The organism is Janthinobacterium sp. PLB04, from assembly GCF_021165895.1.
In the GTDB taxonomy this organism is placed as follows: domain Bacteria; phylum Pseudomonadota; class Gammaproteobacteria; order Burkholderiales; family Burkholderiaceae_D; genus Janthinobacterium; species Janthinobacterium lividum.
The window spans coordinates 838,245-894,548 of record NZ_CP088968.1; the positions used below are offsets into that span (position 1 = coordinate 838,245).

56 protein-coding genes (2 of these 56 running past the window's edge) are annotated in these 56,304 nt (G+C 63.8%); 46 read left to right on the top strand and 10 right to left on the bottom strand.

All coding sequences use genetic code 11. From position 1 onward, the window contains the following. From aspS to LSO07_RS03680, 15 genes are all read left to right on the top strand, one after another. A protein-coding gene (aspS, locus tag LSO07_RS03610; RefSeq protein ID WP_071653294.1) for an aspartate--tRNA ligase crosses the window boundary here: on the top strand, positions 1-1,295 show its 3' portion. Its footprint begins 508 nt before the window's first position; 1,295 of the gene's 1,803 nt are visible here — the last part of the coding sequence; its start codon lies beyond the left edge, outside the window; it ends in the stop codon at positions 1,293-1,295. Between the two features lie 87 nt (positions 1,296-1,382). Continuing rightward, positions 1,383-1,847, top strand: a complete 465-nt coding sequence (nudB, locus tag LSO07_RS03615) for a dihydroneopterin triphosphate diphosphatase (protein WP_070257697.1) — start codon at positions 1,383-1,385, stop codon at positions 1,845-1,847. Positions 1,848-1,866: 19 nt separating this feature from the next. After that, positions 1,867-2,160: a hypothetical protein gene (locus tag LSO07_RS03620; protein ID WP_070257698.1), complete on the top strand. Its 294-nt coding sequence runs from the start codon at positions 1,867-1,869 to the stop codon at positions 2,158-2,160. Positions 2,161-2,232: 72 nt separating this feature from the next. After that, positions 2,233-3,054, top strand: coding sequence for an endonuclease/exonuclease/phosphatase family protein (locus tag LSO07_RS03625; protein ID WP_034778424.1), 822 nt, complete (start codon positions 2,233-2,235; stop codon positions 3,052-3,054). Between the two features lie 9 nt (positions 3,055-3,063). After that, positions 3,064-4,227, top strand: a complete 1,164-nt coding sequence (gene clsB / locus LSO07_RS03630) for a cardiolipin synthase ClsB (protein WP_034778426.1) — start codon at positions 3,064-3,066, stop codon at positions 4,225-4,227. Further along, positions 4,224-4,613, top strand: coding sequence for an RNA-binding S4 domain-containing protein (locus LSO07_RS03635; protein WP_034778428.1), 390 nt, complete (start codon positions 4,224-4,226; stop codon positions 4,611-4,613). The genes clsB and LSO07_RS03635 overlap by 4 nt, the downstream gene beginning before the upstream one ends. Before the next feature lie 257 nt (positions 4,614-4,870). Continuing rightward, positions 4,871-5,473 carry a TetR/AcrR family transcriptional regulator gene (locus LSO07_RS03640; protein WP_034753385.1) on the top strand — a complete coding sequence of 201 codons (603 nt, stop codon included), beginning with the start codon at positions 4,871-4,873 and terminating at the stop codon, positions 5,471-5,473. A 77-nt stretch (positions 5,474-5,550) separates the two neighbouring features. Further along, positions 5,551-7,341: an acyl-CoA dehydrogenase C-terminal domain-containing protein gene (locus tag LSO07_RS03645; protein ID WP_034753387.1), complete on the top strand. Its 1,791-nt coding sequence runs from the start codon at positions 5,551-5,553 to the stop codon at positions 7,339-7,341. A 14-nt stretch (positions 7,342-7,355) separates the two neighbouring features. Continuing rightward, positions 7,356-9,755: a 3-hydroxyacyl-CoA dehydrogenase/enoyl-CoA hydratase family protein gene (locus LSO07_RS03650; RefSeq protein ID WP_151092324.1), complete on the top strand. Its 2,400-nt coding sequence runs from the start codon at positions 7,356-7,358 to the stop codon at positions 9,753-9,755. Between the two features lie 62 nt (positions 9,756-9,817). Beyond that, positions 9,818-10,264 (top strand): PaaI family thioesterase, encoded by a 447-nt coding sequence (locus LSO07_RS03655; protein WP_035828560.1) that lies wholly within the window; start codon positions 9,818-9,820, stop codon positions 10,262-10,264. Positions 10,265-10,324: 60 nt separating this feature from the next. Next, positions 10,325-11,521, top strand: a complete 1,197-nt coding sequence (locus LSO07_RS03660) for an acetyl-CoA C-acyltransferase (RefSeq protein ID WP_151092326.1) — start codon at positions 10,325-10,327, stop codon at positions 11,519-11,521. 73 nt (positions 11,522-11,594) lie between these two features. Then, entirely contained in the window at positions 11,595-12,374 is a 780-nt protein-coding gene (locus LSO07_RS03665; RefSeq protein WP_034778437.1) for an enoyl-CoA hydratase, read from the top strand. Between the two features lie 151 nt (positions 12,375-12,525). Next, on the top strand, positions 12,526-13,125 hold the full coding sequence (locus tag LSO07_RS03670) for a TetR/AcrR family transcriptional regulator (RefSeq protein WP_034778440.1): 600 nt from the start codon (positions 12,526-12,528) through the stop codon (positions 13,123-13,125). 89 nt (positions 13,126-13,214) lie between these two features. Continuing rightward, a complete protein-coding gene (locus LSO07_RS03675; RefSeq protein ID WP_151092328.1) occupies positions 13,215-14,372 on the top strand; it encodes an iron-containing alcohol dehydrogenase in 1,158 nt (385 codons plus the stop codon). Between the two features lie 22 nt (positions 14,373-14,394). Next, positions 14,395-15,072: a type 1 glutamine amidotransferase domain-containing protein gene (locus LSO07_RS03680; RefSeq protein WP_151092330.1), complete on the top strand. Its 678-nt coding sequence runs from the start codon at positions 14,395-14,397 to the stop codon at positions 15,070-15,072. Between the two features lie 7 nt (positions 15,073-15,079). On the opposite strand, the gene LSO07_RS03685 is transcribed toward LSO07_RS03680, so the two are convergent. Then, positions 15,080-15,667 carry a TetR/AcrR family transcriptional regulator gene (locus tag LSO07_RS03685; protein WP_191909571.1) on the bottom strand — a complete coding sequence of 196 codons (588 nt, stop codon included), beginning with the start codon at positions 15,665-15,667 and terminating at the stop codon, positions 15,080-15,082. Positions 15,668-15,708: 41 nt separating this feature from the next. Between LSO07_RS03685 and LSO07_RS03690 the strand changes: the two genes are divergently transcribed. Beyond that, complete coding sequence (locus tag LSO07_RS03690; protein ID WP_151092334.1) at positions 15,709-16,236, top strand: dihydrofolate reductase family protein; 528 nt, start codon at positions 15,709-15,711, stop codon at positions 16,234-16,236. On the opposite strand, the gene LSO07_RS03695 is transcribed toward LSO07_RS03690, so the two are convergent. Continuing rightward, positions 16,233-17,090, bottom strand: coding sequence for a metallophosphoesterase family protein (locus LSO07_RS03695; RefSeq protein ID WP_225317165.1), 858 nt, complete (start codon positions 17,088-17,090; stop codon positions 16,233-16,235). The genes LSO07_RS03690 and LSO07_RS03695 overlap by 4 nt on opposite strands. Before the next feature lie 85 nt (positions 17,091-17,175). On the opposite strand from LSO07_RS03695, the gene bla reads away from it, so the two are divergent. From bla to LSO07_RS03710, 3 genes are all read left to right on the top strand, one after another. Next, positions 17,176-18,120, top strand: coding sequence for a subclass B3 metallo-beta-lactamase (gene bla, locus LSO07_RS03700; RefSeq protein ID WP_151092336.1), 945 nt, complete (start codon positions 17,176-17,178; stop codon positions 18,118-18,120). A 275-nt stretch (positions 18,121-18,395) separates the two neighbouring features. Continuing rightward, positions 18,396-19,604, top strand: a complete 1,209-nt coding sequence (locus LSO07_RS03705; protein ID WP_151092338.1) for an RtcB family protein — start codon at positions 18,396-18,398, stop codon at positions 19,602-19,604. An 11-nt stretch (positions 19,605-19,615) separates the two neighbouring features. Next, entirely contained in the window at positions 19,616-19,789 is a 174-nt protein-coding gene (locus tag LSO07_RS03710; RefSeq protein ID WP_167468624.1) for a hypothetical protein, read from the top strand. On the opposite strand, the gene LSO07_RS03715 is transcribed toward LSO07_RS03710, so the two are convergent. Together LSO07_RS03715 and LSO07_RS03720 are read right to left on the bottom strand one after the other, a co-directional pair. Further along, positions 19,786-20,589 (bottom strand): metallophosphoesterase family protein, encoded by an 804-nt coding sequence (locus LSO07_RS03715; protein ID WP_151092340.1) that lies wholly within the window; start codon positions 20,587-20,589, stop codon positions 19,786-19,788. The two genes, LSO07_RS03710 and LSO07_RS03715, sit on opposite strands and share 4 nt — an antisense overlap. Positions 20,590-20,635: 46 nt before the next feature. Next, entirely contained in the window at positions 20,636-21,541 is a 906-nt protein-coding gene (locus tag LSO07_RS03720; protein WP_151092342.1) for a LysR family transcriptional regulator, read from the bottom strand. Positions 21,542-21,660: 119 nt separating this feature from the next. On the opposite strand from LSO07_RS03720, the gene LSO07_RS03725 reads away from it, so the two are divergent. Then, positions 21,661-22,527, top strand: a complete 867-nt coding sequence (locus LSO07_RS03725) for a pirin family protein (RefSeq protein WP_151092344.1) — start codon at positions 21,661-21,663, stop codon at positions 22,525-22,527. A gap of 66 nt (positions 22,528-22,593) precedes the next feature. Further along, positions 22,594-23,295 carry an isochorismatase family protein gene (locus LSO07_RS03730; RefSeq protein ID WP_208672447.1) on the top strand — a complete coding sequence of 234 codons (702 nt, stop codon included), beginning with the start codon at positions 22,594-22,596 and terminating at the stop codon, positions 23,293-23,295. 6 nt (positions 23,296-23,301) lie between these two features. Here LSO07_RS03730 and LSO07_RS03735 read toward each other — a convergent pair whose 3' ends face one another. Next, positions 23,302-24,057: a substrate-binding periplasmic protein gene (locus tag LSO07_RS03735; protein WP_225317166.1), complete on the bottom strand. Its 756-nt coding sequence runs from the start codon at positions 24,055-24,057 to the stop codon at positions 23,302-23,304. A 229-nt stretch (positions 24,058-24,286) separates the two neighbouring features. On the opposite strand from LSO07_RS03735, the gene pnuC reads away from it, so the two are divergent. Both pnuC and LSO07_RS03745 read left to right on the top strand, forming a co-directional pair. Next, positions 24,287-24,877 carry a nicotinamide riboside transporter PnuC gene (pnuC, locus tag LSO07_RS03740; protein ID WP_151092348.1) on the top strand — a complete coding sequence of 197 codons (591 nt, stop codon included), beginning with the start codon at positions 24,287-24,289 and terminating at the stop codon, positions 24,875-24,877. A 331-nt stretch (positions 24,878-25,208) separates the two neighbouring features. Then, a complete protein-coding gene (locus LSO07_RS03745) occupies positions 25,209-27,767 on the top strand; it encodes a TonB-dependent receptor (protein WP_191909572.1) in 2,559 nt (852 codons plus the stop codon). Here the strand turns inward: LSO07_RS03745 and LSO07_RS03750 are convergent. Then, positions 27,764-28,567 (bottom strand): response regulator transcription factor, encoded by an 804-nt coding sequence (locus LSO07_RS03750; protein WP_092608998.1) that lies wholly within the window; start codon positions 28,565-28,567, stop codon positions 27,764-27,766. The two genes, LSO07_RS03745 and LSO07_RS03750, sit on opposite strands and share 4 nt — an antisense overlap. A 349-nt stretch (positions 28,568-28,916) precedes the next feature. Between LSO07_RS03750 and LSO07_RS03755 the strand changes: the two genes are divergently transcribed. From LSO07_RS03755 to LSO07_RS03770, 4 genes are read left to right on the top strand one after another with little or no spacing between them, the layout of a single operon-like run. Beyond that, positions 28,917-29,447 (top strand): Csu type fimbrial protein, encoded by a 531-nt coding sequence (locus tag LSO07_RS03755; protein WP_034778485.1) that lies wholly within the window; start codon positions 28,917-28,919, stop codon positions 29,445-29,447. Positions 29,448-29,459: 12 nt separating this feature from the next. Continuing rightward, positions 29,460-30,188: a fimbrial biogenesis chaperone gene (locus tag LSO07_RS03760; RefSeq protein WP_225317167.1), complete on the top strand. Its 729-nt coding sequence runs from the start codon at positions 29,460-29,462 to the stop codon at positions 30,186-30,188. Between the two features lie 57 nt (positions 30,189-30,245). After that, a complete protein-coding gene (locus LSO07_RS03765; RefSeq protein ID WP_151092350.1) occupies positions 30,246-32,597 on the top strand; it encodes a fimbria/pilus outer membrane usher protein in 2,352 nt (783 codons plus the stop codon). Further along, positions 32,597-33,604, top strand: coding sequence for a Csu type fimbrial protein (locus tag LSO07_RS03770; protein ID WP_151092352.1), 1,008 nt, complete (start codon positions 32,597-32,599; stop codon positions 33,602-33,604). The genes LSO07_RS03765 and LSO07_RS03770 overlap by 1 nt, the downstream gene beginning before the upstream one ends. Here LSO07_RS03770 and LSO07_RS03775 read toward each other — a convergent pair. Then, a complete protein-coding gene (locus LSO07_RS03775) occupies positions 33,601-33,837 on the bottom strand; it encodes a hypothetical protein (protein ID WP_070278994.1) in 237 nt (78 codons plus the stop codon). The two genes, LSO07_RS03770 and LSO07_RS03775, sit on opposite strands and share 4 nt — an antisense overlap. A 254-nt stretch (positions 33,838-34,091) precedes the next feature. Between LSO07_RS03775 and LSO07_RS03780 the strand changes: the two genes are divergently transcribed. From LSO07_RS03780 to LSO07_RS03790, 3 genes are all read left to right on the top strand, one after another. After that, positions 34,092-34,649: a winged helix-turn-helix transcriptional regulator gene (locus LSO07_RS03780; protein WP_034753667.1), complete on the top strand. Its 558-nt coding sequence runs from the start codon at positions 34,092-34,094 to the stop codon at positions 34,647-34,649. 166 nt (positions 34,650-34,815) lie between these two features. After that, entirely contained in the window at positions 34,816-35,253 is a 438-nt protein-coding gene (locus LSO07_RS03785) for a CHRD domain-containing protein (protein WP_151092354.1), read from the top strand. Between the two features lie 99 nt (positions 35,254-35,352). Continuing rightward, entirely contained in the window at positions 35,353-36,306 is a 954-nt protein-coding gene (locus tag LSO07_RS03790; protein ID WP_151092356.1) for an AEC family transporter, read from the top strand. A gap of 409 nt (positions 36,307-36,715) precedes the next feature. Here the strand turns inward: LSO07_RS03790 and LSO07_RS03795 are convergent, their stop codons facing one another. Both LSO07_RS03795 and LSO07_RS03800 read right to left on the bottom strand, forming a co-directional pair. Then, positions 36,716-37,369, bottom strand: coding sequence for an FMN-binding negative transcriptional regulator (locus LSO07_RS03795; protein WP_151092358.1), 654 nt, complete (start codon positions 37,367-37,369; stop codon positions 36,716-36,718). Continuing rightward, positions 37,370-37,831, bottom strand: coding sequence for an OsmC family protein (locus LSO07_RS03800; protein WP_151092360.1), 462 nt, complete (start codon positions 37,829-37,831; stop codon positions 37,370-37,372). A 106-nt stretch (positions 37,832-37,937) separates the two neighbouring features. On the opposite strand from LSO07_RS03800, the gene pdxR reads away from it, so the two are divergent. From pdxR to LSO07_RS03855, 11 genes are all read left to right on the top strand, one after another. Then, positions 37,938-39,422: a MocR-like pyridoxine biosynthesis transcription factor PdxR gene (gene pdxR / locus LSO07_RS03805; protein WP_151092362.1), complete on the top strand. Its 1,485-nt coding sequence runs from the start codon at positions 37,938-37,940 to the stop codon at positions 39,420-39,422. A 38-nt stretch (positions 39,423-39,460) separates the two neighbouring features. Then, positions 39,461-40,024, top strand: a complete 564-nt coding sequence (locus tag LSO07_RS03810) for a DNA-3-methyladenine glycosylase I (RefSeq protein ID WP_151092364.1) — start codon at positions 39,461-39,463, stop codon at positions 40,022-40,024. Beyond that, positions 40,024-41,655, top strand: coding sequence for an FAD-dependent 5-carboxymethylaminomethyl-2-thiouridine(34) oxidoreductase MnmC (mnmC, locus tag LSO07_RS03815; RefSeq protein WP_151092366.1), 1,632 nt, complete (start codon positions 40,024-40,026; stop codon positions 41,653-41,655). The genes LSO07_RS03810 and mnmC overlap by 1 nt, the downstream gene beginning before the upstream one ends. A 213-nt stretch (positions 41,656-41,868) precedes the next feature. After that, positions 41,869-42,366, top strand: a complete 498-nt coding sequence (locus LSO07_RS03820; protein ID WP_080753547.1) for a rhodanese-like domain-containing protein — start codon at positions 41,869-41,871, stop codon at positions 42,364-42,366. A gap of 19 nt (positions 42,367-42,385) precedes the next feature. Beyond that, positions 42,386-43,381: a serine O-acetyltransferase EpsC gene (gene epsC / locus LSO07_RS03825; RefSeq protein ID WP_151092368.1), complete on the top strand. Its 996-nt coding sequence runs from the start codon at positions 42,386-42,388 to the stop codon at positions 43,379-43,381. Positions 43,382-43,388: 7 nt separating this feature from the next. Continuing rightward, complete coding sequence (locus tag LSO07_RS03830) at positions 43,389-43,613, top strand: helix-turn-helix domain-containing protein (RefSeq protein ID WP_034784364.1); 225 nt, start codon at positions 43,389-43,391, stop codon at positions 43,611-43,613. A 227-nt stretch (positions 43,614-43,840) separates the two neighbouring features. Next, positions 43,841-44,770 (top strand): family 2A encapsulin nanocompartment shell protein, encoded by a 930-nt coding sequence (locus LSO07_RS03835; RefSeq protein ID WP_034784363.1) that lies wholly within the window; start codon positions 43,841-43,843, stop codon positions 44,768-44,770. After that, entirely contained in the window at positions 44,745-46,538 is a 1,794-nt protein-coding gene (locus LSO07_RS03840) for a family 2A encapsulin nanocompartment cargo protein cysteine desulfurase (protein WP_151092370.1), read from the top strand. The genes LSO07_RS03835 and LSO07_RS03840 overlap by 26 nt, the downstream gene beginning before the upstream one ends. Before the next feature lie 156 nt (positions 46,539-46,694). Further along, complete coding sequence (locus LSO07_RS03845) at positions 46,695-47,414, top strand: sensor histidine kinase (protein ID WP_070257721.1); 720 nt, start codon at positions 46,695-46,697, stop codon at positions 47,412-47,414. Positions 47,415-47,425: 11 nt separating this feature from the next. Next, positions 47,426-49,156 carry a response regulator gene (locus LSO07_RS03850; protein ID WP_070257722.1) on the top strand — a complete coding sequence of 577 codons (1,731 nt, stop codon included), beginning with the start codon at positions 47,426-47,428 and terminating at the stop codon, positions 49,154-49,156. A gap of 64 nt (positions 49,157-49,220) precedes the next feature. Beyond that, entirely contained in the window at positions 49,221-49,436 is a 216-nt protein-coding gene (locus LSO07_RS03855; protein ID WP_010394693.1) for a hypothetical protein, read from the top strand. Between the two features lie 21 nt (positions 49,437-49,457). On the opposite strand, the gene LSO07_RS03860 is transcribed toward LSO07_RS03855, so the two are convergent. Next, positions 49,458-50,162 carry a PhaM family polyhydroxyalkanoate granule multifunctional regulatory protein gene (locus LSO07_RS03860; protein WP_151092372.1) on the bottom strand — a complete coding sequence of 235 codons (705 nt, stop codon included), beginning with the start codon at positions 50,160-50,162 and terminating at the stop codon, positions 49,458-49,460. Positions 50,163-50,311: 149 nt separating this feature from the next. On the opposite strand from LSO07_RS03860, the gene LSO07_RS03865 reads away from it, so the two are divergent. From LSO07_RS03865 to LSO07_RS03885, 5 genes are all read left to right on the top strand, one after another. Further along, complete coding sequence (locus LSO07_RS03865) at positions 50,312-51,433, top strand: DUF3108 domain-containing protein (RefSeq protein ID WP_225317169.1); 1,122 nt, start codon at positions 50,312-50,314, stop codon at positions 51,431-51,433. Further along, the gene (locus LSO07_RS03870; protein WP_070257724.1) at positions 51,434-52,198 is read left to right on the top strand and encodes a DUF3108 domain-containing protein; all 765 of its coding nucleotides are present in this window, start codon (positions 51,434-51,436) and stop codon (positions 52,196-52,198) included. Between the two features lie 224 nt (positions 52,199-52,422). Next, the gene (locus LSO07_RS03875; RefSeq protein ID WP_151093988.1) at positions 52,423-53,793 is read left to right on the top strand and encodes a hypothetical protein; all 1,371 of its coding nucleotides are present in this window, start codon (positions 52,423-52,425) and stop codon (positions 53,791-53,793) included. Then, a complete protein-coding gene (locus LSO07_RS03880; RefSeq protein WP_070257725.1) occupies positions 53,786-54,532 on the top strand; it encodes a hypothetical protein in 747 nt (248 codons plus the stop codon). The genes LSO07_RS03875 and LSO07_RS03880 overlap by 8 nt, the downstream gene beginning before the upstream one ends. A gap of 8 nt (positions 54,533-54,540) precedes the next feature. Continuing rightward, positions 54,541-56,304, top strand: partial view of an ATP-binding protein gene (locus tag LSO07_RS03885; protein ID WP_151092374.1) — the 5' portion only. It continues 1,068 nt past the right edge of the window; 1,764 of the gene's 2,832 nt are visible here — the first part of the coding sequence; it begins with the start codon at positions 54,541-54,543; the stop codon falls past the right edge of the window.

Sequence of the window (56,304 nt, forward strand, 5' to 3'; positions counted from 1 at the left end):
AGTCGACGCCAGAAGGCGCGCGCGATTACCTGGTGCCGTCGCGTGTCAACGCGGGCAGCTTCTTCGCCTTGCCGCAATCGCCACAGTTGTTCAAGCAACTGTTGATGGTCGCCAACTTCGACCGTTACTACCAGATCACCAAGTGCTTCCGCGACGAAGATTTGCGCGCTGACCGCCAGCCTGAATTCACGCAGATCGATTGCGAAACCTCGTTCCTGACGGAACAGGAAATCCGCGACCTGTTCGAAGACATGATCCGCGTCGTCTTCAAGAACACCCTGGACATCGACCTGCCGAACCCGTTCCCGGTGATGGATTTCGCCGAAGCGATGGGCCTGTACGGTTCCGACAAGCCGGACATGCGCGTCAAGCTGGCCTTCACGGACTTGACCGAAGTCATGAAGTCGGTCGAATTCAAGGTCTTCAACGGCGCCGCCAACATGAAAGGCGGCCGCGTGGTTGCCCTGCGCGTACCGCAAGGCGGCAGCATGCCCCGTTCGGAAATCGACGCCTACACCCAATTCGTCGCCATCTACGGCGCCAAGGGCCTCGCTTACATCAAGGTCAACGAGAAAGCCAAGGGTCCTGAAGGCTTGCAGTCGCCGATCGTCAAGTTCCTGCCTGCCGACGTGCTGGCCACGATCCTCGAGCAGACGGGCGCGCAAGACGGCGACCTGATCTTCTTCGGCGCGGACAAGGCCAAGGTCGTCAACGACGCCATCGGCGCGCTGCGCGTGAAGATCGGCCACAGCGAGTTCGGCAAGAAAGCCGGCCTGTTCGAAGACGTGTGGAAGCCATTGTGGGTGGTCGACTTCCCGATGTTCGAGCATGACGAAGAAGCGGATCGCTGGACGGCGACCCACCATCCATTCACGGCGCCGAAAGACGGCCATGAAGACATGCTGGAAAGCGATCCGGGCGCCTGCATCGCCAAGGCTTACGACATGGTCTTGAACGGCTGGGAACTGGGTGGCGGTTCGATCCGTATCCACCGCGAAGAAGTGCAAAGCAAGGTCTTCCGTGCACTGAAGATCGATGCCGAAGAAGCACAGCTGAAATTCGGCTTCCTGCTCGATGCCCTGCAATACGGCGCGCCACCGCATGGCGGCCTGGCATTCGGCCTGGACCGTATCGTGACCATGATGACGGGTTCCGAATCGATCCGCGACGTGATCGCCTTCCCGAAAACCCAACGCGCGCAAGACTTGCTGACCCATGCGCCGTCGGAAGTGGACGAGAAGCAATTGCGTGAACTGCACATCCGCTTGCGCAGCACCGAGCCAAAAGTAGCGTAATGGCCAAGGCGGCCGTTCATGCGGCCGCTACCATTTTTACTTGCTGAGGCAAAAAAGGCGCTGCGAGGCGCCTTTTTCATTCTTGATATGAGCCATAAAATTCCCGTTTCCGTGCTGGTCGTCATCCATACGGCTGACCTTGATGTCTTGCTGATCGAGCGCGCGGGCCAGCCCGGTTTCTGGCAATCGGTGACGGGTTCCGTCGATGCCGTCGACGAGCCGCTGCTGCAGACGGCCGCGCGCGAATTGTGCGAGGAAACCGGCATCGTTGCCGATGGGCGCGACATCGTGCTGCGCGACTGGAACTTGTCGAATGTGTACGAGATCTATCCGATCTGGCGCCACCGCTATGCGCCTGGCGTGACGCGCAACACGGAACACGTGTTCAGCGTGCAAGTGCCGCGCGACATCGCCATCACCTTGAGTCCCCGCGAACACTTGCAGTACGCGTGGCTGCCCTACCTGGCGGCGGCCGACCGCTGTTTCTCGTCGTCCAACGCGGAAGCGATTTTGCAATTGCCGGCCATGACGGGCCTGGCGCGCCCCACCTGATTTTCCTAGAAAGCATTCCATGTTGAACTGGTTACATTTGACGACGCAGCAAAAACTGCTGGGCACCCTGGGCATCGTTTTTTGCCTGTGCTTTATCTTCCTGCTGTTTGGCTCCACCGTGCCCGGCCGCACGCCACCGATCGGCATGCCGCTGATGGCGATCGGCTGGCTGCTGCACCCGGGTGCGTTTGCCAAGGGCAAGCGCACCGTGGCCTGGCGCGGCGCGCCCTTGCTGGTGAAGATTGTCTGGGCGGCCGGCATTACCGCGCTGATCGTCAGCGTGACGGCGGGCGTGGGACGCATGCTGGCCTGATTGTGCGTGGTAGGTGCGCACGCGCACCTACGCCGGCGCCGTGCGGGGCCTGTCAGGGAGTAGAATCAAGGCATGAAAATCCGCGTAGCAACTTATAATATTCACAAGGGCGTCTCCTCCGTGCGGGGCTTGCCCCGCGTGCATGCCTTGAAGCAGGCGATTGCCCTGTTCCATGCCGATGTCGTCTTTTTGCAGGAAGTGCAAGGCAAGCACGACCGCAATGCGGCCCGCTTTGGCGCCGAGAAAAACGGCCACAAGCATTGGCCGGAAGCGTCGCAGCACGAGTTCTTTGCCGGCGCCGAGCACCATTCCGCCTACGGCATGAATGCCGTGTATGACCATGGCCACCATGGCAACGCCTTGCTGAGCAAGTTTCCCATCGCCTCGCAAACCAATCACGACGTGTCCGACCATGCCTATGAACAGCGCGGCATCCTGCATTGCGTGCTCAAGACGCCGCAGGCGGACGTGCACTGCTACGTGGTCCATCTGGGCCTGTTCGAGTCGGGACGGGGCCGCCAGACGCAGGCGCTGATCGATGCCGTCATGGAATCGGCGCCGAATGGCGAGCCCGTCATCATTGCCGGCGATTTCAACGACTGGCGCAACACGCTCAGCGACAAGCTGCGCAATGCGCTCGGCGTGGTGGAAGTATTCGACCAGCGCGCGTCGAACTCGGCCCTGGGCGACCTGGTGCGCACCCTGGCGCGGCGCCAGACGAAGACGCCGATCCCCGTGCCGGCGCGCACCTTTCCCGCCGCCTTGCCGTGGTTCCGCCTGGACCGCATCTATGTGCGCGGTTTCCATGTGGAAGGCGCGCAAGTGATGCATGGCACCCTGTGGGCAAAACTGTCGGACCACGCGCCGATCGTTGCCGCTTTGAAACTCGCGTAGACTGCCAGCATGCGCACAGTCAATTTCATCGCCCACAATGACATCAAGCTGCTGTATTGCGGCACCGATTACTTCCCCGCGCTGATTGCCGCCATCGACGGCGCGCGCTCGGAAGTCTATTTCGAAACGTATATCTTTGCCGACGACGCCACGGGCACCCTGGTGCTCGATGCGCTTAAACGTGCCGCCGCGCGCGGTGTGCTGGTGTGCATGATCACGGACTGGTTCGGCACGGGCAACCGCCGGGTCAAGGCCATGCATGCGCAGCTGGAAGCGGCTGGCGTGCACCACCGCATCTTCAATCCGTGGTTCCGGCGCGGCATCACGCGCACGCACCGCAAGATTTGCGTGGCCGATGGCGAGATCGCCCTGGTGGGCGGCATCAATATCAACGACGACATGTTTTGCGACTACGACCACAACATCAGCCTGGCAGCGCCGCGCTGGGATTTCGCCGTCCAGGTGAAGGGCCCGCTGGTCGACGCCATCCACGAGGAGGTGCAGGCGCAGTGGGCGAGGCTGGGCAAGATGAACCTGGTGCGGCGTATCAAGCTGTACCGCAAGATGCGCGTGGTCAGCAAGGAGCTGGCGAAGAACCCCGTCGTGGCCGGTTTTGTCGTGCGCGACAACCTGCGCAACCGCCGCACCATCCAGCGCGCCTATTTGCAGGCGCTGGGCCAGGCGCGCAAGAGCGTGATGCTGGCCAACCCGTATTTCGCGCCCGGGCACAAGCTGCGCCACGCCCTGGCCCAGGCGGCCCTGCGGGGCGTGGACGTGGTCCTGTTGATCGGCGTGGGCGAATTCCGCATGCAAGATGCCGTGGCGCACTCGTTTTACCCGAAACTGCTGGCCGCCGGCGTCAAGATCGTCGAATACCGCAAGACGCAGCTGCACGCCAAGGTGGCCGTCGTCGACGATGACTGGGCGACGGTGGGCTCCAGCAATATTGACGCGCTGAGCCTGTTCCTGAACCAGGAAGCGAACGTGGTGATCAAGGACGTGGCGTTCGCGCAAAGCCTGCGCCAGCACATCGAGCAGGGCGTGGCCGACGGCATCGTCATTCACCAGGATGATTTCAAGCACATCGGGCGTTTCCAGCGCATCGGCTATGAAGCCGCATTTCTCGTGTACCGGCTGGTGATGCGCATTTTTTCAGTAGGCAAGTACGCATGAACGAGATGACAACGGTAAGGCTGGACAAATGGCTTTGGGCGGCGCGCTTCTTCAAGACGCGCTCGCTGGCCAGCGAAGCCGTCGACACGGGCAAGGTCAAAGTGGGCGGCGAGCGCGTCAAACCGGCGCGCAGCGTGCGCGTGGGCGACGAGCTGGCCATCGATAATGGCGCGGAGACGTGGGAAGTGGCCGTGCTGGGCCTGTCCGACAAGCGCGGCGCGGCACCCGTGGCACGCTTGCTGTATGGCGAAACGCCGGCCAGCATCGCCCGCCGCGAGCAACTGGCCGAGGAACGCAAGCTGTTCCGCGAGCCGGGCACCACCATCAAGGGGCGGCCGACCAAGCGCGACCGCCGTCAACTGAGCAAGGCAGGCGACCTTTCCTGAGGTTCGTCTGTAGTGGGCAGGCACGGGCGCGCGACGCTTTTGCCTGCCTGAAATCAATAGAAACACGCGGCTTTAGAATGCTGCGCTGCACCAATAGAACGCCGGCTCTAAAGTTCCCGTTTGACTTTTACGTGGTAGTGGATAATAGTACGAGCGTTCGGATTTTTTCGGAGCGTGCTTTTTTTACTCTCGCTTCAGTCCGCCAAATCGGCAACATCACTTTTAGAACGGTACTCTTGAATACTTCAGTCAAATTCATGCGCAAGGGCGAACTGACCCGTGCAGCCATCCTCGACGTGGCGCTGGACCTGTCCAGCCGCGACGGCCTGGAAGGCCTGACCATCGGGCTGCTTGCGGACAAAATGAACATGAGCAAGTCGGGCGTGTTTGCCCACTTTGGCTCGCGCGAAGACTTGCAGATGGAAGTGCTGAAGCTCTATCACTATCGTTTCGAGCAAGAAGTATTTTTCCCCAGCATGAAAGAACCACGCGGCATCCAGCGCCTGCAATCGATGTTTGCGCGCTGGGTCAAGCGGGTCAGCGTGGAAATCGCTTCCGGCTGCATCTATATCAGCGGCGCCGTCGAGTATGACGACCGTCCGGGCCCCATCCGCGAAGCTCTCGTGGCCATGGTGCGGGCCTGGCAGGGTGCGCTGCTGCGCTGTGTCGAGCAATCGATCGCCACGGGCGACCTGAAAGCGGACACGGACGCCCAGCAGCTGGTGTACGAGATGTATGGCCTGATCCTGGCCCTGCATCACGACGCGCGTTTCCTGCGCGTGCCGGGCAGCATCGAACGGGCGCAAGCGGGCTTTATCCGCCTGCTGGCGTCGTACCAGAATTCCGTCACAAGCAAATAAGCCGTCAGGCAGTATCCGCAATAACGCACACGCACTACAAGTACAACACTTTAGCTAATCGCCTTCAGGAGAAAATTATGGGTCAATACGTCGCGCCAATCCGGGATATGCAATTCGTCCTGCATGAGTTCCTGCAAGTGGAAGAAGAACTGAAGCAAATGCCGTCGTACGCCGACGTCGACGCCGACATCATCAACCAGGTGCTGGAAGAGGGCGGCAAATTCACCTCCGAAGTATTGTTCCCGCTGAACCACTCCGGCGACCGCGAGGGCTGCCACCACGACCCCGTCACGAAAAGCGTGACCACGCCGAAAGGTTTCAAGGAAGCCTACAAGCAGTACGTCGAAGGCGGCTGGGCGGCCTTGGCGTGCGATCCGGAATACGGCGGCCAGGGCTTGCCTGTCGTGCTGAACAACTCGTTCTATGAAATGCTGAACTCGTCGAACCAGGCCTGGTCCATGTACCCTGGCCTGTCGCACGGCGCCTACGAGTGCCTGAAGGAGCACGGCACCGACCACCAGAAGGAAGTGTATCTGCCGAAGCTGGTGTCGGGCGAATGGACGGGCACCATGTGCCTGACCGAACCGCACTGCGGCACCGACCTGGGCCTGCTGCGCTCGAAAGCGCTGCCTGAGGCGGACGGTTCCTGGACCATCACCGGCAACAAGATCTTCATCTCGGCCGGCGAGCACGACATGGCGGAAAACATCCTGCACCTGGTGCTGGCCCGCGTACCGGACGCACCGGAAGGCTCGAAAGGCATCTCGCTGTTCCTGGTGCCGAAATTCCTGCCGAACGCGGACGGCACGGTCGGTGAACGCAACCCGATCACCTGCGGCGCCATCGAAGAAAAAATGGGTATCCACGGCAATTCGACTTGCCAGATGAACCTGGACGGCGCGAAAGGCTGGATCATCGGCCAGCCGAACAAGGGCCTCAACGCCATGTTCGTCTTCATGAACGCGGCCCGCCTGGGCGTGGGCATGCAGTCGCTGGGCCTGACGGAAATCGCTTACCAGAACGCGCTGATCTACGCCAAGGACCGCACGCAAATGCGTTCGCTGTCCGGCATCAAGAACCCGGAACTGCCGGCCGACCGCATCATCGTGCACCCTGACGTGCGCCGCATGCTGTTGACGGGCAAAGCCTACGCCGAAGGCGCGCGCGCTTTCACTTCCTACGTGGCGCTGCAGATCGACCGTGAACTGCACCACCCTGACGCCGACGTGCGCAAGGAAGCGGCCGACGAAGTAGCGCTGCTGACGCCCGTCATCAAGGCCTTCATCACCGATAACGCCTGGATCGCCACCTCGGACGCGATGCAAGTGTTCGGCGGCCACGGCTACATCTCGGAATGGGGCATGGAGCAGTATGTGCGCGACGCGCGCATCAACATGATCTATGAAGGCACGAACACGATCCAGTCGCTGGACCTGTTGGGCCGCAAGATCCTCGGTGATAACGGCGCCAAGCTGCGCAAGTTCGGCGAAAAGATCAAGGCTTTTGTCGAAGACAACGGCACCGATGAAGCGATGAGCGAATTTGTCACCCCACTGGGCGACCTGGGCGACAAAGTCACCAAGCTGACCATGGAAATCGGCATGAAGGCCTTCCAGAATCCGGACGAAGTGGGCGCGGCATGCGTGCCTTACCTGCGCGTCGTCGGCCACATGATCTACAGCTACCTGTTCGCGCAGATGGCCAAGATCGCCCTCGAAAAAGAATCCAGCGGCGACAAGTTCTACACCGCCAAACTGGCTACCGCACGTTTCTACTTCGCCCGCTTGCAGCCTGAAACGGCAACCCTGATCCGTCAGGCGCGTTCCGGTTCGGCCAACTTGATGGCACTCGACGCAGACCTGTTCTAAGACTTGAGGAAAATATGACCAATTTCATCGTTAAAAAAGTAGCCGTCCTCGGCGCCGGCGTGATGGGCGCGCAGATCGCCGCCCACTGCATCAACGCGAAAGTGCCGGTCGTGCTGTTCGACCTGCCGGCAAAAGAAGGTCCAAAGAATGGCATCGTGCTGCGCGCCATCGAGAACCTGAAAAAACTGTCGCCTGCTCCGCTGGGAAACAAGGATGACGCCGCGCTGATCCAGGTGGCCAACTACGAAGACAACCTGGACTTGCTGGCCGGTTGCGACCTGATCATCGAAGCCATCGCCGAGCGCATGGACTGGAAACACGACCTGTATCAAAAGGTCGCACCGCACATCGGCCCGAACGCGATCTTCGCCTCGAATACCTCGGGCCTGTCGATCACCAAGCTGGCTGAAGGCTTCGACGCCGACCTGAAATCGCGCTACTGCGGCGTGCACTTCTTCAACCCGCCGCGCTATATGCACCTGGTCGAGATCATCCCGACCGAGTTCACCAAGCCCGAGATCAGCGATCAGCTGGAAGGCTTCCTGACCACCACCCTGGGCAAGGGCGTGGTCCGCGCCAAGGATACGCCGAACTTCATCGCCAACCGCGTTGGCGTGTTCGGCATCCTGGCCATCGTGCACGAAGCCGAAAAATTCGGCCTGTCCGTGGACGTTGTCGATGACTTGACGGGCGCCAAGCTGGGCCGCGCCAAGTCGGGCACCTTCCGCACGGCGGACGTGGTCGGCCTGGACACCATGGGCCATGTGATCAAGACCATGCAGGACTACCTGCCGAACGATCCGTTCGCTGCCGTCTACAAGACGCCGGCCGTGCTGGCGCAGCTGGTGGAAAAAGGCGCGCTGGGCCAGAAGAGCGGCGCGGGCTTCTACAAGAAAGTCGGCAAGGAGATCCAGCGTCTGGACTTCGCCACCGGTGAATACGTGGCCGGCGGCGCCAAGGCGGCCGACATCATCGCCCGCATCCTGAAGGAAAAGGATCCGGTCAAGAAGATGAAGGCGCTGCGCGAATCGACGAATCCGCAAGGCCAGTTCCTGTGGGCGATCTTCCGCGACGCTTTCCACTACATCGCCATCCACCTGGACACCGTGGCCGACAATGCGCGCGACATCGACTTCGCCATGCGCTGGGGCTTCGGCTGGAACGTCGGCCCGTTTGAAACGTGGCAGGCATCGAACTGGCTGCAGGTGGCCAACTGGGTCAAGGAAGACATCGATGCCGGCCACGCGCTGTGCAATGCGCCGCTGCCAGCCTGGGTCTTCGAAGGTCCGGTCGCTGAAAAAGGCGGCGTGCACACGCCGGAAGGTTCGTACTCCGCCGTGTCGAACAGCTTCGTGCCGCGTTCGACCCTGTCCGTGTATGACCGCCAGCCATTCCGCGCGCCCGTCCTGGGCAGCGGCGCCATCGACGGCAAGACGGCCGGCACCACCGTCTTCGAAGACGAATCCGTGCGCGTCTGGCATACGGGCGACGATGTGCTGGTCATCTCGTTCAAGACGAAGATGCACGTGATCGGCGAAGGCGTGATCAATGGCCTGAAACTGGCATTGGCCGAAGCCGAGAAGAACTTCAAGGGCCTGGTGATCTGGCACGCCGACGCAGCCGAAGGCGGCGCCTTCTCGGCCGGCGCCGACCTGCAATCGGCCCTGCCGGCATTCATGCAAGGCGGCGTGAAAGCCGTCGATCCGATCATCGCCGAACTGCAGAACACCTTCATGTCGCTGAAATACGCGAACGTGCCGGTGATCGCCGCGGTGGCCGGCCTGGCATTGGGCGGCGGTTGCGAACTGGCGCTGCATGCGTCGAAGCGCGTGGCCTCGATCGAATCGTACATCGGCCTGGTGGAAGTGGGCGTGGGCCTGATTCCAGCCGGCGGCGGCTTGAAGGAAGCGGCGCAGCGCGCCTACAAGGAAGCCAAGGGCAACGACATCCTGCAATTCCTGAAAACGGGCTTCACCAATGCAGCCACCGCCAACGTGTCGAAATCGGCGCTGGAAGCCAAAAAAATGGGCTACCTGAAGGAAGACGACGTGATCGTGTTCAACGCCTACGAGCTGCTGCACGTGGCCAAGGTCGAAGCGCGCGCCATGTTCGACGCGGGCTTCCGTCCGCAACTGCCGTCGCTGATCCAGGTGACGGGCCGTTACGGTTGGGGCACCATCAAGGCGCAGCTGGTCAACATGCGCGACGGCGGCTTCATTTCGGCGCACGATTTCAAGCTGGGCGAGATGATCGCCGAGATCGTATCGGGCGGCGACGTGGACCAGGGCAGTTTCGTCAGCGAACAGTGGCTGCTGGATATGGAACGCAAGGCATTCCTGGAGCTGTTGAACCATCCGAAAACCCAGGAACGGATCATGGGCATGATGCAGACCGGTAAGCCGGTACGCAACTAAGCCTGGCGTCGATGAAGATCCTGCCGTTGGTATTTAAAGTATTACTGCGCGTGAGGCCAAGCATGGTGTATGACCGTATCAAACAACAGATGATGGACACCTTGCCCTTCGTGCGGCTGCTGGGGATCAGCATCGACGACATCGGCGCCGGCACCTCGAAGGTGTCGATGCCGGAAGATCCAAAACTGAATAATCACCTGGGCACGCAGCATGCGGGTGCCTTGTTTACCCTGGCCGAAACGGCTTCCGGCGCGGCCATGGCTGGCGGCTTCGCCGAGCTGATACTGGGCTTGCGCCCGGTGGCCAAGGAGTCGCGCATCCAGTACCAGAAGGTGGCCCGGGGCGCGACGCGCGCCGAAGGCCGGGTACCGGGCGACCTGGCTGCCTTGAAGGCGCAGCTGGCGCAGGATGGCAAGGTGGCGTTTCCCGTGGAAGTCGATATCTTCGACTCCGAAGGCACGCTGGCGGCACAGGTGACGGTGGACTGGTATTTGTCGCAGAAGCGATAAGCCTCTATCCCGGACATTCGACAGAACACGAACCTCGTTCAACATCTTTGAAAGCATAAAATGAGCAAACAACTTCAAGACGCCTACATCGTCTCTGCAACCCGCACCCCGATCGGCAAGGCGCCGCGCGGCATGTTCAAGAACACCCGCCCGGACGACCTGCTGGTGCGCGTGCTGCAATCGGCCCTGGCGCAAGCGCCTGGCCTCGACCCTGCGTTGATCACTGACGCCATCATCGGCTGCTCGTTCCCGGAAGCGGAGCAGGGCTTCAATATCGCGCGTAACTCGGTGCTGCTGGCCGGCTTGCCGAAAACCGTCGGCGGCGTCACCGTCAACCGCTACTGCGCTTCGGGCATCACGGCCATTGCCATGGCGGCCGACCGCATCCGCGTGGGCGAAGCCGACGTGATGATCGCCGGCGGCATCGAATCGATGTCGATGGTGCCGATGATGGGCCACCACCCATCGATGAACCTGGACATGTTCAGCGACGAGAATATCGGCATGGCTTACGGCATGGGCTTGACGGCCGAAAAAGTGGCGCAGCAATGGAAAGTGTCGCGCGAACAGCAGGACGCGTTCTCCGTTGAATCGCACCGCCGCGCCATCGCCGCGCAGCAAGCCGGTTTCTTCAAGGCGGAAACGACGCCAGTGGAAATCATCACGCGCACGCCGAACCTGGCTACCGGTCAGGTCGACGTGAGCCGCCGTACCGTCGACACGGACGAAGGCGCGCGCGCCGATTCGTCGATGGAGTCGCTGGCCAAGCTGAAGCCTGTCTTCGCCGCCAACGGCAGCGTGACCGCTGCCAACAGCTCGCAGATGTCCGACGGCGCCGGCGCGCTGCTGATCGTCAGCGAAAAAATCCTGCGCGAGCATAACCTGACTCCGCTGGCGAAATTCTCCTCGTTCGCCGTGCGCGGCGTGCCGCCTGAAATCATGGGCATCGGTCCGAAATTCGCCATTCCAGCAGCGTGCGCCGCCGCCGGCATCACGCAAGACCAGCTGGACTGGATCGAGCTGAACGAAGCGTTTGCGGCACAGGCACTGGCCGTCATCGGCGACCTGGGCCTGGACCCGGCAAAAGTCAACCCGATGGGCGGTGCGATCGCCCTGGGCCACCCGCTGGGCGCCACCGGTGCCATTCGCGCCGCCACCGTGATCCACGCGCTGCAGCGCACCAAGCAGAAGTACGGCATGGTCACGATGTGCGTGGGCGCCGGCATGGGCGCGGCCGGAATTTTTGAACGCGTATAAGTCTGGCTGAGTAAAGCAATAAAACAGGGCGCTGTGGGATGACTCCGGCGCCCTTTATCTTTTTGGAGACGACATGGATATTTTGTGCAGCAAGAGCGAGGGCATCCTGACCCTGGAATTCAACCGCCTGGAACGCAAGAATGCGATCACGGGCGCCATGTACCAGACCCTGGCCGATGCGCTGGTGGCGGCCGAGACGGATGATGAAGTACGCGCCATCCTGATCTGCGGCAAGCGCGAGATTTTTACGGCAGGTAACGACCTCGATGACTTCATGAAGACGGCGCGCCCGAAGGATGGTTCGCTCGACCATGACCGTCCCGTGTTCCAGTTCATGCGCGCCCTGTACGGCAGCAGCAAGCCCGTGGTGGCAGCCGTGTCCGGCCCGGCCATCGGCATCGGCACCACCTTGCTGATGCACTGCGACCTGGTCTACGCGGCAGACAACGCCAGCTTCTCGATGCCGTTCACGCAACTGGGCCTGTGCCCGGAATTCGGCTCCAGCCTGCTGCTCACCCAATTGGCCGGCTACCCGCGCGCGGCGGAAAAGCTGATGCTGGGCGAAGCGTTCCCGGCCAGCGAAGCGCTGGAAATGGGCCTGGTGTCGAAGGTCGTGCCCCTGTATGACTTGATGACCTTCGCGCAAGGCCAGGCGGCCAAGCTGGTGGCCCTGCCGGCCGCCTCGATCCGCGCCACCAAGCGCCTGATGAAGCAAAGCCGCATGGAACCGATGAAGGCGGCCATCGCCGACGAAAACAAACTGTTCAGCGCCATGCTGGGCGGCGCCGAAGCGAAGGAAGCGTTTACGGCCTTCTTTGAAAAGAGGAAGCCGGATTTCAAGAAGTTTGCCTAAGCTGGCTGGCCGACTGCGGCTGCCGGGGTCAGACCCCCGCGCCCTCTGGCGCAAGCCTCTGCATTAGCGGCCTTGAGGGTCCGACCCCAGAATTTGTTTCTGGGTTTACTTTATTCTAGACGACTGGTCTAATTGTGCTACAATACCTCGCATGAAAGCTGAATACACCGACGTGCGCCAGCACATTATCGACCAGGGCAAGGCCATCATCACGCGCAAGGGCTTTGCCGGCGTGGGACTGAACGAGATCTTGTCGGCCGCCGACGTGCCCAAGGGCTCGTTCTACCATTACTTCAAGTCCAAGGAATTGTTTGGCGAAGCGATGCTGGAAGATTACGTCACCGGCTACCTGGACGAAATGGAGCTCGTGCTGGGCCAGCCCGGCCAGAACGCGGCGCAATCGCTGATGGCGTATTGGGCCAGCTGGACGAGCGAGAGCCTCGATGGCAGCGGCTGCGACTGCCGTTGCCTGGTGGTCAAGCTCAGCAGCGAAGTGGCGGACATGTCGGAACCGATGCGCGTGGCGCTGCTCGATGGCACCCACCGCATCATCGCCAGGCTGGCGCTGGCCATCGCGCGGGGCAGGGTGGACGACTCGCTGCCATCGGTGGCTGATCCGGCGCAGATGGCTGCCACCTTGTATCAGCTGTGGCTGGGCGCGGCGATGCTGACCAAGCTGCGGCGCGACGCCAGCGCCCTGCAAACTGCCTGGCGGGCGACCCTGGCGATGTTGCAGCTGCCGCCGGACTAATGGGCGGGCGCCAGGTACGCGGATGAGATTCGTCCGCGTTTTTTTGAACTGCATTCTAGACGACCAGTCTAATAACAAGGAACGACATCATGAAAAATTTTGAATTCCATAACCCGACCCGTATCGTCTTCGGTCTTGATACCGTCGCCAAATTGTCCACGCTGGTGCCGCCCGATGCGCGCGTGCTGATTTTGTACGGCGGCGCCAGCGCGGAAAAGACCGGCACTCTGGCCGAGGTACGCGCCGCGCTGGGCCAGCGCAGCGTGCAGGAGTTTGGCGGCATCGAACCCAATCCCAGCTATGAAACCCTGATGCGCGCCGTGGCCCAGGTGCGCAATGAAAAGCTGGACTTCCTGCTGGCCGTCGGTGGCGGCTCGGTGATCGATGGCACCAAGTTCGTCGCCGCCGCCGCCCTGTACGACGGCGAGCCGTGGGAAATCGCCGAGCGCGGCGGCGCCAATGTGCAGCGCGCCCTGCCGTTTGGCACGGTACTGACCTTGCCGGCCACGGGGTCGGAAATGAACAGCGGCGGCGTGGTGACGAAAAAAGCCACGCATGACAAGCTGAGTTTTCGCAACCCGCTGCTGTATCCGCAATTTTCCGTACTCGACCCCAGCAAAACGTTTACCTTGCCGGCCACGCAGGTGGCCAACGGCCTGGTCGACGCCTTTGTGCACACCACGGAGCAGTATCTGACCTATCCGGTGCAGGCGAAGGTGCAGGACCGCTTTGCCGAAGGCTTGCTGCAGACCCTGGTCGAGATCGCGCCGCAGGCCGTCGCATCGCCCGACGATTACGCCACCCGCGCCAACCTGATGTGGACCGCCACCCTGGCGCTGAATGGCCTGATCGGCGCCGGCGTGCCGCAGGACTGGGCCACCCACATGATCGGTCACGAACTGACGGCCCTGTACGACATCGACCATGCGCGCACCCTGGCCCTGGTGCTGCCCGCGCTGCTGGACGTGCAGCGTGAGCAGAAACGCGGCAAATTGCTACAGTATGGCGAGCGTGTCTGGAACATCACGGAGGGCAGCGACGACGAGCGCATAACCGCGGCCATCGCCCGCACCCGCGCCTTCTTTGAAGGGCTGGGCATCCCGACCCGTTTATCGGCCTATCAGCTGGGCCAGGAAGCGGTGGAAGCGGTACTGACGCAATTGGAAGCACATGGCATGACCTCCCTCGGCGAACACCGCGATATCGACCTCGCGCGCAGCCGCCGTATCCTCGAAGCAGCACTGTAACCCTGACATAAAAGGAAGCAACATGAATATCCTGATGGTACTCACCTCGCACGACAAACTCGGTAACACCGGCAAGAAAACCGGTTTCTGGCTGGAAGAATTCGCCGCGCCCTACTATGCGCTGCAGGAAGCGGGCGCGAAGCTGACGGTCGTTTCGCCGCTGGGCGGCCAGCCGCCGCTGGACCCGAAAAGCGACGAGCCGGATTCGCAAACGGATGCCACGCGCCGCTTCAAGCAGGACGCCGATGCGCAAGCCGTGCTGGCCAACACGGGCAAGCTGGCCGACGTGAAGGCAGCTGACTTTGACGCCGTGTTCTATCCGGGCGGCCATGGCCCGCTGTGGGACCTGGCCGAAGATCCGCACTCGATCGCGCTGATCGAACAGATGATCGCCGCCGGCAAGCCGGTCGCCGCCGTCTGCCATGCGCCCGGCGTGCTGCGTCACGTGAAGGCAACCGACGGTACGCCGCTGGTGCGCGGCAAGCAGGTGACGGGCTTTACGAATACCGAGGAAGACGCCGTCGGCTTGAGCGCGATCGTGCCTTTCCTGGTCGAGGACATGCTGAAGGAAAACGGCGGCGTCTACTCGAAGCTGGGCGACTGGCAGCCGTATGCCGTCACCGATGGCGTGCTGGTCACGGGCCAGAATCCCGCGTCGTCGGAAGCGGCCGCGCAGGCGCTGCTCAAGCTGCTGGCCTGATGCCAGGCTAGTTCCGGGCGGCCATGCCCGCCAGGATCAGGCCGACCGAAGCATGCCAGGCTGTGTCGCTGGCGGGCCTGCCCGCCAGCGCATAGCCGTGCAGGAAATCGACAAGCGCATCGCGCCCGCGCAGACGGGTTTTCTTGTCCAGGTCGAGGCTCTCCACAGCCAGCTCGAACAGTGCCGTGAACCGCTCGGCCACATCGGCTTGCGCCACCAGTCCGCGCGCCATCAGGCGCACGAAATACGGCGTGGCGCTGACCAGCTCCAGGTATAGCGCGCACAGCGCGAGCACACGCCGTGGTGCCGCCTGGCGCCGCGTAAACGGCGGCTGGCACGGATCGAGCGCGGCAAAACGCTGCACCATCAACGCTTGCAATAATTCCTCTTTTCCCGCGTAGTAGTGATACAGGGCCATGGCGTCGACGCCCAGGCTTTGCGCCAGCGCACGCATGGAAAACGCTTCGCCCTTTTCTTCCAGCAGGGCCAGGGCCGCTTGCAGGATGCTGGCGTTATCCAGTGCGGGGAGGGCGCGGCGCGGACGCCCGGCGCGGCGCACGGCAGATCCGATGACTTGAAGTTTTGTGGTTTTCATGGGCATAATTCTACACCGTAGAATTAAATGAAAGCACACCCATGAAAAAAACTTCTGTCAGCGTTTTTCTCGGCATCAGCATCGACGGCTGCATCGCCGGAGAAAATGGAGACTTGTCCTGGCTGGCCGAACTGGCCCCCGACTCGCCCGACGCCACCGGCTACACGGCATTGATGGATCAAGTCGATACCCTGGTGATCGGCCGCACCACGTATGACGCTGTGCTGGGCTTCGAGCCGTGGCCATATGCGGGCAAGCGCGTGGTGGTACTCAGCCACCGAGACTTCGCGCCGCGCCATGGCGAGCAGCGCCGCGAAGGCAGCGTGCGGACAGTGCTGGAGGGGTTGGCAGAGGAGGGCTGCCGCCACGTGTATCTCGATGGCGGCGCCGTCATCCGTGCCGGCTTGCGCGAAGGCGCCATCGACAGCCTGACCTTGTCCGTGCTGCCCGTGGTGCTGGGCAGGGGCGTGCGCCTGTTCGAGGATGGCTTGCCGCGCAGCGACTGGCGCCTGGACGGCACGCGCCAGCTGCCCAGCGGCGTGGTGCAGTTGCGCTATCGGAAAAATTAAACCGCGCTGGAGAGGTCGATGATGAAGCCGGAATCGTAGCGTTCATTCTCCGGCGTGCCATCGGGCCGCTTGTAGCCGCAGGGGTTGCAGACCACGCGGCAGTCCTGGACGTGGTAGTCGAGCGAAGCGTGCATGTGGCCATGCACCCACAGGTCCGCCTGCGCCACCAGCGCGTCCAGCTGCGAGGCGAAGGCGGGCGAGCCCAGGTTCGTCGCGTACTGCTCTTCCACCGACAGCATCGAGGGCGCCATGTGCGTGATGACGACGGTCTTGCCATCGAAGGGTTGCGCCATTTGCCGCTCCAGCCAGGCGCGGTGCTGCGCGTGCAGCTGCGCCGTGTCGGCCGCGCACAAGAGACGCGGCGTGTCGCCGCCTGTGCTGATGCGCTTGTAGTCGGGCATGTAGCTTTGCGCCGCGTTCAAGGCTTCGTCCCGGCGCTCCGCGCCGAACAGCAGAAAATCCGTCCACAGCGTGACGCCGAGGAAGCGCACGCCGTTGAGTACCACGGCATCGCCGTCGAGCAGGCGGATGCTGGCGCCCTGCGCATTGGCGCTGGCGCAGGCGTCGCGCACGGCATCCTGCATGTATTCCAGCTGATGCCCATAGCCCTCGTGATTGCCGTGCACGTACAGCACGGGCAGGGAGCCGAAGGTGCGCGCGGCCCAGGCGATGGCATTGCTGCCCGTATCGATGTCGCCGGCCAGGATCACCACGTCGGGTCGGCAGGCGGCAAGATCGATGGCGGGCGTGTCTTCGCCCCAGACTTCCAGGTGCAGGTCGGACAGGATCAGCAAACGCATGGCAGGAGGCGCGGCGAGGCGCACGGCAGTCAATGGGCCTCTATCGTAGCGCATGTCGCTGCGTCCGTCTGCTTGACCGCGCGAGGGTAGCGACGTTACCCTGTGGCATCGATTACCGCACACTCATTACTGGAGCCGCATGCCGCCTTTCTTCTTTCCCAAGACCCTGCTCAGTATCGCGCTGGCCGCCATGGCGCTGCCGTTTGCCGCGCATGCCGCCACGCCCGCCGTCGATCCCTTGACGCAGCCGATCGCCTCGCCGTATGCGGCGCAGTGGAACCGTCCGCAGCAACCGGCGCGCATCCACGGCGACACGTATTATGTGGGCGTGGGCGGCTTGAGCGTGGTGCTGATCGACACGCGCGAAGGCTTGATCCTTATCGATGGCGCGCTGCCGCAATCGGTGGCCGCCATCAAGGAACATATCCTCGAGCTGGGCTTTCGCCTGGAAGACATCAAGTTCATCCTGAATACGGAAGCGCATTTCGACCATTCGGGCGGCATCGCCGCCCTGGCCCGCGACAGCGGCGCGCAAGTGATCGCCAGCCCGCTCGGTGCGCAGGCGCTGCGCGCGGGATCGGTGCTCGCCATGGACCCGCAAGCTGGCGAAATCGATCCCATGCCCGCCGTGGAGAATGTGCGCGAGATCGCCGATGGCGAAACCCTGCAGCTGGGCGACGTGACCATCACGGCGCGCTACACGCCCGGCCATACGCCGGGCAGCACCAGCTGGACCTGGGTGTCGTGCGAGGATGCGGAGCGCAAGGAATGCCTGAGCGTGGTCTTCGGCGCGAGCCTCACGCCGGTGGCGGCCGACGATTTTCACTACCTGGGCGATGAACGCCATGCGGACCTGACGCCGGCCTTCCGCCGCGTCATGCAGGACTTTGCCCGGCTGCCGTGCGACATCCTGATCTCGGCCCACCCCGACCACTCCGGCGGCGACCAGAAGCTGACGCAATTGCTGGAAGGCGTCACGCCGAATCCCTTCATCGATGCGCAGGCGTGCAGCCGTTACGCTGCCAAAAATGAAGCCAAGCTCGATGCCCGCATAGCGAAAGAAAAAGCGGCTGCGACAAAATAACAACGTTGGCGTCTTCGCCATGAAAAGCGGTTGACGCACTGCAGCATAAGGTGCAGAATCGTCGTCCGCAGTTCAGATTAACCAGATAAAAGAAAGGAAACCCATGTTCGAGCAGGCTGGCAGCAAGTACGACCACTAGCCCCGTGCATGACGCTCGGGGCCATCGGCACATTGCCGATCCCGAGCCGGTGTCCTTCAAACCCCGGTGAGGAAACTCGCCGGGGTTTTTTGTTTCATAGGGGCCCCGGCATAACGACAAGACCAAGGAATACGTTATGCCCATCCATCAGACATTGCACGGCACCTATGTGCCCGTGCATATTTTTACCGACGATATCGACGCGCAGGCGCTGCGCCAGTTGCACAATATTGCCAGCCTGCCCATCGTCCATCCGCATGTGGCGGCCATGCCTGACGTGCATGCCGGCATCGGCGCCACCGTCGGCAGTGTGATTCCCACGCGCGGCGCCATCATCCCGTCCGCCGTCGGCGTCGACATCGGCTGCGGCATGAATGCCGTGCGCACGACCCTGACAGCCAGCGACCTGCCCGACAACCTGGCGCGCCTGCGCAGCGCCATCGAAGCGGAAGTACCTGTCGGCTTCGAGCAGCACGAATGGAGCCGTGTGCAAGGCTCGCGCCAGGCGCGCGCCGTGCGGCCCCTCGGCGACCGCCTGGCGCACATCGTCGAGCGTCACCGCGGCATTGCCAAGATGCTGCGCCAGTTCGAGCGCACGTGGATCTGCCAGGCAGGCACCCTGGGCGGCGGCAATCACTTCATCGAAATCTGCCTTGACGAGGAACAGCGCGTGTGGATCATGCTGCATTCTGGTTCGCGCGGCATCGGCAACGTGATTGGCCGTTACTTCATCGCTGCTGCGCAGAAGGACATGCGGCGCCACCAGCTGCAGCTGCCGGACGCCGACCTGGCGTACCTCAGCGAAGGTTCCACGGTCTTCGACGACTACGTGGAGGCGGTGGACTGGGCGCAGGATTATGCGCTGCTCAACCGCAGTGAAATGATGCGCCGCGTGCTCGACGCGCTGGCGAAGCATGCACCGCCGTTCCGGCTTGATGGCGAAGCGATCAACTGCCATCACAACTACATTGCGCGCGAAACGTATGGCAATGAGGATTTGTATGTGACGCGCAAGGGCGCCATTTCAGCGCGACAGGGCGAGCTGGGCATCATCCCCGGCAGCATGGGGGCACGCAGCTTCATCGTGCGCGGCAAGGGCAATCCGGAATCGTTCTGTTCCTGCTCGCACGGGGCGGGGCGCAGCATGAGTCGCAGCGAGGCGAAGCGCCGCTTCAACCGCTTCGACCTCGCCGAGCAGACGGCCGGCATCGAGTGCCGCAAGGATGGCGGCGTGGTCGACGAGATCCCGGCCGCCTATAAAAATATCGACGCCGTCATGGCGCACCAGAGCGACCTGGTGGAAGTGGTGCATACCTTGCGCCAGGTCGTCTGCATCAAGGGCTGAAAGGAGAAACCATGAAGATCAAAGTGAAAGCCACGCCCAAGCCGCGCAATCCGCTGGTGGCAGCCGCCAGGCTGCGCGGCGGCGCCGGCGCGCACCAGTCGGTAGCGTCGCCGCGCGCGGCACGCCGGGCCGGCAAGCACCGCCTGCAGCAATTGCTGGCGGGGCGCCTGAAGGCCGAGGACTAGGGCGTGCCCAGTTCGACGATGAAGTTCGGGTTGAACTGGGGATTTTGCGGCGTGCCGCTGCGCGTCTTGTAGCCGCAGGGGTTGGATACGACGCGGCACTGGCCGATGCGGTAGTCGCGCGAGGCGTGGATGTGGCCATGCACCCACAGGTCCGCCTGCGCGGCCAGCTCGTCCAGGCGCGAGGCATAGGCGGGCGAACACCCTTCGTTGCCGTAGGCATCATCGACCGAAAGCAGCGACGGCGCCATGTGGCTGATGACGACGGTAGCGCCATGGAATGGCTGCGCCAGTTCGCGCGCCAGCCAGGCTTTTTGCTGCGCGTGGAACATGGCCGTGTCGGCCGCGCGCAGCTTGCGAAAGCCCATGCCGGCCAGGCGGATGCGCTTGTAGTCGTTCATGACGGCTTCCGCGTCGCGCATGGCCGACTGGCGCGTATCGTCACCCAGCAGGCGGAAATCCGTCCACAGGGTGGCGCCCAGGAAGCGCACGGCGTTGCCAGCCTTGTCGGTGATGACGTGGGTATCGGCGTCGAGAAAATGCACGTTGTCCGTGGCCGCACAGAGCGCGCGCAGCTCCTGGCGCACCTTGTCGAGGTGGTGGCCATAGCCTTCGTGGTTGCCATGCACGTACAGCACGGGTAGGCCCGCGAATGTACTGGCGGCCCAGGCGACGGCGCGGGCGCCCGTGTCGATGTCGCCGGCCAGGATCACGGCGTCGGGGCAGCTGAGCGCGAGGTCGCCCTGCGGCGCTTCGTCGCGCCATAACTCGTGGTGCAGGTCCGACAAAATCAATAAACGCATGCGGTATCCAGGCAATTGGAGGGTATGCCATCGTACCTGAAAACCCTCACTCTTCCTCCAGCGCGGCGAAGCTGTGCGCCAGGTAGTCGATCAGCGTACGCACGGCCGGCAGCAGGCCGCGCCGCGACGGGAAAACGGCGTGGATGATTTCGCGCTGCGGCCGCCACTGCTCCATCAGCGGCAGCAGGCTGCCATCGGCCACCTGTTCGGTGATCATCATGGTCGGCAGCTGCACCACGCCCACGCCGGCCACGGCCGCATCGCGCAGGGTCAGCATGTCGCCCGTGACGAAGCGCGGCACGTGGCGCAACTGGGCGCGCGCGCCATCGGGGCCGTACAAATCCCACTGGTAGTGCTGTTGCGGCGTGCCCAGGGCCAGGCTGGGCCAGTCGGCCAGGTCGGCCGGCGCCTTCGGCACGGGCGCGCCGGCGAACAGCAGCGGACTGCCCACCATGCACTGGCTGCGTTCGGCCAGCACGCGCAGCACCAGGTCGCTGTCGGGCAGCGGCGGCGGACGCACGCGGATGGCCATGTCGATGCCTTCGGCTACCAGGTCGACGCGGCGGTTGCTCGCTTCCAGCAGCAGCGTGACCTGCGGATGTTCGCGCATGAAGCCGGCCAGCATGGGCGCGACCAGGGAGTGCAGCAGGGCGATGGGACAGGACAGGCGCACCGTGCCCCGTGGCGCGGCCCGCGTCAGTTCGATCGCTTCCTGCGCCGCCTCCGCTTCCACCAGCATGGCCTTGCAATGCTCGTAAAACGTCTGGCCCACGTCGGTGACGGAAAAGTGGCGCGTCGTGCGCTGCAGCAGGCGCGCGCCGAGGCGCTCTTCCAGCAGGGCGATGCGCCGGCTCAGTTTTGATTTCGGCATGCCCAGCGCGCGCCCGGCCGGCGCGAAGCCGCCATGGTCGACCACCTGCACAAAGTAATACAAGTCATTCAAGTCCTGCATGCCATCTCCTTGATCGTTCTATTTTTGGAACGCTGATGGCATATTTTACCGTCTACCGGCTTCATCGTTGCAAGCGTATTCTGTCTTCATCGTAATGCAAACCCCAACAGGAGATCGAGATGAACACAGTCACAGGTATCTACAGCGCACCCCGCCAGCACTGGGTCGGCGACGGTTTCCCCGTGCGCTCGATGTTTTCGTATAACGGCCATGGCAAGCAGCTGAGCCCCTTCCTGCTGCTCGACTATGCCGGCCCTGCCGAATTTGCCCCCGGCACCCGTCCGCCCGGCGTCGGTTCGCACCCGCACCGCGGCTTTGAAACGGTGACCATCGTCTACAAGGGCGAAGTGGCGCACCGCGATTCGACGGGCCAGGGCGGCGTGATCGGCCCCGGCGACGTGCAATGGATGACGGCTGGCGCCGGCATCCTGCATGAAGAGTTTCACTCGCCTGCCTTCACGCAGTCGGGCGGCACCCTGGAAATGGTGCAGCTGTGGGTGAACCTGCCGGCCAAAAACAAGATGATGGCGCCCGGCTACCAGGCCATCACCGGCGACACGATTCCCACGGTGGCGCTGCCGGACGATGCCGGTTCGTTGCGCGTGATCGCCGGCGACTTCGACGGCCCGCATGGCCCGGCCCGCACGTTTTCGCCGATGCAGGTGTGGGACATGCGCCTGGCTCAGGGCAAGCTGACGGAGCTGCCCGTGACGAGGGGGTGGAGCACGGCGCTGATCGTCCTGCACGGCACGGTGCTGGTCAATGGCGAGAGCGTGGTGCGCGAAGCGCAGATGGCGCTGTTCGAGCGCGATGGCGACAGCATCACCATCGAAGCGAACAACGACGCCGTGGTTCTGCTGCTGAGCGGCGAGCCGATCGACGAACCCATCGTCGGCCACGGTCCGTTCGTCATGAACAGCGAAGCGGAAATCGTGCAGGCATTCGAGGATTTCAACAGCGGCCGCTTCGCCCGTATCGCGCCGTAATGTGCGTCATTAATTTGTGCAGTACCCATGCCGCATCCCGCGGCATGGTTTTTTGAGGAGACCACCATGAGCACCCCCGCCAACTTCCAAGGTTTGCCACCGATGATCGATCCCGACGACGCCGTCATGCTGCTGATCGACCACCAGAGCGGCTTGTTCCAGCTGGTGCGCGACATCGAGCAGCACGTGCTGCGCGGCCACGTCACGGCGCTGGCCAAGCTGTCGCGCCTGGCCAACATGCCGACGTTTACCACCGCTTCCGTGCCGGACGGCCCGAACGGCCCATTGATCCCGGAAATCCACCATTTCAACCCGGACGCCGTCTACATCCCGCGCACGGGCCAGATCAACGCCTGGGACAATCCGGCCTGGGTCGACGCCATCGAAAAGACGGGCCGCAAGACCCTGCTGATCGCCGGCACGCTCACCAGCGTGTGCATGGCTTTTCCCACCATCAGCGCGCTGGCGGCCGGCTACAAGGTGTTTGCCATCATCGACGCCTCGGGCAACTGGTCGAAGATGGCCACCGATATCACCATGGCGCGCGTGACGCAGGCGGGCGCCGTGCCGATCGACACGTATGCCGTGCTGGCTGAAGTGATGAGCACCTGGAACCGCGCCGACGCGATGGAATTCGCCGCCATCATGACCGACCATATCGTGCCGCCGTACCGCGCCCTGATCGAAAGCTACGACAAGGCGCAGGGCGTGCAAAAGAATGGCCGCGAAACGAAACTGGAAATCCTCGAGGCGGCATCGAAGGGCTGACCTCCGCTACGGTGCTTCGTAGCTGTTGCGTATCGCCGCCAGCACGCCGCGCTGTTCCAGGTGCGTGATGGCGGCGTTCAGGCGCGCCAGGTCGGCGGCGCTGGTCGTGCGCGCATTGAGCATCAGGTGCACGGGGGCGCGCAGGGCCAGGAAGGGCAGGGCGTTCAAGGCGACGCCCTGCAGGCGCGCTTCGTGGCGCACGGCCAGCACATCGCCCAGCAGCAGGTCGGCGCGGCCCGCATCGAGCATGCGCACGCCTTGCTGGAAGCTGCCGAACGCATTCAGGCGGCCGGCCTTTTCCAGCACCGGCCGGGCCGCCGCGTACTGCGCGCCATACCAGCCCACTTTGGGCGCCAGCAAGGTCGCATTGCCGCGCGCGAGCTGCGCGAAGCTGGCGATCTGGCGCTGGCTGGCGGGCGCGCCGGATTTGCTGAAGAGTCCCACGGCTTCGTCGCGATACGGGATGGAAAAGCGCGCATAGGACTGGCGTTCCGGCGTCTCCGAGGCGGCCAGCATCAGGTCCAGTCCCCCTTTCTGGAACAGCAGCTGGCGCCGCGCCGTGGGCAGTTCCGGCAAGGTGACCAGGGTGCAGCGGGCTTGCTTGAAAATGGCTTTCAGCAAATCCAGGTCCAGGCCCGTATAGCGGTCCTGGGCATCGCGGTAGACATACGGCGGCCACTGCTCCAGCGCCATCGTCATGCGGCAAGCCACGGCGGGCAGGGCAGATACGCCGAGCACTGCCGCAAACAGGAGATGGCGCATGCGCATATGGGAGCTTCCCTGGAGTTTCAACTTGATAGTCAATTTGCCAGAATGGCCAGGGAAGTCAAGGGCTGCGGCCGCTGAAGGCCGGCCTGGTTCGCATTTCCTCGATGTTTGCGCGTTTTTTGCCGCTTTCCCCCATGGGTGCCGCCTCCGGCGCGGCGAACACCGTGCAGTGTAATCGGCTATAGTGGCGCGGTGCCACCACTGCCCCGCAAAGGAAGACCGCTTGACTGCCCCGCTCGAGATCGCCGCCAATGTGCTGATGACTGCCTCCATCATCCTGGCTGGACGCAATAATATTCATTCCTGGTGGATCGGCATGGTCGGCTGCGTGCTGTTTGCCGTGCTGTTTTTCCAGGTCAACCTGTACGCCGACGTGATGCTGCAGCTGTTTTTCATCGTCACCTGCGTCATCGGCTGGCTGCAATGGCGGCGCGGCGCCAACGGCAAGCCCTTGCCGATCACGCGCACGGGCTGGCGCAGCCTGGCCTGGGTGGTACCGGCCGGCATCGCCTCCGTGGCGATCTACGGCCTGCTGCTGCACCGCTTTACGAATGCCTACGCGCCCTTCATCGATTCGGCGGTGTTGGTATTTAGCATCATCGCGCAATTCTTGCTGATGAGCCGGCGCATCGAAACCTGGGCTTTCTGGCTGCTGGTCAATACCGTGGCCGTGCCGCTCTACTACAGCCGCGGCCTGCACCTGACGGCCGTGCTGTATGCGGCCTACTGGATCAATGCCCTGATTTCCTGGTACTGGTGGGGCGTGCAGGCACGCCGCGCGGCGGAGGCGCCTGCGGTGATTGCCGACGCTTGATATTGCCATATACCAAGTCCTTAGATTCAAATCATATATACAATCAATTTTTAATTCGTTCACGCGCTAAAGACACCAGGATATAGTGGCCTTTCCCCGCTTACCGGTGTTTTTTATGTTGCGTTTTGCCATTTCTGCCTGTTTTTCCGCCGTCCCGCACCAGCTGACCATGCAATGCATGGCGCAGTGGATGCCGGTGCGTGCCCGTCCACGCATCCCCTAAGTCAATCCATCCATTTCGTTGTCGTTTGCCCGCTGGCCCACCCGGTCCGCGTGCCCCTGCTCGGCCTTTTTTATCGGAAAAAGGCTGCAATCCCAATAAGAGGAAACCATGTTCAAACCACTCGCCATCAGTCTTGCCATCGCCGCCGCCTTTCCTGCCTTCGCCCATGCCGAGGACGAGATGCTGCGTGTTAACGTCACCGGATCGAATATCCGCGTCAGCGAAAAGGAGGGCGCCAGCGCCGTGCAGGTCATCACGGCCAAGGAATTGAAAGCCGGCGGCAAGACCAGCGTGTCGGACGTGCTGCGCGCCATCTCCGCCAATAGCGGCAACAGCTACAACGAACAATATACGGGCAGTTTCTCGGCCGGCACTTCGGGCCTGTCGCTGCGCGGCATCGGCCAGCAAAATACCCTGATCCTCGTGAATGGCCGCCGCGTGGCCAGCTATGCCACGGCGCAGGATTTGCAGCAGACCTTCGTTGACCTGAACAGCCTGCCGATGGCGGCCGTGCAGCGCATCGAGGTGCTCAAGGATGGCGCCTCGTCCGTGTATGGCTCCGACGCCGTGGCCGGCGTGGTCAACATCATCCTGTACAAGGAATTCACGGGCACGGACATCACGGCGCAATGGGGCGGCTCGACGCAAGGCACGGGCCAGCACGAAAAGAGCGCCGCGCTGCAAACGGGTTTCGGCAAGCTCGAGGAAGATGGCTACAGCGTGGTCTTCTCGGTCGATGCCCAGCAGCGCGACAAGCTGCAGCAAAGCGACGTGGCATGGCTGCGCGATGCCGATTACCGGCAGCAGCAGCGCGGCAGCCTGGGCTGGACCGCCACGAATTACGCCGGCAACGATCCCACGAAGACCCTCGGCGGTGTGCGCGGCCCGCTGCAGCTGGTGCCGTACAAGGACATCAATCCCACTGGCAGCGGCCAGGTGCTGGCCTACAATCCGGCGCCGTATAAAACGCTGATCCCGGGCATCCAGCGCATCCACTCGTCGCTGCGCGGCACCCTCAAGCTGAACGCGGACACGGAAGCCTATGTCGACTTGCTGCACAGTTATTCGCGCGCCGACCAGACCTTCAGCGCGCCGCTGACGGTGAACAACGCCACGCGCGTGTGGAACAACAGCACCAAGCTGCTCGATACCATTCCCGTGGTGCTGCCCGTGGGCCATCCGAACAATCCGGGCACGACGCCCTTGCCATTTACCGCCACGCTGTTCGACCTGGGACCGCGCCTGAAGCAGGACCGCGTCACCTTCTACCGCGCGCTGGCCGGCGCCAAGGGCACCTGGGCGGGCTGGGACTGGGATACGGCCGTGGCCCATTCCAGCAGCAAGCTGGAGGAAACGGTGCAGAACTTCGTCAACCGCTATGAATTCCAGAAAGTGCTGGCCGACGGCAGCTACAATTTCTTTGACCAGTCGCAAAACAGCGAAGCCGTGCGCAACCGCCTGCGCCTGTCGACCCTGCGCCCGGCCGAATCGACGCTCGACACGCTCGACTTCTCGGCGGCCAAGGATATCTGGGACCTGCCGGCTGGCCCGCTGGGATTTGCCGCCGGCGCCCAGTGGCGCCGCGAAAAGATGGATTCGCAAACTTCGACGGCCGTGCTGTCGGGCACGGAACTGCGCCCCGCACTCAATATCATCAACGGCTCGCGCAATGTGTCGGCCCTGTTTGCCGAATTCAATGTGCCCGTCGTAAAAGACCTGTCCGTCAATGTGGCGGGACGCGCCGACCATTACAGCGACTTCGGCAATGCGTTTTCGCCCAAGGCCAGCGCGCGCTACCAGGCGGCGCCATGGTTGTTGCTGCGTGGCACCGTTTCACGTGCCTTCCGCGCGCCATCGCTGCCGGAAATCACCGACAGCACGGCCGTCAGCTATACCGGCGTGATCGATGCCCGCGATCCCCTGACGCCGACGCAGTCGCGCGGCGTGACGGTCATGACCATCGCCAATCCGAACCTGCGCCCCGAGCGGTCGAAGAACCTGAACCTGGGCGTGGTGGTGTCGCCCACCAGCAGTTCGAGCATCGGCCTCGATTACTACCGTATCAAGCAGGATGGCGTGATCGGCACGGCCAGCGCCACCACCATCCTCGAGAATGAAAGCACGGCGCCGCAACAGATCACGCGCGGTGCCGATGGGCGCATCACGACCCTGTACCGCCAGTTCCGCAACCAGGGCCAGCGCGAAGTGTCGGGCATCGATATCGACCTGCGCCAGCGCTTCGTCGACAAGGACTGGGGCAAGCTGACCCTGGCCGGCCAGCTGAGCCGCGTGCTGCGCTTTGCCGAACCGCTGTCCGATGGCGCACCGCTGACCGATGGCGCCGGCACCAACTACTTCGGCTCCATCCCGAAATGGCGTGGCGTCACGTCGGCCACCTGGGAGCAGGGCAAGTGGTCGTCCACGCTCACATGGAACTACGTGGGCAGCTATGCGCAGCAGCAGCACCTCGATGAATCGGTGGCTGCCTTCAGCACGTTCGACGTGACCAGCAGTTGGCAAGTCACGCCGGCGGCAAACGTCACCTTCATCGTGCAAAACCTGGCCAACAAGCGCGCGCCCTGGGACTATGCTTCCACCGGCTTTGACTTTACCCAGGCCGATCCGCGTGGACGCGTTGCGGCGCTCAAGCTGAACTACAAGTTCTAACCACTCGCCGCCTGCCGCTGCCCCGTCTGCTCCTGCAGGCGCTGGCGGTAGGCGCTGGGGGGAACGCCCATGCGTTCGCGAAAGGCGGTGGCGAAGTTGCCCGCGTTGTGAAAGCCGATCAGCAGGGCGATATCCTGCACGTCGATGTCCGTCTGCTGCAGCAATTCCACGCCGCGGGCAATGCGCGCTTCGCGGATGAAGGCGAAGACCGTCATGCCCGTTTGCTCGCGGAACATCAGCGTCAGCTTTTCGCGGTAGGTGCCCACGCTGCGGGCGATTTCGGACAGGTTCGGCAGGCTGCCCAGGTTGTCGAGGATCAGCTGTTTGACCGCATTGACGAACACCAGGTCGGGATGCTGCAGCTTGTCGCTGATCGGCGCCGTTGCTGGCAAGGTACTGTTGCTTTTACGCATCAAACCCAGGTGGATATGGATGCGCGCGGCCAGTTCTTCCGGCGTGAACGGCTTCGAAATGTAGTCGACGCCTCCCACCTGCAAGCCCATGATGCGCTCCTTGGCGGCATCGGCGCCGCTGAGAAAGATCACGGGAATCTCTTCCGTTTCGGGATTGGCCTTGAGCAGACGGCATGCCGTGTAGCCATCCATCTCGGGCATGCGCACATCGAGCAGGATCAGGTCGGGATGCGTGGCCAATGCCAGCTGGTAGCCCTGGTAGCCGTTGAAGGCAATGCTGAAACGGTAGGGCTGCTCGCTGAGAAGCTCCATCAGCATGCGCTGCTCGAACGCGGAATCATCCACGATCAAGATGTTTTTTTTGATGGTTTCGCTGGTCAATGGCATGGCATGGATGACTTAACCAAAAAGCAAGTTGTGGCTTATTATGCCTCGCTTTTTCTTTTTTTTCTGCTTTTCTCGTATTTCAAAAGATGTTTCTCCGCGAGAAGAAGCGCGGATTTCCCAGATCGCCAATAATTCATTCATGCATTGATTTTAAGCAATGTCGATTGCCAAAAAATCTGTTTTGCCAATGCTGCAAACAATGCCGGAGTCCCTTGATTCCTGACTCCCGGCGCAAGTATTTTGTCGTCCTGGTTTGCGTGCCCAAGAAAACGCCGGCAATACCGTGACTATCCTCGACGCCCTCCATATTGGCGGGCTCATTAATGATGTTTCATCATCAGGAGGTATCATGTTGCGAGTTATCTTTCCCCGCCTTATCGTTGCTGCCAGCGTGGCTATTGCCGCCACGGCGCTCCTGCCTCGTGGCGCCGACGCAGCCGTGTATCTGAATGGCAGCGCCAGCACCACCTTTGACGTCACCCTGAAAATCATCGCCAATTGCACCATCGCGGCGGCCAATCTCGACTTTGGCCAAAGTCAGGGCGTACTGGCTACTGCCGTGAACGTCAATACGACCGTGAACGTCACCTGCACCAATACCACGCTGTATAACGTGGGCTTGACGGCCGGCTCGGGTACCGGCTCGACCGGCACGACGCGCTATATGAGCGGCACGGGCGGCAACCTGGGGACGGTGCAATTCAATCTGTACCAGACGGCCGGCAGCACCTTGTGGGGCGATACCCAGGGCACGAATACCGTCGGCGGCACCGGCAACGGCTCATCGCAGCCGATCACGGTGTACGGCAATATTCCGCCGCAAGCGACACCGGCCCCCGATACCTACAAGTCGACGATCACGGCTACCGTTTACTTTTAAGCCAGGCGCTGCGTGAAGGCCTGTGCTGCTTCCCTGATGAAAGGCGTGCTGGCATTGCTGGCTTGCTGCGCTGCGGGCGCGCACGGCGCCAGCCTGCAGATTTCGCCGGTGACGCTCAATTTGCGCGCCGCACAGAGTGCGGCCGGCATCAGCCTGCAAAACCTCGGCGACCAGCCCATCTACGGGCAGGTGCGCGTGTTCGTCTGGGATCAGCGCGATGGCGAGGAAACGCTGGCGCCGACGCAGGAACTGGTGGCCAGTCCGCCGATCGTCGAAATCGCCGCCAACAGCCGGCAGACGATCCGCCTGGTGCGTGCCCAGGCTGGCCCTGTCGCGCAGGAAAAGACGTATCGCGTGCTCATCGATGAAGTCAGCCGCGAAGATGAGGCGGGCCGCAGCGGCGTCGATATCCGCCTGCGCTACTCGGTGCCCGTGTTCGTGCTGCCGGCCGGTGCGCCGGGCAAGGAAGTGCTCGACTGGCAAGTGTTCCGCGAACAGGGCGAGTGGATGTTGCGTGTCAAGAACAGCGGCAATTTCCATGCGCAGATCGGTGCGATGACGTTGACGAACCAGGCGGGCAAGGAGTTTGTCATCAGCAAGGGGCTGTTTGGTTATGTCCTGGCGGCACGCATGCGCGTATGGCGCCTGCCCGTTGCCAGGGAGGCTGAACTGGATGGGCCGTTGAGTATTGCGGTAAATGTGAATGCCAAGGCACTCATTGCCAAGAATTCGACACCTTGAACATGGCTGCCATGACGGGCCGGCTTGCTGCGCGCCTTGGGCGCAAGCGGCGAAACCATGAAATGCGTCCTGGCATCCTTGCTGCTGCTGGCCATGGCACCGCTGGCCAGGGCCGATGCGGCGGCCGTGACGGGCGCCGATCCGGGCCCCGCCAGCTTGCCCAGCGATCCGGCGGCGCCGAATGAACTGTATCTGGAGGTCACTGTGAATGCTGAGTCAACCGGGCTGATCTTGCGCTTTACCCAGGTGGGCAAAGGCTTGCGCAGCAGTGTGGCGAACCTGCAGCAGCTGGGGCTGGACCCGGCGCGCCTGGGCGCATCCGGTCAGGCCGAGGTCGCGCTCGATGCGATTCCCGGACTTCGCTATGACTATGATGCGGCGCGCCAGAGCGTGTCGCTGCAGGTGGCGGACGACTTGCGCTCGCCTTACCGCATCAGCGCGCGCACGACGGCGCAGACGCCACCATCGCGCGTCACGCCCGGCGCCGTGCTCAATTACGAAGCGTATGCGGAGCTGGGCCAGACGCGGCGCGCCGCCATCTTCAACGATTTGCGTTATTTTAATGACAGCGGCGTCTTCAGTAATACCGGCACCTTGAACCTGGGGTCGGACCAGCGCAAATACATGCGCTTTGACACCTTCTGGAGCCACGCGGACACCGAGACCTTGCAAACGTGGCAGGTGGGCGACCTGATTTCCTCGTCGCTCAGCTGGAGCCGCGCCGTGCGTGTCGGCGGCGTGCAGTGGCGCAAGAATTTCCAGCTGCGCCCTGACCTGCTGACCTTTCCTGTCGCCTCCGTCGATGGCACGGCGCTCGTGCCTTCGTCGCTGAGCCTGTATGTCAACGGCGTGCAGCAATATGCTGCCAGCGTGCCCAGCGGTCCATTTGTGCTGAACCAGGTGGCCGGCATCAATGGCGCAGGGCAAGCCACCATCATCACGCGCGATGCGCTGGGGCGCAGCGTGACGACCGTGCTGCCCCTGTATGTCGATACGCGCATGCTGGCCGGCGGCTTGAGCGATTACTCGGTCGAGGCGGGCGCCGTGCGGCGCGACTATGGCCGCCGCCTGTTCGGCTATGAACGGCAACTGGTCGCCAGCGCTTCGGGCCGCCACGGCGTCAGCGACAATTTGACGATTGAAGGCCATGCGGAACTGGCCGCCGGCCTGTATCAGGCGGGGGCGGGCGCACTGGTGCGGCTGGGCCAGGCGGGCGTGCTCAACGGTTCGCTGTCGGCCAGCGCCGGCCGCAGCCGTGGCGTGCAGCTGGGCGCCGGCTACCAGTACATGGGGCCGCGCTTCAGCGTGGATGCGCAAAGCGTGCGCGCCAGCGCCGGGTTTGGCGACCTGGCCTCGCGCGACGGCAGCCCCGTGGTGCGCGCGGCGGACCGCCTCACCGTCAGCCTGCCATTGCCGGCAGGAAGCAGCATCAGCAGCAGCTACATCAGCTACCGCACGCCTGGCGCGCCGCCATCGAAGCTGGCCACCTTGGGCTATTCGGCCACCCTGTTTCACGGCCTGTTCTTCAACGCCAGCCTGTTCCAGGACTTGCGGCAACGCGAGAAACGGGGCTTCTACTTTGGCCTGAGCATGGCCTTCGACAACAATCTGGCCATCAGCGTGAACAGCAGCCGGCAGAACGGCGAGAGCGGCCGCAGCATCAGCGCACAGCGCGCGGCGGACTTTGGCGGCGGCTTCGGCTGGAACTTGCAGGCCGGTACGGCGGGCAGCAATGCCTATCGCCAGGCGCAGGTGGAATACCTGGGCAATGACGGCCGCGTGAGCGCGCGCACGCAAAGCAGCAGCATGGGCAATGCCTCTTCGCTGGGCGCGGCAGGCGCGCTGGTGCTGATGGATGGCCATATCGAGACGGCGCGCCAGGTGGGCAACGGTTTTGCGCTGGTTTCCACGGGTGGCGTGGGCAATATTCCTGTGCTGCATGAAAACCGCCAGATCGGCGTGACGGGCAGGAGCGGCTATCTGCTGGTGCCGAATTTGAATCCCTATGGGAATAACCAGATCAGCATCGCCACGGATGAACTCGATGTTGACGCGCGGGTACCCGTGAGCAATATCAATGTCGTGCCGCAGCACCTGGCGGGCGTGCTGGCGGCCTTTCCCATCGAGCGCTACAGCGCGGCCACCGTCATCGTCCAGGATGCGCAGGGCAGGCCGCTGGCCACGGGCTTGCCCGTGTTGCACGTGCAAAGCGGCAAGCAGACGGTGGTGGGATTTGACGGCATCGTTTTCGTCGATGATCTGCTTGAGCAGAATCAGCTGCAAGTTGGCGAAGGCGACAGCGCCTGCACGGTGCGTTTTGCCTATGCGCGTCCGGCGGCGGGCGGCTTGCCCGTGATCGGGCCGCTGCACTGCGTTAGCGCTGCTGCCGGCGCCGGGGCAGGCCGCTGATGCGCCGCCTGCTGTTATCGCTGACTCTGCTGATGGGCTGCGCCTGGGGCAGCGTGGCGCAGGCGGCAGACACCTGCACGGTCAGCATGACGAATATCGATTTCGGCTCCGTCAGCCCGATTTCCGGCACCGATTACGTGGCGCAGGCAACGGGCACCTTCAGCTGCCTGTTTTCGTCGCTGAACCTGGGGCAGTTGCTCACGCCCAATGCGCAAGTGTGCATCTCGCTGGGGCTGGGCACGAATTCCACCTCGGCCCTGCCGCGCAAGCTGGGCAACGGCAGCAATCGCATGGAGTACAACGTGTACGTGGACAATTCATATGCGACGGCGAAGATCTGGGGCGGCGCCGGCGTGACGGGCGCGCCGTCGACCTTCGGCATGATCCTGTCGGCCGGCTTGCTGGCGCCGCCCGGCACGTATTCCACCACCTTTACCGTGTACGCAAAGATCCCCGCCGGCACGGCCCTGGCCGCCGTGCCCACGGTCGCCAACGCCAATACCGCCTATACGTCGAGCTTTGCCGGCGTGGGCACCTATACCTACACCACGTATGGCCTCATCAACCTGCAGGGGTGCACGGCCAGCAGCGGCAGCTTCGGTTTCACGGTGAATGCCACGGCCATCAACGATTGCACCATCACGGCCACGCCGATGGCGTTTGCGAATGCTTCCATCCTGACGGGCAACCTGCGCAGCACCAGCACCCTGTCCGTGCGTTGCGTGAACAACAATGCCTACCAGATTGCCCTCAACGGCGGCAGCGTGGCGCTCAATGTGGCCAACCGGCAAATGAAGAACACCGTCACCACGGACAAGGTCAGTTACCTGCTGTCAGCCACCCTCGACGGTGCGCCATGGGGCGATGGCACGGCTGGCACCAGCATGGTGACAGGCACGGGCACGGGCGCCAGCGTGCCGCTGACGATCTACGGCCGCGTGCCGGCGCAGGTGTCGCCGCGCCCCGGCGACTACAAGGACACGGTGACGGCAACGATTTATTTTTAGAACGTGACGGTGACGAGGTCGGCGCCCGATGGCGTTGCCTGCTGGAGCAGCAGATAGGGCGTGTTGTGCTGGCAGCGTACCTGGGCGCCGCCGCGCTGCGAGACGATGGTGCACGCATCGTGGACGACGAAGGTGGCCTGGAACGATGCGGAAGAGACGGTACCGGCGGTGGTGGTCTGGCAAACGGCAAGGGCAAACAGGGCTGGCAGTACGGCAAGCTTCAAAGGAGTCATCTTGGATGCATCTGGCGAAAAACGGGCGTGGTCAGCGACGCCGCATGGCAAGGCTGACACCGTTTTTCGTACCGGGTTGAGGGGGACAGAACGAGCCATGATTGTACTGGAACAAGAAAAGTGTGAATTTGTGCGTATTTTCAGGCCGCCATCATGGGGTGAGCGTAGCTTTCAAGATGATAGTAACTAAGTTTCCGTATTGCAACTGAAATACTTTTTCGATTGTTGTGTTGAATCAACGTGAGGAGATGGCCATGAAACATACCAACTTTAATAATTTGCCTTGCCCGATTGCTCGCAGCCTGGGCAAGGTGGGTGAATGGTGGAGCATCCTCATCCTGCGCGAAGCGTTTTATGGCAAGACGCGCTTCGACGAATTTGAAAAAAGCCTCAAGATTGCGCCCACCATCCTGACGCGCCGCCTGGCCGACCTGGTGGAAGGGGGCCTGATGACGCGCCGCCTGTATTGCGCCAAGCCGCCCCGCTACGACTATGTGCTGACCAAGTCCGGGCGCGCCTTCAAGCCCGTCTTGCTGGCGTTTATTGCCTGGGGTAATGAAAACTTCGCGCCGGAAGGCGCCAGCCTCGTCATCGCCAGCCGCGACACGGGCCTGGCCGCCGATCCGGTACTGGTCGACGCCACGACGGGCTTGCCCATCAATGACGAGTACTACGCATTCGCGCCAGGACCTGCCGCCAGCGACAGCATGCGCAGCATCATCCTCGACGCGGAAAAAAGCAGCGGCATCGCACCCAAGCCGAAGGCGCCGGCCGCCAACCGCGGCTGGGTGGCGGAAGGCCACCTGGCCTGAGGACGCGCTGGCAGACGAGCAGCAAGTTTGGCGTACAGCAAAGCGGACACGGCGGCATGGCGTTACTGTCGCACTATGCAACTCAAGTGCGGCGTACGCCCGGCCCGGCTGTGTGGGCGGGGCAGGGCGCCAGCCGTGAGCCGATGTCCGTGAAAGGAGTACTGCGATGAGCACACTGCAACAACACGCTTGCCGCGCCGCCAGCGTGCTGGCGCTGGCCGTCCTGCTGGGCGCCTGTTCCCATGGCCCGCATGAGCCGGGCGGCCATGACGTCACCTTGACGGGGGCGCAGGAAGTGCCTGCCAATACCAGCACGGCCAGCGGCAGCAGCAATCTTCGTGTCGCCCGCGACCGCAGCGTCAGCGGCGGCGTGCGCTACACGGGCATGCTGGCGACCGTCGCGCATATCCATGAAGCGCCCGCCGGCGCCAATGGTCCCGTCATCGTGCCGCTGGTGAAAACCGCCGAAGGCATGTTTGCCGTGCCGGCCGGCGCCATGCTCACGCCGCCCCAGTATGCGAGCTACCAGGCCGGCAACCTGTACGTGAACGTGCACAGCGCCGCCTATCCGGCAGGCGAGATCCGCGCCCAGCTCAAGCCCTAGCCGGCCAGCGGCGTTATCCCCGAAACCTCCTTGGGCCGCGCGAGCGGCCTTTTTTTGCGCCAGGCGGCCGGTGCACGGTGCGCGCTACAATGGCGCTCCATGCTGACCATCCTCGCCATCACCTTTCCCTTCTTCGCCCTGGTGCTATGCGGCTACCTGGCCGTGCGGCGCAAGCTGCTGCCGCTGGCCGCCATCGGCGGCTTGAACAGTTTTGTCCTGTACTTCGCGCTGCCCTGCATGCTGTACCGCTTCGGCGCCGCCACGCCCATCGCGCAGCTGCTCGACGCCAGCGTGTTCGGCGTCTACCTGCTGTGCGCGCTGATCATGGTGGGCGTCACCATGGCCATGACCCTCAGCCACCGCATCGACTGGAACAACGCCGCCTTCGGTGCGCTGGTGGCGGCCTTCCCGAATACGGGCTTCATGGGCGTGCCCCTGCTATTGACCTTGCTCGGCCCCCGTTCGTCTGGTCCCGTCATCGTCACCATCGTCGTCGACATGTTGATTACCAGCTCGCTGTGCATCGCCCTGTCGCGCATCGGCAGCGGCGGCGCGCACGGCAGCCGCGCCGCCGTCGTCAATGCCATGAAAGGCATGGCCGGCAATCCGATGCCGTGGGCGATCGTGCTCGGTGCCTTGTCGTCGTGGCTGGAACTGGCCTTGCCCAAGCCGTTGATGCAGACGGTGGACCTGCTGGCCGACGCCGCCTCGCCTGTCGCCTTGTTTACCATCGGCGCCGTGCTGGCCCGTTCGCAAATGAGCACGAGCGACCCCGCGCCCCTGGGAGAATATGTGCCCGTGGCGCTGAAAAAACTGCTGCTGCATCCGCTGCTGGTGTGGGGCATCGGCCACGCGGCCATCGCGCTGGGCGCGCCGCTCGATCCGTTCGCGCTGACCTGCATGGTGCTGGTGGCTTGCCTGCCCAGCGCCAGCAATGTCTCGCTGCTGTCGGAACGCTTCGGCGCTAACACGGCGCGCATCGCCCGCATCATCCTGGTCTCGACGGCGCTGTCGTTTCTGACGTTTTCAGCGGCCGTCAGCTGGCTGGCGTGAGGGAGGACTCGTTGGTCCGGGCCACGCCGCGCGCCTTGCGCGTCATCGTGAGCACTGCGCGGCGCGCATCGCCCGCATCATTCTGGTCTCGACGGCGCTGTCGTTTCTGACGTTTTCAGCGGCCGTCAGCTGGCTGGCGTGAGGGAGGACTCGTTGGTCCGGGCCACGCCGCGCGCCTTGCGCATCATCGTGAGCACTGCGCGGCGCGCATCGCCCGCATCATCCTGGTCTCGACGGCGCTGTCGTTTCTGACGTTTTCGGCGGCCGTCAGCTGGCTGGCGTGAGGGAGGAATCGTTGGTCCGGGCCACGCCGCGCGCCTTGCGCATCATCGTGAGCACTGCGCGGCGCGCATCGCCCGCATCATTCTGGTCTCGACGGCGCTGTCGTTTCTGACGTTTTCAGCGGCCGTCAGCTGGCTGGCGTGACGTTGGCGGCGATCAGCGCGCCCAGGGCCTGCGCCGCACCGGGCTGGTTGTCCAGCGCCAGGCCATGCGCCATGCTGGCCTGGTCTTGCATGCTGCGGTTCTGCCCCAGCTTCCATTTGCCCGTGATGCGCGTGAGGGGGATTTCGATGCCGACGATGGCTTTCAAGAGTTTCTCGATATAGCCGGCCGGCGCATCGGCCACCCGCCACGGCGCGGCTAGTCCCGCTTCATGGCGTGCCGTCAGCCGCTCCACCAATCCCAGCAGCCACGCCGCATCGTCGATGGCGCGCAGGGGGCCATGGGCATGCACCACGGCGTAATTGAAGGTCGGCACTTCCTTGCCGCTGCGCTGCTTTTCCGCATACCAAGCGGGCGTGATGTAGGCGTGCGGCCCCTGGAAAATCACCATGCATTCATCGTTCCCGCCGGCCCCGCGCCACAGCGGATTGGCGCGCGCCACGTGGGCGCGCAGGATGCCGAACGGGGCTTCGGGCGTGGGCGCGGCGATCTCGAACGGCAGATGGTCGGCGCACAAGCCATAGTCGTCATGGCGTACCAGCGCGCCCAGCGGATGCGCGGCGATCAGGCCATGCAGAACCTCGAGACGCTCTTCGCGGAAGCTGGCGGGCGTGTACATCTAGTGCGCTCCTTCCACGACCACGTCGGCCGTCAGGGAATTGGCGATGTAGCAGCGCTCGTGCGCGTCGTGGTGCAGGGCCGCCAGCGCTTCGGGCGAGGGTGGCGTTCCCGCGAAGGCGATGCGCGGACGCAGCACGATGCGCGTCATGGCCAGGCGGCCTTGTGCATTCTTGCCCAGTTCGCCGACGGCATCGTCGCGGTAGTCGTCGACGACGTAGCCGCGCTGCGCCGCCAGCGACAGGAAGAACAGCATGTGGCAGCTCGACGTGGCGGCCACCAGCGCTTCTTCCGGATCGATATTTTCCGCCACCGACATGGGCAGCGGCACGGACAGGGGCGACGACGAGGCGGGTACCGTCAGGCCGCCGTCGAACTGCCATGCATGGCCACGGCTGTAGCGCTGGCTGGCGAAATCCTGGCCGTCGCGCTGCCAGGCGACGGTGGCGAAAAACTGATGCATGGGTGCTCCGCAAGAGTAGAGGGGATGCGCCATCTTAGCGCCAGTCTTGGCTATTTAAAACAACCAATAAGTGCTATCTTTAAGCTACCAATTCAAGAGCGCCACCATGCCAGCTTCCCACCTGCACCAGATCATCACCGCCTTGCCGCTGCAGCGCGGCGCCAGCGAGCCGCTGTTTCGCCAGCTGTATGCGGCCATCAAGGCGGCCATCCTCGATGGCCGCATGAGTCCCGGCATGCAGTTGCCGCCCACGCGCGAGTTTTGCCGCCTGCTGGCCGTGTCGCGCCAGACGGTGCTCAATGCATATGCGCTTCTGACGGCCGAAGGCTATCTCGACGGCACCGTGGGGCGCGGCACTTTTGTCAGCATCGACGTCCCCCTGGCAGCGCCGCCCGCCAGGGCGGACGCGCCCGGCCTGCTGCGGCCCCTGTCGGCGCGCGGGCAGGGCGTGGTGGCGGCCATGCGCCAGGTGGCGTTCCACCGGGGGCCGCTGCGCGCTTTCCGTGTCGGCATGCCGCGCATCGACCACTTCCCGTTCGACGTGTGGAACCGCCTGGAAGCGCGGCGCTGGCGCCGGCCCGACCATCATTTCGGCTACAGCGACCCGGCCGGCTACCTGCCGCTGCGCGAACTGCTGTGCGTGTACTTGAAAGCCTCGCGCGGCGTGCAGTGCACGCCGCAGCAGATCGTCATCACTTCCGGTTCGCAGCAGGCGCTGTTTCTGCTGTCGACCATCCTGCTGGCGCCGGGCGACGCGGCCTGGATGGAGTCGCCCGGCTACCGGGGCGCCAGCGGCCCGCTGCGCGCGGCCGGCGCGCGCGTCTTCCCGGTTCCCGTCGATGCGCAGGGGCTGGACGTGGCGTATGGCGTGGCGCACTGTCCGCAGGCGAAGCTGGCGTACGTGACGCCATCGCACCAGATGCCGCTGGGCGTGAGCATGAGCTTGCCCCGCCGTCTGGCCCTGCTGGCCTGGGCCGCGCACAATAAAGCCTGGCTGGTGGAAGACGATTACGACAGCGAATACCGCTACACGGGCGCGCCGCTGGCCTCGCTGCAAAGTCTGGACCGGGCCGGCTGCGTGGTGTACGTGGGTACTTTGTCGAAGGTGCTGTTCCCGGGGCTGCGCCTGGGCTATATGGTGGCGCCGCCCGCGCTGGCCGAGGCGCTGGTGCAAGCCAAGGCCGTGATGGACCGGCACACGGCCATCGTGCCGCAGATGGCGCTGGCCGACTTCATCGCCGAAGGACACTTTGGCCGGCATATCCGCCGCACGCGCGATAGCAATGCCGAACGGCGCGACCTGCTGGTGCGCGGCATCGCGCGCGAACTGGGCGACCAGCTCGCGTGCGGCCCGGCCGACAGCGGCCTGGAGCTGTGCGCCTATTTTCGCGCCGGCCACGATGAGGAAGCCGTCGCGCGCGCAGGGCTGGAACATGGCATCGAATTGCGTCCGCTGGGCCACTATGCGGATCCGGCGGCAGGCCCGGAGTGTGCCACGCCACGCGGGCTGCTGCTGGGCTTTGCGGCGATTCCCCCGGCCGAGATGGCGCACGGCTTGCAGGAACTGGGCCGCATCCTGCGCGGCCGATAAACTATACTGGGACTTGCCTGCACATGAAGAACACGACCATGAATATTACCCGCTGCGCCTGGGCCAACCCGGCCAATCCCCGTTATCTCGACTACCACGATACAGAGTGGGGCGTGCCCTGCCACGACGAGCGCCGGCTGTTCGAGATGCTGAACCTGGAAGGCGCGCAGGCGGGCCTGAGCTGGGAAACCATCCTCAACAAGCGCGATACCTACCGCGCCGCCTTCGACGGCTGGGATGCTGAAAAAATCGCCGCGTATGGCCCGGACAAGGTGGCGCAGCTGTTGCTCGATCCCGGCATCGTGCGCAACCGCCTGAAGGTGGCGGCCGCCATCACGAATGCGCAAGCCTACCTGCGCCTGCGCGCGGAAGGGCAGACCCTGGACAGCTTCCTGTGGGCGTATGTCGATGGCGAGCCTATCGTCAACAGCTGGCAGCCGGGCGAGTTTCCCGCCAAGACGGCCTTGTCCGACAAACTCTCGAAAGACTTGCTCAAGCGGGGTTTCAAGTTCGTCGGCTCGACCATCATCTACGCCTACATGCAGGGCATCGGCATGGTCAATGACCATGCACCCACCTGCTTTTGCCGGGCGGGGCGCTGATGCGCCGCGCTCTCGTCCTGCTCGACACGGATTTTGACGGCGCCCGCTTGCGCGCCGCCTGTGCGGCGCATGGCGGCCGCCGCCTCCATTACATCGCGCTGGCGCCGCGTCCCGTCGATGCGCGCCACTTGCCCGAGCAGTGGCGTGCACAGTGGCCACCCTGCGTGCCGGGCCTGCACCGCATGGTGTCGCACGATGGCCTCGTCACGCTCGATGTGCTGATCGGCGAGCCCGATGCCTGCCTGGCGCAATTGTCGGCGCGCGTCGATGAAGTACACCTGGCCTGGGTGCCCGCAGCCACGCCGGTGCTGGCGCGCCTGATGATGGACGGCGCCCGCCTGCAGGCCGTGCACCTGGACGAGGCGCAGCGCGCCGCCCTGCAAAAGAATGGTTTTGTCTTCGACGAGAGCCGCCTGCGCGCCGTGTTTTATGCGCGGCGCGAAGAGTACGCGGCCGTCACCGTGCCCGAGCGGCGCGCCATCGTCATCGGCGCGGGCGTGGCCGGCGCGGCCGCCTGCGAACGGCTGGCCGCGCGCGGCTGGAAGGTGACCTTGATCGAACGCCACGCGCAGCCGGCCAGCGAGGCGTCGGGCAACCTGGCCGGCATCTTCATGCCGCTGATGTCGAAGGACGATAATATCGCCACGCGCCTGGTGCGCACCGCCTACCTGTACTCGCTGAGCCGCTGGAAAGACCTGGGCGGCATCGGCGCCGCCATCGAGGGTGTGCAAAGCGGCGTGCTGCACCTGGCGCGCGACGGCGCGCATGCGCAGGTGCAGCGGCAGATCGCCGCCAGTGGCCTGTATCCGCGCGAATTCGCCCGCTGGCTGGAAGCGCCCGAGGCGAGCGCCATGCTGGGCGCACCGGCGCCCGATGGCGCCTGGTGGTTCGAACAGGGCGGCTGGGCGCGCCCGTCTTCCGTCTGCGCGGCCATGCTGGACGCCTGCGGCGCCTCGCTCACGCGGCGCTTTTCCAGCAGCGCCCTGCGCCTGGAGCGTGGCGAGGAGGAATGGCTGGTGCGCGATGCGCAAGGTACCTTGATCGCGGCCGCGCCCACCGTCATCCTGGCGGCAGGCACGGGGGCAGTCGATTTCGAGCAGGCGGCGAGCCTGCCGCTGGACGCCGTGCGCGGCCAGGTCACGCACCTGGCCGAAGGCAGCTTGCCTTCGTTGCCGTTCGTCGTCTGCCGCGAAGCCTACATGACGCCGGCGCACCAGGGTGTCATGTGCGTGGGCGCCAGCTACGATGCCGATGCGGACACCGACTTGCGCCCATCGAGCCAGGAAGACAATATCGGGAAGATCGCCGACATCCTGGGCGTCGCCCCGTTCGATGCGCCGCTGGCGGGCCGCACGGGCTTTCGCTGCATGGCGCCGGACCGCCTGCCGCTGGCGGGCGCCTTGCCCGACCCCGGCGTCCCAGGCCGCTGCGAGCGCCTGCGCGACGTACCGCGCTGGCCCGGGCTGTTTGGTTTGCTCGGTTACGCCTCGCGCGGCCTGATCTGGGCGCCGCTGGCGGCCGAGCTGCTGGCATGCCAGCTGGAGGGCGAGCCGCTGCCGCTGGAACGTCAGTTGGCAGAGGCGCTCGATCCTGCCCGTTTTTTACTTCGCGAACGCCGCCGCGCTGCTTGAGCGTAGACGCAGAGCAGGCGAGGGCTGGGGGCAGACCCCCAACACCGCTGACGCCAAGCCTGGCGCCAACGCGTGTGAGGGTCTGACCCCATACACCGCCCCCATATACGTTTTTCAGCTTTCCAAACTCTTTTTAATTTGTTTTCCGAACAACATAAGTTCGCTACAGTGGACTCGTGCTGGTTTTTGACGACGGAATAAAGAGGTGGAAAGATGGCTGCTGCAGAACTGATTTTCGATCCCCGCGCCGGGCACGGCGAGGCGGCCTTTGACGAAGTACTCAATCTCGCGCGCGCCCAGGCGCAGGCGCAGGGCTTGCCGTATGCGGGTATCGTCAGCGCGCAGGATGCGTGGCAGCTGGTGCAGGCCGGCAAAGCCGTGCTGGTCGACGTGCGCACCAACGAGGAACGCACCTTCGTCGGCTACGTGCCGGCCTCGCTGCATGTGGCGTGGGCGACCGGCACGTCCATGAACCGCAATCCCCGCTTTACGCGCGAACTGGAAGCGAAGGTGGGCGGCAAGGATGCCGTCGTGGTGCTGCTGTGCCGCAGCGGCAAGCGCTCGGCCGCTGCCGCCGAAGCGGCCGCCAAGGCGGGTTTCACGCATGTCTTCAATATCGCGCAAGGCTTCGAGGGCGACCTCGACGAGCAGCAGCAGCGTGGCCACAGCGGTGGCTGGCGCTGGCATGCGCTGCCTTGGCTGCAAGATTAACTCTCTTCCCGGGACCACCATGAACCAGCGAGCCATCCCCCCTGTCTCCCTTGCCGCGCAGCCGCAATGGGAACTGCGCCAGATCGTCGATGAATTGCGCGCCGTGCGCGAGCAGTGGCGCGAAGGACTGGCCAGCAATCAGGAGTGCGGCGCGCGCGAATTCCCGTCGCGCCAGCATTTGCACGACATCATCAAAGCCCTGTGCGCAGCCCTGTTTCCCATGCGCCTGGGCCCCCTCGACCTGCAGCAGGAGAGCGAGGATTTCTTTGTCGGCCATACGCTCGACACGACCTTGACGGGGCTGCACGAACAGGTGAGGCGCGAACTCAGTTACCACGCGCGCCAGCATGGCTTGCAGCAGACGGTCTCCATCGAACAGCAGGCGCTGGCCATCGTGCAGCGCTTCGCCCGCGCGCTGCCGCGCATCCGCGCCCAGCTCGACACGGACGTGGCGGCCGCCTTCCATGGCGACCCGGCCGCGCACAGCGTCGATGAAGTGCTGCTGTGCTATCCGGGCATCCTGGCCATCATCCACTACCGCCTGGCGCACACCCTGTATGCGCTGGGCGCGCCGCTGGTGGCGCGCATCATCGCCGAAGTGGCCCATTCGCAGACGGGCATCGACATCCACCCGGGCGCCATCATCGGCAGCAGTTTTTTCATCGACCATGGCACGGGCGTGGTGATCGGCGAGACGGCCATCATCGGCGAACGGGTGCGCATTTATCAAGCCGTCACCCTGGGCGCCAAGCGCTTTCCCTCCGGCGCCGACGGCGTGCTGAAAAAGGGACTGGCGCGCCATCCCATCGTGCAGGACGACGTGGTCATTTATGCGGGCGCGACGATCCTGGGACGTGTGACCATCGGCCAGGGCTCCGTCATCGGCGGCAATGTCTGGCTGACCCGCAGCGTGGCGCCCGGCAGCCATGTCACGCAAGCGCATAACCAGCAGGAGGCGCAGGAGTTGCCGGAATTGCCGGCGCCATCCCACCCCGCTTTTGCCCACCACCCATGAGGACAGCATGTTGATCAAACAGTTTGGACTGGCCGTGCGCCAGTTGCGCGAAGGGCATGGCTGGTCGCAGGAGCGCCTGGCCGAAGCGGCCGACTTGAACCGCTCGTTCATCGGCGAGATCGAACGGGGCGCCGCCACGCCGTCGCTGCTGACGGTGGAAAAGCTGGCCGGTGCGCTGGGCATCGGCCTGGCGGGATTGATGGCGCGCTGCGAGCCGGAATTGGTGGATTAAAAACAGGTAAAACGCATAACAAAACCGTAGCGAGCGGCAGTGAGTTGTGGCCGAGAAGCGCAGCTGTGCGAATGCACAGTGAGCATCGCAGGCTGCAAATCGCGACGCGCAGTAGGTTTGGTTAAGCGTGTTTTGGTGGCGATAGCATGTTGAGAGAAGAGGGGAGACGTCCGATACTTTATTCGTTTTTCAGATAAGCATATTCACTTTTCTCATCAGGAGTAGTCATGGCAGAAGCAACAGAGAACCAGTTCGCGCTGGGCGATAACGCCGCGCGCCAGCTGGCCAATGCAAGCAAGAGCGTTCCCCAGTTATCCACGATCACGCCGCGCTGGCTCGTGCACCTGCTGCAATGGCTGCCCGTAGAAGCGGGTATCTACCGCCTGAACCGCGTGAAGAATCCGAAGGACGTGCGCGTCGCCTGCTCGCAGCGCGACGAGTCGGAACTGCCGCAAACCTTCGTCGACTACGACGACCAGCCGCGCGAGTATTTCCTCAATGCCGTCAGCACGGTGCTCGACGTGCACACGCGCGTGTCGGACCTGTACAGCAGCCCGCACGACCAGATCAAGGAGCAGCTTCGCCTGACCATCGAGACGATCAAGGAGCGCCAGGAAAGCGAGTTGATCAACAATCCCGACTACGGCCTGCTGGCCAGCGTGCACGACGACCAGCGCATCTTCACCCTGACGGGCGCGCCCACGCCGGACGACCTCGACGAACTGCTGACGAAAGTGTGGAAGGAGCCGGGCTTTTTCCTCGCGCATCCGCTGGCCATTGCCGCTTTTGGCCGCGAATGCACGCGCCGCGGCGTGCCGCCGCCGACCGTCAGCCTGTTCGGCTCCCAGTTCCTCACGTGGCGCGGCGTGCCGCTGGTGCCATCGGACAAACTGCCGATCGAAGACGGCAAGACGAAAATCATCTTACTGCGCGCGGGCGAACAGCGGCAGGGCGTGATCGGCCTGTTCCAGCCTGGCTTGGCGGGCGAGCAAAGCCCGGGCCTGTCCGTGCGCTTCATGGGCATCAACCGCCATGCGATTTCGTCCTATCTGATTTCGCTGTATTGCTCGCTGGCCGTGCTGACCGACGATGCGCTGGCCGTACTGGAAGACGTGGAGATCGGTAAATACCATGACTACCCAGACACCTACAAGTGATGGTGCGGCGGGCTTGCCTGCCGTCCCGTTCTTACCCGACGAAGCGACCCTGAACCGCCTGGCCGGTGAATTCTTTGCCCGCCTGCCGGGCGTGGATAAATCTCCCAGCCTCGGTGGTTCCGGAAGCGTGCTCGATGCGGCGCCCCGCTATGCGAACCGGCCGCCGCCGCAGCCCGGCCCTTCGTTTGCCGCCATCGCCCCCGGCGTGGCGACGGCGCAAGTGCCGCCCGTGACGGCGCCGCTGGAGTCGCCGATTGCGCCGGCGCCGGCCTCCGTGCCGACGCCACGCCTGTCCGCCCTGAGTGCGCCGTCGCCCTATTATTTTGTCGGCGGCGCGCATGGCTATCCCGTGTCGAACGGCAAGCTCGACGGCCTGGCGCAGCAGGGGTTGGGACAAGCGGCACCCGACGATGTGCGGGGACTGTTTGCCACGCCGCAGCAGACACCCGCGCGCCAGCTGCCCGTATCGCCGGCTAACAGCCAGCCCGCGTTCTATTTCCAGACCGAGCTGCCTTCGGCTGCGAAGCCTGGCCAGCACCAGACGCCGGCGCCGTTCGACGTGCATGCCGTGCGGCGCGATTTCCCCGTGCTGGCCGAACGGGTCAATGGCAAGCCGCTGGCCTGGTTCGACAATGCTGCCACCACGCACAAGCCGCAGTCGGTGATCGACCGGGTGTCGTATTTCTATGCGCACGAAAATTCGAACATCCACCGCGCGGCGCACGCATTGGCGGCGCGCGCCAGCGATGCGTATGAAGCGGCACGCGCCAAGGTGGCGCAGTTCCTCGGCGCCGCTTCGCCCAATGAAATCATCTTCGTGCGTGGCGCCACCGAGGGTATCAACCTGGTCGCCAACACCTTTGGCCGCAAATACATCGGCAGCGGCGACGAGATCATCGTCTCGCAGCTCGAGCACCACGCCAACATCGTGCCGTGGCAGCAGCTGGCGGCGGAAAAGGGCGCGACCCTGCGCGTGATTCCCGTCGACGACAGCGGGCAGATACTGCTCGATGAATTCCGCAAGCTGCTCAACGGGCGTACCAAGCTGGTGTCCGTGACGCAGGTGTCGAATGCATTGGGCACCGTGACACCCGTGGCGCAGATCATCGCGCTGGCGCATGCGGCCGGCGTGCGCGTGTTGGTCGATGGCGCGCAAGCCGTGTCGCACCTGCGCGTGGACGTGCAGGCGCTGGGCGCCGATTTCTATGTGTTTTCGGGGCATAAAGTGTTCGGCCCGACGGGCATCGGCGCCGTATATGGCAAGGCGGACTTGCTGGAGCAGCTGCCGCCATGGCAGGGCGGCGGCAACATGATCGCCGACGTCACGTTCGAGCGCACCGTCTACCAGGGCGTGCCGAACCGTTTCGAGGCGGGTACGGGCAATATCGCCGACGCCGTGGGCCTGGGCGCGGCTATCGACTACGTGCAGCGCATCGGCCTGGAAAACATCGCCGCCTACGAGCACGCGCTGCTGGAATACGCGACGCACCACCTGCAGGCCATTCCCGGCGTGCGCCTGATCGGCACGGCGTTTGACAAGGCCAGCGTGGCCTCGTTCGTGCTGGCCGGTTACGAGCCGGCGGAAGTGGGGCGGGCCCTGAACGACGAGGGCATCGCCGTACGCTCGGGCCACCACTGCGCCCAGCCGATTTTGCGCCGTTTCGGCGTCGAGGCGACCGTGCGGCCATCGTTCGCCTTCTACAATACGTATGAGGAAATCGACCGCATGATCGTCGTGGTCAAACGCCTGGCGGCCGCACGCCGCTGATCTTGCCGGCTTGGCCATCCGATGCCGCCCTTGCGCAAGCGGGGGCGGCATTGTTGCGTCAAGTCAGGGACTTTACGCGCGGCTGGCAGGCGCGCGCATGCTGGCGGTATAATTTATCCTTGGCAATATTCAAGCTGCGGCCCAAGGAGATATCCGGTGGAAGACCAACACAGCTCGCCCGAGCTTTTCCTGTTCCTGGCGTCGACCGTGCACGACATGAAAAACTCGATCAGCGTTGTCAGCGGCACCCTGGAGTCGCTGCTGGCGGCCGAGCAGGCCAAACCCTCGCCCCAGGCCGACCCCGCCTACCTGCAGATGGCGCAGATGCTGTACCAGACCAAGCGCCTCAACGATAACCTGATCCAGCTGCTGGCCCTGTACAAGGAAGTGGGCAAGCCCGGCTACCCGTTCGACGTGCAGCCGCAGCTGGTCAGCCAGGTGGTCGACCAGGTGGTGGACCAGGAAAAGATCCTGCTGGCCTCGAAAGGCATCCAGCTGGAGACGGCCTGTCCGCCCGAGCTGATCTGGACCCTGGATGAAGACCTGGTCATCGGCGTGCTCGCGCACGCCATCAACAACGCCATCCGCTACACGAAGGACACGATCCGCCTGTCGGTCTGCGAGGCCGATGGCTTGCTCGAACTGCGCGTGGAAGACAATGGCGACGGTTATACGCAGGCCTTGCTCGACGCGGGCAGCGCGGCCATGGATGGCATGGCGGCCGGCGTGAACTTTTCCACCAACAGCACGGGACTGGGGCTGTATTTTTCCAGCGAAGTGGCAAAGATGCACAAGCACCGGGGCAGCAGCGGCAGCATCGCGCTGGAAAACGGCGGCGCCCTGGGCGGCGGCTGTTTCATCCTGCGCCTGCCCTGAACGAGGAATCCATGACGACAGACAGCCACGCCACCGCCGCCGAAGCGGGCAGCACCGACTGGGCCGACAAACATTATCTGCTGGTCGACGACTTCATCGGCATCCGCATCCTGCTGCGCGAATCCCTGCGCAACCTGGGCGCGCGCCATATCGACCAGGCGGCCAGCGGCGGCGAAGCCATGAAGCTGCTGGCCAAGACGCGCTACGACGTGGTGCTGTGCGACTACAACCTGGGTGAAGGCAAGAATGGCCAGCAAGTGCTGGAAGAGACGCGCGTGCGCAACCTGACGGCGCCGTCCAGCGTCTGGCTGATGGTATCGGCCGAGAAAAGCGTGGAATCCGTGATGGGCGCGGCCGAGCACCAGCCCGACGCCTACCTGATCAAGCCGATCACGGAAGGCGTGCTGCTGACGCGCCTGAACCGCGTGTGGCACAAGAAGCAGGTATTCCGCGAGATCGACCAGGCTTGCATGGAAAAGGATTATCTGCGCGCGGCCAAATTGTGCGATGCGCAGATCGAGCTCAACAAGCTGCACGAGTTGGAACTGCTGCGCATGAAGGCCAGTTTGCTGCTGAAGAGCGGCGAACCGGAAAAGGCCCGTGCCGTGTACGAGAAAGTGCTGGCCGAGCGCGATTACAGCTGGGCCAAGGCGGGTCTGGGCAAGATCCGCATGAATAACGGCGAACACGAGGCGGCGCGGCAGATCTTCCAGGGCGTGATCGTTGAAAACAAGTATTACATCGACGCCTACGACCAGATGGCCGTCGCCTACCAGTTGATGGGCCAGCACGAGGAAGCGTGCGGCGTGCTGGAAAAGGCGGCGCGCCTGTCACCCAATTCCGTGCCGCGCCAGCGCAACCTGGGACTGGCGGCCTTGAAGGTCGGCAATGTCAGCATGGCGGAAAAGGCATTTCGCAAGTGTATTTCCATCGGCGAGTTTTCCGTCATGAAGACGCCGGACGCCTATCTGGGCCTGGCGCGCGTGTGCGGCCTGAAGAAGGATGCCAAGGAGGCGCTGCAATGGCTGTTGCTGGCGCAGCGCGAATTCTCGCCCGAGCAGATTGGTTTGCGCGCGAAGATCACGGAAGGCATGGTGCACCATGAAACGGGCGATTACCGGCGCGCCCGCAAGTGCGGCGACGAGCTCGAAGCCATGTTGCTGGAAGACCCGGCGCGGCCCGAGAAAAGCATTTGCATGGAACTGGCCACCTTGCTGTTCGCCGTCGGCGTCAAGGATGCGCCGGCCGGCCTGCTGTGCTACGTGGTGAAGAACAACCACGACAACCAGGTGGTGCAGGACGAAGTGCAAAAGATTTTCGACAAGGCGAAGATGGGCGACGAAGGCACCAGCCTGATCATCGCTTCGCGCAAGGAAGCGTCGGACTTGATGAACAAGGGCGTGCTGCTGTGGAAGACGGACAAGCTCAACGAAGCGGTCGCCTGGATGCGCGCGGCGCGCGAAAAACTGCCGAACAATTTGCGCATCCTGTTCAATTCCGCGCAAATCATCGTGTCCTTCCTGCAGCAGCGCGGGTTTCAGGCCGACTTGGCGGCCGAGGCCATGGAAGTGTTGTTGTATGTAGACAAAATTGCACCAGGGCAGCAACGCTTCGCGCAATTGATGGAGCAACTGGTGCAGCTGACGCCGCCGCCCGGGCCGGAAGAGGCCGTCGTGGTCGCGGAAAAAGCGCCGCCGGCGCCGGAAAAAGGCGGAAAATCCATGCGCGAGCGTGCCGGATGATAAACTAGGGGCCAGCGTGGGTTCGCCCGTGCTTGAGTTGCTTTACAACAATAAGGAAGAAACTATGCGTGATGTGGTCAATGAAGTGTACAAAAAAATGAAAGTCGGCAGTATTGCCTGGGTACGCCCGGTCGCCGCCAAGGGAGACACGCTGGAAACATTCCAGTCTTCGTACGAGCACGCCAAGGCGCTGGCCGACGAAGGCCTGATCACGATCGGTGACGTAAAACGCCAGGCCGACAACATGATCGAGGCGATCCGCATTCATCGTATCGCCTGATCATATCGCCGGCTTGCAGCATCAGGCCTTGCCTGGCGCTTTAGCCTTGGGTGTCGCGCGTTTCGCGGGCGCCTTGCGCAGCGGGGCCTTGGCCTTGGCTGTCGTGCCTGCCTCTGCAGGTTTGGCCGGCTTGCTGGCCGCTGGCTTGGCTTTGCTCACGCTGCCAAAGCTGGCCGCTGCCGCACTGGCCGCATCGGGCGACATGGCCGTCGATACGGCTTGCTTGAACTGATCTTGTAACAAATTCCACCAGGCACTTGGATTGGCCAACTGGCTGCCGGCATCGCCGGGCGCCGCCGCAGCGGGTTCCGGTGCGGGCGCAGGTGCGGGCGCCGGTTTCGGTTCAGGCGCCGCAGGCGCGGCTTGCTGGAAAAACGCGGAAGCGTAGGGTACCGATTCAAACACGGTTTTCTCGCTGGCACCCGGTTGCGTGATGGCCGCCGCCAGTGATGCACCCATCGATTTCAATGTGGCGATGGTGCCGCGCTGCACTTCCAGCGCCTGGATACTGCCGCGCAGCATGCTGGTATTGAGGTTCAGCCACGCTTCGACGGCTTTCAAGTCGTTGATTTTCTTGTCCAGCTCTTCCACCGACATGGTAGGCGCCGTGATGCCAGGCACGCCCATGCCGGGCACGCTCATGCTGCCCCACAGGTTTTTGACGAAGTCGAGCGTATCGGTCACAACTGCTGCGCCCGGAATTTGGGGCATTTGCGGGTTTGCCATGCGAAATCTCCTGGTAGATGGATAGGCTTAGCGTAGCAGATATCGGCTTGCAACTGACGCAATGCCGTCAACATTTTCTTACATAAAACATTAAGAGTTGAGCACGGGCAAGAAGCGGGAAGCGGGGCGGAAGCGTTACACTACGCCTCATGATGCCTGCTTCCTTCTTTTCGTCACCGCGCCGCCGTACCGTCATCTTTGTTGCGGTTATCGGCGCACTGCATTACGTGGCGCTGGAATGGCTGACCTCGCATGCCAGCATGGTGCCGCTGGGGCAGGATCATGCACAGGTGGTCAGCATGGCCTTGATCGCCGAGCCGATCCAGCCCCTGCCGGTGGCGCCGCCGCCACCGCCGCCCGAACTGCGGCCCGTGCCCAAGCCCAGGCCGCCGCCACCGCCGCCGCTGACGGAGCTGGCGTCGAGCGAAACGCCGCAGTTGACGGCGCCTGTCAGCGACGTGCCGGAAGGCCCGGCCACGACCGCGCCGGCCGCGGTGGCTGCGCCGGCCATCACGGCACCCGCACCGGCCGTGGCAGCGGCACCCGTGCCGGCCAGCGCGCCGCCGCCACCGCCCGTCGAGCAGGCACGGCACTACAAGACGAATGCGCCCGCGTCGGCCCAGTTCGACCTGCACGTGGACCGGCGCGATGCGGACGGCACCAAGTGGCAGGGCGTGGCCGCGATGGCGTGGGACAACCGGGGCGACGCGTATCAGCTGAAGCTGGAGGTGGGCTTGAGCATGCTGATCACGCGCATCAACCTGCTGGTGCTGACCAGCGAAGGCGTGATCGATGGCAGCGGCATCGTGCCCGTCACGGCCACGGAGAAACGCAAGGGCCGCGCGCAAACGGCCACGCATTTCAACCGCGACGCCAAGGCCATCACGTTTTCGGCCACGACGGCCACGGCGCCATGGCAGGAAGGGGTGCAAGACAAGGCCACGGTGCCGTTCCAGTTGGCCGCCATCGGCCGCGCCGACGTCAACCAGCTGGTGGGCAATATCGACATTCTCGTCGGCGAGGAAAAGGAAGCGACCGTGTTCCGCTTCCACCTGGTGGGCGAGGAAGAACTGGAGACCAAGATGGGGCGGCTGGTGACCTGGCATTTGCGCCGGCCGCCGAAGCCCGGCACGTATTCGTCGCAGCTCGATATCTGGCTGGCGCCATCGATGCAATGGTATCCGGTACAAATACGCAATACCGAAGCGAACGGGGCGCTGACCACGCAAACCGTGACCAAGATCTCCGTAAATGAATCAACAGGAAAATAAATGACCACTTTGACTACCTTGAAACGCATCCTGGCGGCCAGTCTGCTGGCCGCCACCCTGACGCCCGCCATGGCGGCGGACGAGCCCGTGGACCATCCCGTCATCAAACGTCCGTACAAGCTGGCGCCATCGGCCGACCTCGTGTATTCGATCAAGGCCAAGCAGCGCGGCATTGCGCTGTCGGGCGAATCGGTCAGCAACTGGCGCGCCGGCGACGGCAAGTACTCGCTGCTGGCCGAAACCAAGGCCGCCCTGTTCGGCAAGATCCTCGAGCAGCGCAGCGAAGGCACGGTCGACGATTTCGGCCTGGCGCCGGCGCAGTTCGTGGAAAAGCGTTTCCGCAAGGAAGCGGCCACCACCACCTTCAAGCGCGACAGCAAGACCATCGTCTTCAGCGAGGGCGATGACAGCTATCCGCTGAAAGGCGGCGAGCAGGACCGCAACAGCACCGTCTGGCAACTGGTCAGCGTGGCGCGCGCCGCGCCCGAAAAATTCACGCCCGGTTCGGAATGGAGCTTCTTCGTTGCCGGCCGCCACGACGCCGAACCGTGGACCTTCAAGGTCGTCAAGCAGGAGACCGTCGCCACCGGCCAGGGTCTGGTGGAGGCCGTGCACCTGGTCAAGGCGCCGCCGCCGGACAAGAAGGGCCAGCAAGTGGACCTGTGGCTGGCGCCGTCGCTGGAATGGTATCCGGTCAAGGTGACGTTCGCCGATGAAGACGGCGACTACGTCGAGCAAACCCTGCAAAAGATCGTCAAGAAGTAAGTGTTCACTAATGGTTTTGGGCCAGGCATGCCGTGTTTGGCCCCCCATTTCATCCTCCTGGCCCAGCACGGCGCACCGGCCGTGTTGCGCCGTGTCCGCACCGCCCCCTCCCATGCGCTAAATTGCATGTCAGAACTGATATACTGACGCCCCCGCCCCGCAGCGCCGCGTTAGCCCGCAGCGCCGCCCGCTGAACACTCATCCGGAAAAGAATGATTGATATAATGGCAAGTGCAGCCGTGGCTACGGATGCAAATCAGACAGAGCAAGAGCATCACGATTCCTTGCAGGCGCATTTCCAGCCCAATATTTCGGCCGACGAGATCGAGCAGGTATTTCACTTGAAGCGGGCGCAGCCCCTGCTGCAGGTGTTTACGGCCCTGTTCCATGGCGGTTTCGATGGCGTGCTGGTGCGTCTGCTGGTGTTGCGCGAACTCGCGTCCGATGCGGCCACGTCCGCCTATACGCGCGCCGATATCAACACGAAACTGGCGTATCTGTTGCCGGAAAGCCTGGAAACGGTCTTGCTGCGCCTGCGCTCGAACCAGTTGCTGGCCTGGGATGCGCAGCAGGGCGTGTACCGCGTGACGCCGATGGCGCGCAATGTGCTGTCCGCCATCGACAGCCTGCTGGGCCTGGGCCAGACGGAAGATGAAGCGGAAATGGGTTTCCTGCTGTCGCAGGTGGCGGGCGCGCAAGCCGTCGGCGGCGTGTCGGTCGAGCAACTTCAGCATTTGCTGGGGCGCCTGGTGGACTTGACGGAAGAATTCTCCGACGCCATCGCTTCCGGTTCCGAATTCCGTTTGCGCACGGCGCAGGCGAAGTGGAACATGGCGTGCGACTGGGTCGAGAAGGGTTCCGAGATTCTCGTGGCGATTACTTCCGACGAAAACGCGGACAGCGCCACGCACAAGGCGGCGCAGGCGATTGGCCGCGCACAAAGCAAATTGTTGAACATGCAAGGCATGTTTTCGCGCGCCCTGAACCAGATCGAGCGCCAGCGCGTGCACCTGGGCCAATCGGGCCTGTCGACCACGGACATCAAGCGCTGGCTCTTGCAGCATGACGACCTGGCCAGCCTGGCCGAGGGCGCCATCGACCAGCCCGTCGTACCGCTGTTCTCCACGCCGGCCGAAATGATCGACGTGGCGGAAACGGAACTGCTGTCCGAACGGGCGGCGGGCGTCATCAACACGGGCCTGCCCAGCGGCGAGGACGCGCCCACCACCATCAGCGACGGACCCGCCATGCAGCTTGAACTCGATGACTTGCTCGAACGCCTGTCGAACTTTGCCAGCCTGGGCAATTTCCCCAGCATCGGCGAAGAGGGGCCGAAATCGGTGCCCGTGCAGGACTCGCTGCTGCCGGCCAGCTTTGCCGTGGCCTCCTACCGCGCCTCGATGCTGCCGCTCCTGGGCGACGTGTCCGAAGCGAGCTTGCAGGGATCCACGGCCGAACTGGCCCGTCTGCCGATTACCTTTACACCGACCGACGAGATGGTCCAACTGACCGACCCCCACGTGGCGGCCATGTCGATCGCCTCGCTTTCACTGAATGTTTCACTTGATTTAGATAGCGGCACCGCCGATGAATGACGATTCCCAAATCCTGATTGCGCGCCTGCTCACGCATCAAACCCTGCGCCGCGACGACAAGCTCGTCAAGCGCGTGCTGTCCGACGAGCTGTTCCGCGCCGAGATCGATGCGCGCCTGCTGGCCTGCGGCCTGAAACTGCTCGACAACGTGTATGCCGACCATGTCACCCTGGCCCTGACGCGCACTATCGAGCCGAAGATCTTCGGCGCGCGCGACGTGTGGCAAAACAATAATTTCGGCCTGGCGCGCGATGGCGTGGCCTTGCTGGTGGTGCTGTGGGCGCAGATCATCCTGCCCAAGCGCGAACGCCAGGAAACGCACCAGCACGCGGACGACGACCAGAACGATATGTTCGGCACGGAAAAGCCGTTGCCGCGCGCGGAAGACGCGTCGATCGGCATTTCCTACAAGGCGCTGCTGTCCGACTTCGGCGACAAGCTGGGCAAGAAGACGCGCATGGACATGAACCTGGGCACCCTGGCCAAGCTGGGCTTTATCGAGCGGCGCGGTGATTTCATCCTGGAAGGTCCGCTGCTGGACCTGATGATGGACACGGACGTCTTGAAAGAGCGCATCATCAATGGCGCCCTGGCCGACGTGTTCAAGCGGGCACCGGCACGCCTGGTGGCCGTCAGCGGCGATTCACTGCTCGACGCCGACCTGGCAGACGACCTGTCCGCCGACATCGGCGACCTGCCTGACGCCGGCGACGAGCCCGCGTCCGACCTCCCTCACTGAAAGCGCCCATGTTTCATATCAAATCACTTGAACTGGTGCACTGGGATTACTGGCAGCGCATCAAGAATATTCCGCTCGACGCGAAGATCATCACCATCGCGGGGCAGAACGGTTCCGGCAAGACCACCTTGCTCGACGCCTTGCGCACCCTGTTCGGCCTCGATTGCTCGATGGGCCGCACGTATAAACACTATGCGCGCCACTCGGGCCAGCAGACGGCCTGGCTGCGCGCCGTGGTCGACAACAAGAACGTGGGCAAGCAGCTGTCGAACCGCCCGTTCCGCAGTTCCGGCTTCTTCAGCGACGATGAAGTGACCCTGTTTTGCCAGATCCAGAAGAACGGCGGCGACTGGAAGCGCCAGTATCTGATGCGTCCGGGTAATGTGCAGATCGAGGATATCACGGATGCCAACGACTGGCTGGGCGTGGAAAACTACCGCAAGCGCCTGGCCAATGCGGGCCTGTCGCCCGCCATGTCGAAAGTGCTGGCGCTGGAGCAGGGCGAGACGGACAAATTGTGCGAATACGCGCCGCGCCAGCTGCTCGACCTGGTGTTCCAGGTGTTTGGCGACAAGGAAGTGCTGGACGCCTACGACGAAGCCAAGCGCCACCAGCGCGATACGGAAGTGGAGCTGAAACGCTTCGAGACGGAACTCGAGGCGTCGAAAACCAACCTGGAAGGCTTGCGCCTGCGCGTGGCCAATTATCACCAGTGGGAAGGCTTGCACAAGGAACGCCGCAACCTGCTGGAAGAAGTGCTGCCCAGCTTGCAGTACCACGAGGCGCGCGAAAAGGCGGCCATCGCCAGCCGGCAATTGCGCGATGCGCGCAAACCGATGGCGCAGGCCGACCAGCAGCTGACGGAGAAACGCAATGCGCTGGCCGCGCAAGCGAAGGCCCTGTCCGACGCACAGATGAACGAGACCCTGCTGGAGCAGGAATCCATTGGTCTGCAGAGCCGTTTGTCCCTGATCAATGCGAAACTGAAACCCCTGGACAGCCTGCTGGAACAGAAAGACCGTCTGCACAAGCTGGCGGCCGACTCGGGCAGCGACATCGCCGAAGTGGCGGCCCAGCTGGAACAGAAGGAAGCGGAATTGCTGCGCCAGCGCCAGCAGCGCGACGCCCTGTCGGCCCGTATCGCGGCTGAGCAGGCGACGATTGCCGCGCTGCAAGGCAAGACGGCCATGCCGGAGCCGGATAATGTGCGCGGCATGCGCCGCGCGCTGCGCGACGCGGGGATCAGCCACGCCATGCTGTCGGATATCGTCGAAGTGACGGACAGCCGCTGGCAGGGCGCCGTCGAAGGCGTGCTGGGCGGTTACGCCTCGGTGGTTCTGCTGGACAAGGCCAAGGATGCGGCTACCGCCTACCGCCTGGCCGAGAAGGAACGCTATCGCCACTTCATCGTGCCCGACCTGGTCACGGCGCCCGTCGCAAAAGACGAAAGCCTGCTGGCCGTGGTGAAATTTTCCGCGCCCGTGCCCAGCTGGCTGATCGAGCAGCTGTCGCGCATTTCCCGCGTCGACTCCGTTGAAGCGGGTTTCAAGCTGGGCAACCACGAAGAGTGGATCACGCCCGAGGCGTATCACCGCGAACGCCGCGGCGGCCGCTCGCTGTTCGTGGAAGCGTCGCGCTACCGCTTCGGCCAGGCTGGCCGCAGCGGCCGCCTGGAAGCGCTGCTGCGCTCCTTGCCTGGCCTGGAAGGCCAGGAAGACACCTTGACCCTGGCGATCTCGAAACTGGCGGCCGAAGTGGGCGCCTTGAAAGCG

Bases quoted from the DNA above. Each gene is read 5' to 3' on its own strand.
- nudB (WP_070257697.1), top strand. From the start codon at position 1,383: ATGAGCCATAAAATTCCCGTTTCCGTGCTGGTCGTCATCCATACGGCT.
- LSO07_RS03640 (WP_034753385.1), top strand. From the start codon at position 4,871: ATGCGCAAGGGCGAACTGACCCGTGCAGCCATCCTCGACGTGGCGCTG.
- LSO07_RS03860 (WP_151092372.1), bottom strand. From the start codon at position 50,162: ATGGCAAACCCGCAAATGCCCCAAATTCCGGGCGCAGCAGTTGTGACC.
- LSO07_RS03710 (WP_167468624.1), top strand. From the start codon at position 19,616: ATGAAGATCAAAGTGAAAGCCACGCCCAAGCCGCGCAATCCGCTGGTG.
- LSO07_RS03855 (WP_010394693.1), top strand. From the start codon at position 49,221: ATGCGTGATGTGGTCAATGAAGTGTACAAAAAAATGAAAGTCGGCAGT.
- LSO07_RS03770 (WP_151092352.1), top strand. From the start codon at position 32,597: ATGCGCCGCCTGCTGTTATCGCTGACTCTGCTGATGGGCTGCGCCTGG.
- LSO07_RS03650 (WP_151092324.1), top strand. From the start codon at position 7,356: ATGACCAATTTCATCGTTAAAAAAGTAGCCGTCCTCGGCGCCGGCGTG.
- bla (WP_151092336.1), top strand. From the start codon at position 17,176: ATGCCGCCTTTCTTCTTTCCCAAGACCCTGCTCAGTATCGCGCTGGCC.
- LSO07_RS03875 (WP_151093988.1), top strand. From the start codon at position 52,423: ATGGCAAGTGCAGCCGTGGCTACGGATGCAAATCAGACAGAGCAAGAG.
- LSO07_RS03850 (WP_070257722.1), top strand. From the start codon at position 47,426: ATGACGACAGACAGCCACGCCACCGCCGCCGAAGCGGGCAGCACCGAC.
- LSO07_RS03780 (WP_034753667.1), top strand. From the start codon at position 34,092: ATGAAACATACCAACTTTAATAATTTGCCTTGCCCGATTGCTCGCAGC.
- LSO07_RS03675 (WP_151092328.1), top strand. From the start codon at position 13,215: ATGAAAAATTTTGAATTCCATAACCCGACCCGTATCGTCTTCGGTCTT.
- LSO07_RS03765 (WP_151092350.1), top strand. From the start codon at position 30,246: ATGAAATGCGTCCTGGCATCCTTGCTGCTGCTGGCCATGGCACCGCTG.
- LSO07_RS03735 (WP_225317166.1), bottom strand. From the start codon at position 24,057: ATGCGCCATCTCCTGTTTGCGGCAGTGCTCGGCGTATCTGCCCTGCCC.
- LSO07_RS03635 (WP_034778428.1), top strand. From the start codon at position 4,224: ATGAACGAGATGACAACGGTAAGGCTGGACAAATGGCTTTGGGCGGCG.
- LSO07_RS03680 (WP_151092330.1), top strand. From the start codon at position 14,395: ATGAATATCCTGATGGTACTCACCTCGCACGACAAACTCGGTAACACC.
- LSO07_RS03745 (WP_191909572.1), top strand. From the start codon at position 25,209: ATGTTCAAACCACTCGCCATCAGTCTTGCCATCGCCGCCGCCTTTCCT.
- LSO07_RS03755 (WP_034778485.1), top strand. From the start codon at position 28,917: ATGTTGCGAGTTATCTTTCCCCGCCTTATCGTTGCTGCCAGCGTGGCT.
- LSO07_RS03625 (WP_034778424.1), top strand. From the start codon at position 2,233: ATGAAAATCCGCGTAGCAACTTATAATATTCACAAGGGCGTCTCCTCC.
- LSO07_RS03665 (WP_034778437.1), top strand. From the start codon at position 11,595: ATGGATATTTTGTGCAGCAAGAGCGAGGGCATCCTGACCCTGGAATTC.
- LSO07_RS03870 (WP_070257724.1), top strand. From the start codon at position 51,434: ATGACCACTTTGACTACCTTGAAACGCATCCTGGCGGCCAGTCTGCTG.
- LSO07_RS03655 (WP_035828560.1), top strand. From the start codon at position 9,818: ATGGTGTATGACCGTATCAAACAACAGATGATGGACACCTTGCCCTTC.
- LSO07_RS03790 (WP_151092356.1), top strand. From the start codon at position 35,353: ATGCTGACCATCCTCGCCATCACCTTTCCCTTCTTCGCCCTGGTGCTA.
- LSO07_RS03835 (WP_034784363.1), top strand. From the start codon at position 43,841: ATGGCAGAAGCAACAGAGAACCAGTTCGCGCTGGGCGATAACGCCGCG.
- LSO07_RS03720 (WP_151092342.1), bottom strand. From the start codon at position 21,541: ATGCAGGACTTGAATGACTTGTATTACTTTGTGCAGGTGGTCGACCAT.
- LSO07_RS03785 (WP_151092354.1), top strand. From the start codon at position 34,816: ATGAGCACACTGCAACAACACGCTTGCCGCGCCGCCAGCGTGCTGGCG.
- mnmC (WP_151092366.1), top strand. From the start codon at position 40,024: ATGCGCCGCGCTCTCGTCCTGCTCGACACGGATTTTGACGGCGCCCGC.
- LSO07_RS03750 (WP_092608998.1), bottom strand. From the start codon at position 28,567: ATGCCATTGACCAGCGAAACCATCAAAAAAAACATCTTGATCGTGGAT.
- LSO07_RS03660 (WP_151092326.1), top strand. From the start codon at position 10,325: ATGAGCAAACAACTTCAAGACGCCTACATCGTCTCTGCAACCCGCACC.
- LSO07_RS03820 (WP_080753547.1), top strand. From the start codon at position 41,869: ATGGCTGCTGCAGAACTGATTTTCGATCCCCGCGCCGGGCACGGCGAG.
- LSO07_RS03685 (WP_191909571.1), bottom strand. From the start codon at position 15,667: ATGAAAACCACAAAACTTCAAGTCATCGGATCTGCCGTGCGCCGCGCC.
- LSO07_RS03690 (WP_151092334.1), top strand. From the start codon at position 15,709: ATGAAAAAAACTTCTGTCAGCGTTTTTCTCGGCATCAGCATCGACGGC.
- LSO07_RS03705 (WP_151092338.1), top strand. From the start codon at position 18,396: ATGCCCATCCATCAGACATTGCACGGCACCTATGTGCCCGTGCATATT.
- LSO07_RS03620 (WP_070257698.1), top strand. From the start codon at position 1,867: ATGTTGAACTGGTTACATTTGACGACGCAGCAAAAACTGCTGGGCACC.
- LSO07_RS03865 (WP_225317169.1), top strand. From the start codon at position 50,312: ATGATGCCTGCTTCCTTCTTTTCGTCACCGCGCCGCCGTACCGTCATC.
- epsC (WP_151092368.1), top strand. From the start codon at position 42,386: ATGAACCAGCGAGCCATCCCCCCTGTCTCCCTTGCCGCGCAGCCGCAA.
- LSO07_RS03830 (WP_034784364.1), top strand. From the start codon at position 43,389: ATGTTGATCAAACAGTTTGGACTGGCCGTGCGCCAGTTGCGCGAAGGG.
- LSO07_RS03670 (WP_034778440.1), top strand. From the start codon at position 12,526: ATGAAAGCTGAATACACCGACGTGCGCCAGCACATTATCGACCAGGGC.
- LSO07_RS03840 (WP_151092370.1), top strand. From the start codon at position 44,745: ATGACTACCCAGACACCTACAAGTGATGGTGCGGCGGGCTTGCCTGCC.
- clsB (WP_034778426.1), top strand. From the start codon at position 3,064: ATGCGCACAGTCAATTTCATCGCCCACAATGACATCAAGCTGCTGTAT.
- pdxR (WP_151092362.1), top strand. From the start codon at position 37,938: ATGCCAGCTTCCCACCTGCACCAGATCATCACCGCCTTGCCGCTGCAG.
- LSO07_RS03695 (WP_225317165.1), bottom strand. From the start codon at position 17,090: ATGCGCTACGATAGAGGCCCATTGACTGCCGTGCGCCTCGCCGCGCCT.
- LSO07_RS03800 (WP_151092360.1), bottom strand. From the start codon at position 37,831: ATGCATCAGTTTTTCGCCACCGTCGCCTGGCAGCGCGACGGCCAGGAT.
- LSO07_RS03810 (WP_151092364.1), top strand. From the start codon at position 39,461: ATGAATATTACCCGCTGCGCCTGGGCCAACCCGGCCAATCCCCGTTAT.
- LSO07_RS03730 (WP_208672447.1), top strand. From the start codon at position 22,594: ATGAGCACCCCCGCCAACTTCCAAGGTTTGCCACCGATGATCGATCCC.
- LSO07_RS03725 (WP_151092344.1), top strand. From the start codon at position 21,661: ATGAACACAGTCACAGGTATCTACAGCGCACCCCGCCAGCACTGGGTC.
- LSO07_RS03880 (WP_070257725.1), top strand. From the start codon at position 53,786: ATGAATGACGATTCCCAAATCCTGATTGCGCGCCTGCTCACGCATCAA.
- LSO07_RS03775 (WP_070278994.1), bottom strand. From the start codon at position 33,837: ATGACTCCTTTGAAGCTTGCCGTACTGCCAGCCCTGTTTGCCCTTGCC.
- LSO07_RS03715 (WP_151092340.1), bottom strand. From the start codon at position 20,589: ATGCGTTTATTGATTTTGTCGGACCTGCACCACGAGTTATGGCGCGAC.
- LSO07_RS03795 (WP_151092358.1), bottom strand. From the start codon at position 37,369: ATGTACACGCCCGCCAGCTTCCGCGAAGAGCGTCTCGAGGTTCTGCAT.
- LSO07_RS03645 (WP_034753387.1), top strand. From the start codon at position 5,551: ATGGGTCAATACGTCGCGCCAATCCGGGATATGCAATTCGTCCTGCAT.